Annotated in this window: 49 protein-coding genes, 1 tRNA gene and 4 pseudogenes (1 of these 54 only partly in view); 20 read left to right on the top strand and 34 right to left on the bottom strand. The window is 67.9% G+C overall.

What is annotated here, in order from left to right; all coding sequences use genetic code 11:
* Positions 1 to 75: 75 nt before the first annotated feature.
* Positions 76 to 387 (top strand): annotated as a pseudogene (locus WMK75_RS04705) (IS21 family transposase); the annotation flags it as partial.
* A 73-nt stretch (positions 388 to 460) separates the two neighbouring features.
* Positions 461 to 1,240: pseudogene (locus tag WMK75_RS04700) on the top strand (IS110 family transposase); the annotation flags it as partial.
* 49 nt (positions 1,241 to 1,289) lie between these two features.
* Here the strand turns inward: WMK75_RS04700 and WMK75_RS04695 are convergent.
* The 11 genes and pseudogenes from WMK75_RS04695 to secG all read right to left on the bottom strand — a co-directional run.
* A pseudogene (locus WMK75_RS04695) lies at positions 1,290 to 1,388 on the bottom strand (transposase); the annotation flags it as partial.
* A 248-nt stretch (positions 1,389 to 1,636) separates the two neighbouring features.
* Positions 1,637 to 2,968 (bottom strand): glutamine synthetase family protein, encoded by a 1,332-nt coding sequence (locus WMK75_RS04690; RefSeq protein WP_347266496.1) that lies wholly within the window; start codon positions 2,966 to 2,968, stop codon positions 1,637 to 1,639.
* 3 nt (positions 2,969 to 2,971) lie between these two features.
* The gene (locus tag WMK75_RS04685) at positions 2,972 to 3,799 is read right to left on the bottom strand and encodes an ABC transporter permease subunit (RefSeq protein ID WP_347266495.1); all 828 of its coding nucleotides are present in this window, start codon (positions 3,797 to 3,799) and stop codon (positions 2,972 to 2,974) included.
* Positions 3,796 to 4,674 carry an ABC transporter permease subunit gene (locus tag WMK75_RS04680; RefSeq protein ID WP_347266494.1) on the bottom strand — a complete coding sequence of 293 codons (879 nt, stop codon included), beginning with the start codon at positions 4,672 to 4,674 and terminating at the stop codon, positions 3,796 to 3,798. Before WMK75_RS04680 ends, WMK75_RS04685 begins: the two co-directional genes overlap by 4 nt.
* A gap of 53 nt (positions 4,675 to 4,727) precedes the next feature.
* A complete protein-coding gene (locus WMK75_RS04675; RefSeq protein WP_347266493.1) occupies positions 4,728 to 5,456 on the bottom strand; it encodes a transporter substrate-binding domain-containing protein in 729 nt (242 codons plus the stop codon).
* Positions 5,457 to 5,478: 22 nt separating this feature from the next.
* Entirely contained in the window at positions 5,479 to 6,288 is an 810-nt protein-coding gene (locus tag WMK75_RS04670) for an amino acid ABC transporter ATP-binding protein (RefSeq protein WP_347266492.1), read from the bottom strand.
* A 103-nt stretch (positions 6,289 to 6,391) separates the two neighbouring features.
* On the bottom strand, positions 6,392 to 6,853 hold the full coding sequence (locus WMK75_RS04665; RefSeq protein WP_347266491.1) for a TerB family tellurite resistance protein: 462 nt from the start codon (positions 6,851 to 6,853) through the stop codon (positions 6,392 to 6,394).
* A gap of 60 nt (positions 6,854 to 6,913) precedes the next feature.
* Positions 6,914 to 7,822, bottom strand: a complete 909-nt coding sequence (gene ppk2, locus WMK75_RS04660) for a polyphosphate kinase 2 (RefSeq protein WP_347266490.1) — start codon at positions 7,820 to 7,822, stop codon at positions 6,914 to 6,916.
* Positions 7,823 to 7,894: 72 nt separating this feature from the next.
* On the bottom strand, positions 7,895 to 8,344 hold the full coding sequence (locus WMK75_RS04655) for a hypothetical protein (protein ID WP_347266489.1): 450 nt from the start codon (positions 8,342 to 8,344) through the stop codon (positions 7,895 to 7,897).
* A 49-nt stretch (positions 8,345 to 8,393) separates the two neighbouring features.
* A complete protein-coding gene (locus tag WMK75_RS04650) occupies positions 8,394 to 10,037 on the bottom strand; it encodes a CTP synthase (RefSeq protein ID WP_347266488.1) in 1,644 nt (547 codons plus the stop codon).
* Between the two features lie 146 nt (positions 10,038 to 10,183).
* On the bottom strand, positions 10,184 to 10,705 hold the full coding sequence (gene secG, locus WMK75_RS04645; RefSeq protein ID WP_347266487.1) for a preprotein translocase subunit SecG: 522 nt from the start codon (positions 10,703 to 10,705) through the stop codon (positions 10,184 to 10,186).
* Positions 10,706 to 10,759: 54 nt separating this feature from the next.
* Between secG and WMK75_RS04640 the strand changes: the two genes are divergently transcribed.
* Entirely contained in the window at positions 10,760 to 12,193 is a 1,434-nt protein-coding gene (locus WMK75_RS04640; RefSeq protein WP_347266486.1) for a cobyric acid synthase, read from the top strand.
* Here the strand turns inward: WMK75_RS04640 and WMK75_RS04635 are convergent.
* Positions 12,190 to 12,843 (bottom strand): SDR family NAD(P)-dependent oxidoreductase, encoded by a 654-nt coding sequence (locus tag WMK75_RS04635; protein WP_347266485.1) that lies wholly within the window; start codon positions 12,841 to 12,843, stop codon positions 12,190 to 12,192. The two genes, WMK75_RS04640 and WMK75_RS04635, sit on opposite strands and share 4 nt — an antisense overlap.
* Positions 12,844 to 12,980: 137 nt before the next feature.
* Between WMK75_RS04635 and WMK75_RS04630 the strand changes: the two genes are divergently transcribed.
* Positions 12,981 to 13,538 carry a biotin transporter BioY gene (locus tag WMK75_RS04630; RefSeq protein ID WP_347266484.1) on the top strand — a complete coding sequence of 186 codons (558 nt, stop codon included), beginning with the start codon at positions 12,981 to 12,983 and terminating at the stop codon, positions 13,536 to 13,538.
* 47 nt (positions 13,539 to 13,585) lie between these two features.
* Here the strand turns inward: WMK75_RS04630 and WMK75_RS04625 are convergent, their stop codons facing one another.
* From WMK75_RS04625 to gltX, 3 genes are all read right to left on the bottom strand, one after another.
* Positions 13,586 to 13,966 carry a DUF1284 domain-containing protein gene (locus tag WMK75_RS04625; RefSeq protein ID WP_347266483.1) on the bottom strand — a complete coding sequence of 127 codons (381 nt, stop codon included), beginning with the start codon at positions 13,964 to 13,966 and terminating at the stop codon, positions 13,586 to 13,588.
* A gap of 68 nt (positions 13,967 to 14,034) precedes the next feature.
* Complete coding sequence (gene gltA / locus WMK75_RS04620) at positions 14,035 to 15,327, bottom strand: citrate synthase (RefSeq protein ID WP_347266482.1); 1,293 nt, start codon at positions 15,325 to 15,327, stop codon at positions 14,035 to 14,037.
* 54 nt (positions 15,328 to 15,381) lie between these two features.
* The gene (gene gltX / locus WMK75_RS04615) at positions 15,382 to 16,788 is read right to left on the bottom strand and encodes a glutamate--tRNA ligase (protein WP_347266481.1); all 1,407 of its coding nucleotides are present in this window, start codon (positions 16,786 to 16,788) and stop codon (positions 15,382 to 15,384) included.
* Between the two features lie 145 nt (positions 16,789 to 16,933).
* Between gltX and WMK75_RS04610 the strand changes: the two genes are divergently transcribed.
* The 4 genes from WMK75_RS04610 (at position 16,934) to WMK75_RS04595 (ending at position 21,116) form a co-directional block, all read left to right on the top strand.
* Positions 16,934 to 19,057 (top strand): ComEC/Rec2 family competence protein, encoded by a 2,124-nt coding sequence (locus tag WMK75_RS04610; RefSeq protein WP_347266480.1) that lies wholly within the window; start codon positions 16,934 to 16,936, stop codon positions 19,055 to 19,057.
* 33 nt (positions 19,058 to 19,090) lie between these two features.
* Positions 19,091 to 19,654 (top strand): heme NO-binding domain-containing protein, encoded by a 564-nt coding sequence (locus WMK75_RS04605; RefSeq protein ID WP_347266479.1) that lies wholly within the window; start codon positions 19,091 to 19,093, stop codon positions 19,652 to 19,654.
* A complete protein-coding gene (locus WMK75_RS04600; protein ID WP_347266478.1) occupies positions 19,635 to 20,642 on the top strand; it encodes a GGDEF domain-containing protein in 1,008 nt (335 codons plus the stop codon). Before WMK75_RS04605 ends, WMK75_RS04600 begins: the two co-directional genes overlap by 20 nt.
* A 321-nt stretch (positions 20,643 to 20,963) precedes the next feature.
* Complete coding sequence (locus WMK75_RS04595) at positions 20,964 to 21,116, top strand: hypothetical protein (RefSeq protein WP_347266477.1); 153 nt, start codon at positions 20,964 to 20,966, stop codon at positions 21,114 to 21,116.
* Positions 21,117 to 21,411: 295 nt separating this feature from the next.
* On the opposite strand, the gene WMK75_RS04590 is transcribed toward WMK75_RS04595, so the two are convergent.
* Together WMK75_RS04590 and WMK75_RS04585 are read right to left on the bottom strand one after the other, a co-directional pair.
* Positions 21,412 to 21,487 (bottom strand) — tRNA-Thr (locus WMK75_RS04590).
* A gap of 97 nt (positions 21,488 to 21,584) precedes the next feature.
* The gene (locus tag WMK75_RS04585) at positions 21,585 to 23,210 is read right to left on the bottom strand and encodes a D-alanyl-D-alanine carboxypeptidase family protein (RefSeq protein ID WP_347266476.1); all 1,626 of its coding nucleotides are present in this window, start codon (positions 23,208 to 23,210) and stop codon (positions 21,585 to 21,587) included.
* Positions 23,211 to 23,506: 296 nt separating this feature from the next.
* On the opposite strand from WMK75_RS04585, the gene clpS reads away from it, so the two are divergent.
* The 3 genes from clpS to WMK75_RS04570 are packed head-to-tail and all read left to right on the top strand — an operon-like array spanning position 23,507 to position 25,659.
* The gene (clpS, locus tag WMK75_RS04580; RefSeq protein ID WP_347266475.1) at positions 23,507 to 23,824 is read left to right on the top strand and encodes an ATP-dependent Clp protease adapter ClpS; all 318 of its coding nucleotides are present in this window, start codon (positions 23,507 to 23,509) and stop codon (positions 23,822 to 23,824) included.
* 3 nt (positions 23,825 to 23,827) lie between these two features.
* Positions 23,828 to 24,847, top strand: coding sequence for a methyltransferase (locus WMK75_RS04575; RefSeq protein WP_347266474.1), 1,020 nt, complete (start codon positions 23,828 to 23,830; stop codon positions 24,845 to 24,847).
* Complete coding sequence (locus WMK75_RS04570) at positions 24,844 to 25,659, top strand: SDR family oxidoreductase (RefSeq protein WP_347266473.1); 816 nt, start codon at positions 24,844 to 24,846, stop codon at positions 25,657 to 25,659. Before WMK75_RS04575 ends, WMK75_RS04570 begins: the two co-directional genes overlap by 4 nt.
* Positions 25,660 to 25,662: 3 nt before the next feature.
* Here the strand turns inward: WMK75_RS04570 and WMK75_RS04565 are convergent, their stop codons facing one another.
* Complete coding sequence (locus tag WMK75_RS04565) at positions 25,663 to 26,073, bottom strand: hypothetical protein (protein WP_347266472.1); 411 nt, start codon at positions 26,071 to 26,073, stop codon at positions 25,663 to 25,665.
* A gap of 76 nt (positions 26,074 to 26,149) precedes the next feature.
* Here WMK75_RS04565 and hemF point away from each other — a divergent pair, with 76 nt between their 5' ends.
* Both hemF and WMK75_RS04555 read left to right on the top strand, forming a co-directional pair.
* Positions 26,150 to 27,031 (top strand): oxygen-dependent coproporphyrinogen oxidase, encoded by an 882-nt coding sequence (gene hemF / locus WMK75_RS04560; protein ID WP_347266501.1) that lies wholly within the window; start codon positions 26,150 to 26,152, stop codon positions 27,029 to 27,031.
* Complete coding sequence (locus WMK75_RS04555) at positions 27,022 to 27,591, top strand: histidine phosphatase family protein (protein WP_347266471.1); 570 nt, start codon at positions 27,022 to 27,024, stop codon at positions 27,589 to 27,591. Before hemF ends, WMK75_RS04555 begins: the two co-directional genes overlap by 10 nt.
* A 25-nt stretch (positions 27,592 to 27,616) precedes the next feature.
* Here the strand turns inward: WMK75_RS04555 and WMK75_RS04550 are convergent.
* The 6 genes and pseudogenes from WMK75_RS04550 to WMK75_RS04525 all read right to left on the bottom strand — a co-directional run.
* A pseudogene (locus WMK75_RS04550) lies at positions 27,617 to 27,951 on the bottom strand (transposase); the annotation flags it as partial.
* 206 nt (positions 27,952 to 28,157) lie between these two features.
* Entirely contained in the window at positions 28,158 to 28,523 is a 366-nt protein-coding gene (locus WMK75_RS04545) for a hypothetical protein (protein ID WP_347266470.1), read from the bottom strand.
* 83 nt (positions 28,524 to 28,606) lie between these two features.
* Complete coding sequence (locus tag WMK75_RS04540; RefSeq protein ID WP_347266469.1) at positions 28,607 to 29,152, bottom strand: sugar O-acetyltransferase; 546 nt, start codon at positions 29,150 to 29,152, stop codon at positions 28,607 to 28,609.
* Entirely contained in the window at positions 29,149 to 29,508 is a 360-nt protein-coding gene (locus WMK75_RS04535; protein WP_347266468.1) for an SUF system Fe-S cluster assembly protein, read from the bottom strand. The genes WMK75_RS04540 and WMK75_RS04535 overlap by 4 nt, the downstream gene beginning before the upstream one ends.
* A gap of 68 nt (positions 29,509 to 29,576) precedes the next feature.
* Positions 29,577 to 30,314 carry a MipA/OmpV family protein gene (locus WMK75_RS04530; protein WP_347266467.1) on the bottom strand — a complete coding sequence of 246 codons (738 nt, stop codon included), beginning with the start codon at positions 30,312 to 30,314 and terminating at the stop codon, positions 29,577 to 29,579.
* Positions 30,315 to 30,413: 99 nt separating this feature from the next.
* Complete coding sequence (locus WMK75_RS04525) at positions 30,414 to 32,261, bottom strand: ABC-F family ATP-binding cassette domain-containing protein (RefSeq protein ID WP_347266466.1); 1,848 nt, start codon at positions 32,259 to 32,261, stop codon at positions 30,414 to 30,416.
* A 131-nt stretch (positions 32,262 to 32,392) separates the two neighbouring features.
* Here WMK75_RS04525 and ndk point away from each other — a divergent pair, with 131 nt between their 5' ends.
* Positions 32,393 to 32,815, top strand: coding sequence for a nucleoside-diphosphate kinase (gene ndk, locus WMK75_RS04520; RefSeq protein ID WP_347266465.1), 423 nt, complete (start codon positions 32,393 to 32,395; stop codon positions 32,813 to 32,815).
* A 109-nt stretch (positions 32,816 to 32,924) separates the two neighbouring features.
* Here ndk and WMK75_RS04515 read toward each other — a convergent pair whose 3' ends face one another.
* The 3 genes from WMK75_RS04515 to WMK75_RS04505 all read right to left on the bottom strand — a co-directional run bounded on the left by WMK75_RS04515 (position 32,925) and on the right by WMK75_RS04505 (position 35,248).
* A complete protein-coding gene (locus tag WMK75_RS04515; protein WP_347266500.1) occupies positions 32,925 to 34,151 on the bottom strand; it encodes a DEAD/DEAH box helicase in 1,227 nt (408 codons plus the stop codon).
* Between the two features lie 418 nt (positions 34,152 to 34,569).
* Positions 34,570 to 35,019 (bottom strand): D-aminoacyl-tRNA deacylase, encoded by a 450-nt coding sequence (gene dtd / locus WMK75_RS04510; protein ID WP_347266464.1) that lies wholly within the window; start codon positions 35,017 to 35,019, stop codon positions 34,570 to 34,572.
* A gap of 1 nt (position 35,020) precedes the next feature.
* Entirely contained in the window at positions 35,021 to 35,248 is a 228-nt protein-coding gene (locus WMK75_RS04505; protein WP_347266463.1) for a hypothetical protein, read from the bottom strand.
* Positions 35,249 to 35,345: 97 nt separating this feature from the next.
* On the opposite strand from WMK75_RS04505, the gene WMK75_RS04500 reads away from it, so the two are divergent.
* The gene (locus WMK75_RS04500; RefSeq protein WP_347266462.1) at positions 35,346 to 35,597 is read left to right on the top strand and encodes a DUF2312 domain-containing protein; all 252 of its coding nucleotides are present in this window, start codon (positions 35,346 to 35,348) and stop codon (positions 35,595 to 35,597) included.
* A gap of 18 nt (positions 35,598 to 35,615) precedes the next feature.
* Here WMK75_RS04500 and WMK75_RS04495 read toward each other — a convergent pair whose 3' ends face one another.
* The 4 genes from WMK75_RS04495 to WMK75_RS04480 all read right to left on the bottom strand — a co-directional run bounded on the left by WMK75_RS04495 (position 35,616) and on the right by WMK75_RS04480 (position 39,177).
* Positions 35,616 to 36,491 (bottom strand): hypothetical protein, encoded by an 876-nt coding sequence (locus WMK75_RS04495; protein ID WP_347266461.1) that lies wholly within the window; start codon positions 36,489 to 36,491, stop codon positions 35,616 to 35,618.
* 87 nt (positions 36,492 to 36,578) lie between these two features.
* The gene (locus WMK75_RS04490) at positions 36,579 to 37,295 is read right to left on the bottom strand and encodes a DNA mismatch repair protein MutT (protein WP_347266499.1); all 717 of its coding nucleotides are present in this window, start codon (positions 37,293 to 37,295) and stop codon (positions 36,579 to 36,581) included.
* A 2-nt stretch (positions 37,296 to 37,297) separates the two neighbouring features.
* Positions 37,298 to 37,711: a DUF983 domain-containing protein gene (locus WMK75_RS04485; protein ID WP_347266460.1), complete on the bottom strand. Its 414-nt coding sequence runs from the start codon at positions 37,709 to 37,711 to the stop codon at positions 37,298 to 37,300.
* A gap of 77 nt (positions 37,712 to 37,788) precedes the next feature.
* Positions 37,789 to 39,177, bottom strand: a complete 1,389-nt coding sequence (locus WMK75_RS04480; RefSeq protein ID WP_347266459.1) for a diguanylate cyclase — start codon at positions 39,175 to 39,177, stop codon at positions 37,789 to 37,791.
* 115 nt (positions 39,178 to 39,292) lie between these two features.
* Between WMK75_RS04480 and WMK75_RS04475 the strand changes: the two genes are divergently transcribed.
* Complete coding sequence (locus WMK75_RS04475; RefSeq protein WP_347266458.1) at positions 39,293 to 39,562, top strand: DUF3572 domain-containing protein; 270 nt, start codon at positions 39,293 to 39,295, stop codon at positions 39,560 to 39,562.
* 24 nt (positions 39,563 to 39,586) lie between these two features.
* Here WMK75_RS04475 and WMK75_RS04470 read toward each other — a convergent pair whose 3' ends face one another.
* A complete protein-coding gene (locus WMK75_RS04470) occupies positions 39,587 to 40,948 on the bottom strand; it encodes an aminotransferase (RefSeq protein WP_347266457.1) in 1,362 nt (453 codons plus the stop codon).
* A 145-nt stretch (positions 40,949 to 41,093) separates the two neighbouring features.
* On the opposite strand from WMK75_RS04470, the gene WMK75_RS04465 reads away from it, so the two are divergent.
* The 3 genes from WMK75_RS04465 (at position 41,094) to WMK75_RS04455 (ending at position 45,878) form a co-directional block, all read left to right on the top strand.
* Entirely contained in the window at positions 41,094 to 42,734 is a 1,641-nt protein-coding gene (locus WMK75_RS04465) for an amidohydrolase family protein (protein WP_347266456.1), read from the top strand.
* A 66-nt stretch (positions 42,735 to 42,800) separates the two neighbouring features.
* The gene (gene miaB / locus WMK75_RS04460; protein WP_347266455.1) at positions 42,801 to 44,135 is read left to right on the top strand and encodes a tRNA (N6-isopentenyl adenosine(37)-C2)-methylthiotransferase MiaB; all 1,335 of its coding nucleotides are present in this window, start codon (positions 42,801 to 42,803) and stop codon (positions 44,133 to 44,135) included.
* Positions 44,136 to 44,327: 192 nt separating this feature from the next.
* The gene (locus WMK75_RS04455) at positions 44,328 to 45,878 is read left to right on the top strand and encodes a Do family serine endopeptidase (protein WP_347266454.1); all 1,551 of its coding nucleotides are present in this window, start codon (positions 44,328 to 44,330) and stop codon (positions 45,876 to 45,878) included.
* Positions 45,879 to 45,951: 73 nt separating this feature from the next.
* Here WMK75_RS04455 and WMK75_RS04450 read toward each other — a convergent pair whose 3' ends face one another.
* Entirely contained in the window at positions 45,952 to 46,641 is a 690-nt protein-coding gene (locus WMK75_RS04450) for an invasion associated locus B family protein (protein WP_347266453.1), read from the bottom strand.
* A gap of 494 nt (positions 46,642 to 47,135) precedes the next feature.
* Here WMK75_RS04450 and WMK75_RS04445 point away from each other — a divergent pair, with 494 nt between their 5' ends.
* Positions 47,136 to 48,698 (top strand): helicase HerA-like domain-containing protein, encoded by a 1,563-nt coding sequence (locus WMK75_RS04445; protein WP_347266452.1) that lies wholly within the window; start codon positions 47,136 to 47,138, stop codon positions 48,696 to 48,698.
* Here the strand turns inward: WMK75_RS04445 and WMK75_RS04440 are convergent.
* Positions 48,685 to 48,743 carry the end of a DUF6477 family protein gene (locus WMK75_RS04440; RefSeq protein WP_347266451.1) on the bottom strand. The gene runs 286 nt beyond the window's last position, so 59 of the gene's 345 nt are visible here — the last part of the coding sequence; the start codon falls outside the window, past its right edge — the gene reads right to left on this strand; its stop codon occupies positions 48,685 to 48,687. The two genes, WMK75_RS04445 and WMK75_RS04440, sit on opposite strands and share 14 nt — an antisense overlap.

Here is a 48,743-nt window from a genome sequence, read left to right as displayed (position 1 = left end):
GCGGTGGCGGCATAACCGAGGCGGAAAACCACTTAGAAAACGCCCGGAACCTGTTCAAATCAACCGAGCCACCTCTCCACGCTGGATCGACCGTATCTTCAACCGTTGCCCGGAACCGCCTATGCCTTCGCCCGCTGGAAGCGCGCCCGGGTGGCACCGGACTATCATGTGGAAGTGGATAGTTCCTGGTATTCCGTGCCCTTCGGCCTGATCCGGGAAGAGATGGATGTCCGCGTCAGCGGCGACATCGTGGAGATCTTCCATAAGGGCCAGAGGGTTGCCAGCCATCTTCGCTGCCCGGGACGGCGCAGCCACGTGACGCTTCCCGATCACATGCCTTCCGCTCACCGGCGGCACGCAGAATGGACCCCGGCCCGGATGCTGGCGTATCCGTAGATGTCGCACAGCCCGTGCACTCCCCGATCAACAACAGGGAGAATTTCGCATGAGGTCCATTGGGATGGATGTCCATCGAAGCTTCGCGCAGGTTGCGATCCTTGAAGATAGAAAAACGACAGAGGTCAGGATCGACCTTGATCATGATGCGGTGGTGACCTTCGGGCAGACCCTGCGTCCAGATGACGAGGTCGTTCTGGAAGCGACGGGCAATACCGCAGCAATCGTCAGGCTTCTGACACCTTTCGTGGCGCGGGTCGTCATTGCGAACCCGCTGCAGGTGAAGGCCATCGCCCATGCACGGGTCAAGACCGACAAGGTGGACGCCAGAATCCTGGCACAGCTTCATGCCGCCGACTTCCTGCCAGAGGTCTGGGCCGCGGACGACCAGACGTTGAACCTGCGGCGCCTCGTTTCCGAGCGCGCAGCAGCGGTGAGATCGATCCGTCGCGTCAAGAGCCGGATCCAGGCTGTCCTGCATACGAACCTCGTCGCCAAATATGCCGGGCATCTGTTCGGCAAAGGCGGCAGGCGATGGCTGACCTCGGCACCGCTGCCGAAGGCAGAGCGCGATCTGCTGATCAGGCATCTGGATGAACTGGACTGGCTGGAAGGGAAGCTGGCAAAACTGGATCAGGCGCTGGCGGGTATTGCACTCGACGACAGCCGCATGCGCAAGTTGATGAGCATCGCCGGCATCAATGTTGCGGTCGCCACTGCGGTCATTGCCGCGATCGGCGATATCTCCCGCTTCTCCGCACCCGATCGCCTTGCAAGCTATTTCGGGCTGACACCCCGGATCCGGCAGTCCGGCGATCGCGGCGCCATCCATGGTCGGATCGCAGTTCGGCGCGACGGTCCGGTGGCGACCCTCACGCCTCCTTCTCGGCGGCGTAGAGCTGGGCGATCCGGCCGATGGCCTCTTCGGCGATTGGCGAGGCCTGGGCGCGGTGGATGTCGACGAACTTGCGCCGGACATGGGCCATGCAGGCGACCATCGCGGATGGCGCCGGTGCGGTAGAGGTCCTCGAAGCCGGCGTAACCTGAAGATGCGCTCGCCCCGCGAGTTCATCGCAGCTGAAACCGCAACCGCCTGAGTGTCCGGTGAAACGGGGGGAAGACCAGCCAGTTCCTTGAATTTATTCGGATAAGCCGAATTATTGGCCTCCAATGGCAGTCCTATGGTTGTCAAAAAGGAACCAAACCCGGCCGAAAGGCAGTTTTGTAGTGGTCGGAACAGTCAGACCGTGTCGAGATAGATCTCGATCTTTTCCTCCTCGGAAAGTTCGGTGACATAGCGCAGTTCCTGGCGCTTGGTCATGACGAAATTCTCGATCAGATGCGTGGGAAAGATGCGGCGGATCTGGCTGCTGGTTGCGAAGGCCTCGATCGCCTCACCCCAGCTTGCCGGCAGTTGCGCCAGCCCCTGGTCATAGGCATTGCCGGTGATCGCGGCGGGGGGCTCGGCCCGGTCCTCGATGCCGTTCAGCGCCGCGCCCAGCACGGCGGCGATGGTCAGATAGGGGTTCACGTCGCCGCCCGCCACGCGATGCTCGATGCGGCGCGCCTTTGGTCCCGAGGAGGGGATGCGGATCGCCGAGGTGCGGTTTTCATAGGCCCAGCCGATGCCGGTGGGGGCGTGCGCGTTCGGCACCAGCCGGTCATAGCTGTTCTCATGCGGGGCAAAGAGCAGCGTCGAGCCGGGCATGGCGGCAAGGCAGCCGGCGACGGCATGGCGCAGCACCTCGGTGCCCTCGTCGCCGTCATTGTCAAAGACATTGCGGCCCTGCGCGTCCAGCACCGAGAAATGCATATGCATGCCCGAACCGTTCCAGGCGCCATAGGGCTTGGCCATGAACGAACCGGCAAAGCCGAAGCGCCGCGCCAGCCCCTTTACCAGCAGCTTGAACAGCCACGCGTCATCCGCGGCCTTCAGCAGGTCGGGCTGGTGCATGAGGTTGATCTCGAACTGGCCTGGCGCCGCCTCGGAGATGGCGGTGTCGGCGGGGATGTCCATCGCCTCGCAGGCGTCGTAAAGCGCGGTGAAGAAGCGGTCGAAGGCGTCGAGGGCGCGCAAGGAGAGCGTCTCGGCCCCGGTGCGGCGCTTGCCCGAACGCGGGCTGGGCGGCACGCGCAGCTGCCCGCCGGAATCGTCGATCAGGAAGAATTCAAGTTCGGTCGCGACCACCGCCGTCAGCCCGGCGGCCTGATAGCGTTCGGCCACGCGGGCCAGCGCCTGGCGCGGGTCGCCGTCATAGGGCCTGCCATCGGGATGGAACATCCAGATCGGCAAAAGCCCTGTCGGCGCCTCGAGCCAGGGCATGGGCAGGAAGCCGCGCTCGGTCGGCAAGAGCAGCGCGTCGGGATCGCCGGCCTGAAACACCAGCGGGCTGTTCTCGATATCCTCGCCCCAGATGTCCATCGACAGCACGGAATAGGGAAATTTCGTGCCCTCGGTCAGTAGCTTGTCGGCAAAGCGCGCCGGGATGCGCTTGCCGCGGGCGACGCCGTTCAGGTCGGCGGCCGCCACGCGGATGGTCTTGACGTCGGGATGCTCATGCAGCCAGTCCATGGATCACCTGATGAGGTTGGGGCGATAGCGGAACTTTCCTGCCGCGCCGGGCAGGTGGCGGTTCAGCCTGCGGTTCATCACCCCGAACAGTGCGATCAGGCACAGGGTCAGCAGGATGAAATAGCCCGCCACGATCGGGTAGGCGACGAAGGGGTTGAAGGTCTTGTCGGCGAAATAGCTGGCGTAATACAGCGCGTCGCCGCGCTGCTGGAAGGCCGGAAAGCTGGAGAAGAACACCAGCGTCGTGGCGTGGAACAGGAAGATCGCCTCGTTCGTATAGGCCGGCCAGGCCAGCCGCATGGCGGTGGGCCAGACGATGCGGCGAAAGCGCGGCCAGCCGGACATGCCATAGGCGTCGGCGGCCTCAAGCTCGCCCTTGGGCAGGTTGCGCAGGGCGCCGTAAAAGATCTCGGCCGAATAGGCGGTGGTGTTCAGCACCAGCACCAGCAGCGCCCCCGCCCAGGCCTTGGTCAGCCAGCTGGTCTGCACGGTCAGGCCGAATATGTCGATGCCCGCGCGCGGCAATTGCACCAGCGTCTCATAGGCAAGGAAGAACTGGATGAACAGCGGGCTGCCGCGAAAGACGAAGATGAACCATTCCGCCGGCTTGCGCAGCAGCCAGCGCCGGCTGGTCTTGGCCACGGCCAGCGCCGTGGCCAGAAAAAAGCCGATGAACAGCGCCAGCGCCCCGAAATAGACGTTCCAGATCAGCCCCGAGCCGATCAGCGTCAGCTGCTCGCACAGGGTGAAGTCGCTGCGCGGCAGGATGCGCTCGCCCAGGCCGATGGCGCGCAGCCCGTAGTCCTGGATGGTTTGCAGGCATTGGTTCATGTCGCGGCCTTGCGCATCGCCTCGCCGGCGGCGGTGGCCTGTCCCGCGGACAGCCTGCGCCTGAGCCGGTCGAGGATCCTTTCCGATCCCCAGGTCATCAGCAGATAGAACACCAGGATGGCGAGGAAATAGTAGAGCCGCCAGTCCGGATGCGGAAAGGCATAGGCGCTGGTCTTGGACGCGCCCAGTTCGCGCGCCCAGTAGACGATGTCCTCGACCCCCAGCACGAACAAGAGCGGTGTGGCCTTGATCAGGATCATCCACAGGTTCGACAGGCCGGGCAGGGCATAGGTCCACATCTGCGGGATCAGGATGCGCCGATTCACCTGCCGGGGTGTCATGCCATAGGCCTCGGCGGTTTCCAGCTGCGCGCGCGGCACCGCGTTCATCGCCCCGTAAAGCACATTCGCGGCGAAGGCACCGAAGACCACGGAAAACGCCAGCACCGCCAGCGCGATGCCGTAAAGCTGGTGCATCCATTCGGGCGAGGTCGATTGCGGCAGCTTGGCGGCGGCGCAGACGATGAATTCATTGCCCTGCCGCACCGGCCCCGCGGGGTCGCAGTAAAGCCGCGAGCGCAGCCATTCGAACATCTGGTCCAGCGCGATCGGCACGAAGAGAAAGAAGATGATGTCGGGCACGCCGCGCACCATCGAGGTGTAGACCCGGCCGACCCAACGCAGCGGCACGATGCGCGAGCGCGAGGCCATGGCGCCGCCAAAGCCGAAGATCAGCGCCACCGGTGCGGTGACCGCCAGCAGCCCCAGCACCGTGCCGAAGGACAGGTAGAACAGCAGGTGCTTGCCCGATGTGAGATAGCACATCAGCCAGGCAAGCCCTTCCAGGGATTTCGGATCGGCGCAGGACGCAAGCATGGTTCACCCCGAAGCCCCGCCCGGCGCGGCCGGGCAGGGCATTGGCTGGCGGATCAGAACAGCAGGGCCTTTTCGCCGAACCATTTCTTGATCAACTCGTTCAACGACCCGTCCTCCTTCATCGAGGTGATGGCGGCGTCGAACTTGTCCTTCAGCGCGGTGTCGGACTGGCGCACCGCCATGCCGATGCCGTTACCCAGCGCGATGTTGTCCTGGCCGGTGACCCAGACCAGCGCGCCGCCGGATTCGTCCACGATCGGCACGAGGAAGTCCTTGTCGGCAAAGACCGCCTCGGCCTCGCCGTTGCGCACCGCGCCCACGGCCTCGTCGGGGGTGGCGAATTCCAGCAGTTGCGCGCCGGATTCGGCGACATATTGCGCCTGGATGGTCGAGGTCTGGGCGGCGACGACGCCCTTGGTCACATCCACATCCGCCTCGGGCGCGGCATAGGCCGAGGCGGTCGGCGGCAGATAGTTCTGGGTGAAGGCCACCGATTTCTTGCGCTCGTCGGTGATGCTCATGCCGGCCATGATCGCGTCATAATTGGCGCTGTTCAGGTTCGGGATGATCGAATCCCAGTCGTTCTTGACCCAGGTGCAATCCAGTTCCGCGCGCTTGCACAGTTCGTTGCCCAGATCGACCTCGAAACCGTCAACCTCGCCCTTGTCATTGACCAGGTTGTAGGGAGGGTAGGCGCCCTCGGTTGCGATGCGCACCGTCTGCGCCATGCCCATCCCGGCGGTCAGCGCAAGGGCGGCGGCGGCAAGCAGGATCTTCTTCATTCGTCTTTCTCCTGTTGGATCGTTATTCGGCCATGGTCGCGCTGAGAAACTGGCGCAGGCGGTCCGAGCGCGGCGCGCCGAAGACCTGCGCCGGCGGTCCCTCTTCCTCGATCCGGCCTTGATGGAGGAAGATCACATGGTCGCTGACATCCGCGGCAAGGCGCATGTCATGCGTGACCAGCAGCATGGTGCGGTGTTCGGCGGCCAGGTCCTTGATGACGCGCACCACCTCCTGCTGCAGTTCCGGGTCCAGCGCGCTGGTGGGTTCGTCCAGCAGCAGGGCGCGCGGCTCCATGCACAGGGCGCGGGCGATGGCGGCGCGCTGCTGCTGGCCGCCCGACAGCTGCGCCGGCCAGGCGTCGGCCTTGTCGCCGATGCCGACCTTGGCCAGCAGGGCGCGGGCGCTGGCCTCGACCTCGGCGGGGTTGCGGCGCAAGACGTGCAGCGGCGCCTCGGTCACGTTCTGCAGGATGGTCAGATGCGACCACAGGTTGAACTGCTGGAACACCATCGACAGGTTGGTGCGCAGCCGCGTGACCTGGGCGCGGTCGGCGGGCACGCGCGCCGCGCCACTGCCGCGCCAGCGCACGAATTCGCCCTCGAACAGGATGTCACCCTGCTGGCTGTCCTCAAGTAGGTTGCAGCAGCGCAAAAGTGTCGACTTGCCCGAACCGGACGAGCCGATCAGGCTGATGACATGCCCGCGCGCGGCGCTCAGGCTGACGCCGCGCAGCACCTGCAACTCGCCATAGGCCTTGTGCAGGTCGCGGATCTCGATCACCGGCACCTGCGACGGATCGGCGGCTGCGCCTGTCTGTTCGTTCTGGTTCATGCGGCCATGAGGCGATATTTATCCGCTGTTTGCAACGCTTTCCTGACTGCACTTGCAGGCAGGTTGCAGGCTGCGGCGCCGGGTGCCACGAAATCGCCCGCGCCTACTCGTCGGCCATGCCAAGTCCGTCCAGGGCGCGCTGCCGCGCCAGGCCCGAATCGCGGTCGCTGACCCCCAGCAGCCCGCTGACCAGCCGCACCAGAGTCTCCTCGTCGGCGCTGCGGTGGCCGTCGGCATAGGCCACCTGCCACAGCGCCACGATCACCTCCTGGCGGTCCTCAAGGGCGATGCGGTCCTTGATGGCGCGGGTGAAGCGCACGGTGTCGGGGGCCTCGGCCTCGAGCATCTCGGCGGCGCTGCGCCGCTCGACCGCCTGACCCGGGCCAAGGCCGCGGCGGCGCGCCAGGATCTGATCGATGCGCTGGCGCTCGACCAGGCCGTAATGGTCGTCGGCGCGCGCCAGCCGCACCAGCAGCGCGGCGATGGCCAGTTCGGCGTCCTGCCCGTTCAGATGCGAGGGACTTGCGCTGTCGACGAAAAGGCGGCTCAGAAGATTGCGAAACATGGGGCGATCCTAAAGCATCCGCGCGCCGAGACAATATGGCCGCATGACGGGCGCGGCCGGCTAATAGCGCTGCGGCACGTAAAGTTCCGGGGGCAGCACGGCGCGTTCGTAATCGGGGTTGAAGACGCGCTCGGGCAGGGTGACCTCATCATGGGGCACGTCCTGATAGGGGATCAGGCGCAGCAGATGCGCCATGCAGTTCAGCCGCGCGCGCTTCTTGTCATTGCCGGGCACGATATACCAGGGCGCCTCGGGGATATTGGTGCGCGCGAACATCTCTTCCTTGGCCTTGGTGTAATCCTCCCAGCGGACGCGCGACTGCAGGTCCATCGGCGACAGTTTCCACTGTTTCAGCGGATCGTGGATGCGCATCAGGAAGCGCATCTGCTGTTCCTCGTCGGTGATCGAGAACCAGTATTTCACCAGCCTTATGCCCGAACGCACCAGCATGCGCTCGAACTCGGGCACGTCGTCGAAGAACTGCTGCACCTGGACCTCGCTGGCAAAGCCCATGACGCGCTCGACCCCGGCGCGGTTGTACCAGCTGCGGTCGAACAGCACGATTTCCCCACCGGCGGGCAGATGCGGCACATAGCGCTGGAAATACCACTGCGTCCTTTCGCGTCCCGAGGGCGCGGGCAGGGCCACGACGCGCGCCACCCGCGGGTTCAGCCGCTGGGTGATGCGCTTGATCGCCCCGCCCTTGCCGGCGCTGTCGCGGCCCTCGAAGATCACCACGACCTTCTCGCGGTGATGGGACACCCAGTCCTGCAGGCGGATCATCTCGGACTGCAGGCGCAGCAACTCGCGGAAATAGTCGGGGCGCGGCATCTGGTCGGGGTGCGTCTCGCGGTAGATGCGGGCGATCTCTTGTGACAGCACCGCATCCTCAAGCTCGATCTCGTAATCCTCGTCCAGCGTGTCCTGCAGTTCGGATTCAAGCCAGTCCTTGCGCGGGTCGTCCTGCATGCCTGCCCTCCGGCGGTGATGAGTGCGGTCTATCCCGCGATCATGACACATCCGTGACACGCGCGCGCGGGCCTAGAAGAGCCCGGCGCAGCTGCGGATGACGCCAAAGGCGAAACCGCCCGCCTCCGCATCCGCGACCGTGCCGCACCAGCGCCCGTCGCTGGAAAACAGGCTCTTGCTGCCCCTGGGGCGATAGGCCACGCGCTTGCCGCTGACGCTGAACAGGTTCAGCGTGCCCGAGCCGTTCGGCGCGTAATAGCCCAGCACCGTGCCGTCGGCGGTAAAGATCAGCCGCTGGCCATTCGCGGGATTGTCCGGGGAATTGGCGCGGTTCGCGGTGCCATTGGCCGGGTTGGCGGCGGAATTGGCCGCCGCATTGGGCGAATTCGCCTGTCGCGAGGGCGCGTTCTGCGGCGCGCCGGGACTCAGGTCAAAGGGCAGGCTGGTCTGGTCGATCAGGAACAGCGGCGCGTCGGCAAGGGCCGGAGCGGCGCAAAGGAACAGGATCAGGGCAAGGCGCATGTCGGGACCGGGTGCTGGTGGTCGCCGCACTATGGCGCGGGACGGCGGCTCAGACCAGCCGCTCGTTCTCCATCGCGGCGCGGATGAAACCGGCAAACAGCGGCGCCGGCTCGAAGGGCTTGGATTTCAGCTCCGGATGCGACTGCACGCCGATGAACCAGGGGTGGTCGCGGTATTCCACCACCTCGGGCAGGCGCCCGTCCGGCGACATGCCGGAAAAATGCAACCCCGCGGCCTCGAGCTGCGCGCGATAGTTCGCGTCGACCTCATAGCGGTGGCGGTGGCGGTCCTCGATTTCGGTGGCGCCGCCATAGATGTCCGAGATGCGCGATCCCGGCGTCAGCACCGCGGTATAGGCGCCAAGGCGCATGGTGCCGCCCTTGTCGTCGCTGAGCTTGCGGCTGACGGTGTAATTGCCCTGCACCCATTCCTTGAGATGATAGACCACCGGGGTAAAGCGCGATTCGCCCGCCTCATGGTCGAATTCCTCGGAACCCGCGTCGGGCATGCCGGCCAGGTTGCGCGCCGCCTCGATCACCGCCATCTGCATGCCGAGGCAGATGCCCAGATAAGGCACCTTCTTTTCGCGGGCGTATTTCGCGGCGGCGATCATGCCCTCGGTGCCGCGCTCGCCAAAGCCGCCGGGGACGATAATGCCGTTATAGCCATCCAGCAGATGCGCGCCTTCGCCTTCCAGCTTCTCGCTGTCGACCCAGTCGGCCTTGACGCGCACGCGGTTGGCCATGCCGCCATGGGTCATCGCCTCGGCGATGGATTTATAGGCGTCCTCAAGCTGGGTGTATTTGCCGACCACGGCGATCCTGACCTCGCCCTCGGCATGGGTCAGGCGGTCCATCACGTCCTCCCAGCGGCTCAGATCGGGGCGCGGCGCCGGGCTGATCTGGAAGGCGTCCAGCACCGCCTGGTCAAGACCCGCGCGGTGATAGGCCAGCGGCGCGTCATAGATCGACTTCAGGTCATAGGCCGGGATCACCGCATCGGGGCGGACGTTGCAAAACAGCGCGATCTTGGCGCGTTCCTTTTCCGGGATCGGGTGTTCGCTGCGGCAGACCAGCACATCGGGCTGCAGCCCGATCGAGCGCAGCTCCTTGACGCTGTGCTGGGTGGGCTTGGTCTTCAACTCGCCCGAGGCAGCAAGGAAGGGCAAGAGCGTCAGATGCATGAAGATGCACTGGCCGCGCGGGCGTTCCTGGGCGAACTGGCGGATCGCCTCGAAGAAGGGCAGGCCCTCGATGTCGCCGACCGTGCCGCCGATCTCGCACAGCATGAAATCGACGCCATCATCGTCATGGGCGAGGAAGTCCTTGATCTCATTGGTGACATGCGGAATGACCTGGATGGTCTTGCCCAGATAGGCGCCGCGGCGTTCCTTTTCCAGCACGTTGGAATAGATCCGCCCGGAACTGACCGAGTCGGTCTTGCGCGCCGAGACGCCGGTGAAACGCTCGTAATGGCCAAGGTCGAGGTCGGTCTCGGCGCCGTCGTCGGTGACAAAGACCTCGCCATGCTCGAAGGGGCTCATGGTGCCGGGATCGACGTTCAGATAGGGGTCAAGCTTGCGCAGCCGCACCGTATAGCCGCGCGCCTGCAAAAGCGCCCCCAGCGCCGCCGAGGCCAGCCCCTTGCCAAGCGAGGAAACCACACCGCCGGTGATGAAGATGTAACGCGCCATCAAGGCCCCCGTGAATAATCAGATCAAGCATCGCGGCCCGAATCCGGGCGGTGTCACGGGACGCGATTCATAACCGATTCGCCCCGTGGCCGCAACGGACCGCCAGTTGTGGTAAGGGGCGCAAGTTGCGCCCCCAAGCTGTAGTGTCAGTTGCTGGCCGGCGCGGGCGCCGGGGTTGCGGGTGTCGGGGTTGCGGGTGTCTGGGCTGCGGGCGGCGCGACCGGTGCGGGGGCCGACGCGGGGGCGGTGGCCGGGGCCTCGGCCGCCGGTGCGGCGGGGGCGGGCGGCGCCACGGGTTGGCCCGCGCCCGGAACCACGGGCTGGCCGGCGCCGGGCGGCGGGACATAGTCGCCGATGCCGGGCAGGTCGGTCGCCGGGGCCTTCTGCGGGCTGGTGATGTCGAGCTGGTCCATCAGCGAGCCGGTCGAGCTGTTGCGCGCGGCGATGATGGTCAGGGCCATCGAGGTGATGATGAAGCCGATGGCAAAGATCCAGGTCAGGCGCGACAGCGCGTTCGCCGCCTGCCGCCCGGTCATCACGCCGCCGCCGCCGCTGCCCATGCCAAGGCCGCCGCCTTCGGACCGTTGCAGCAGCACCACTCCGATCAGCAGCATGGCAAGGATCAGGTGCACGGTAAGAACGACGTTTTCCACCACGGGGCCTTTCATTCAGCGACGCGCCTATCTAGTCACCAAGGCGCGGATTGGCAAGCGGGAGGCGTCATGGGCGCGCTGATGATCCAGGGGACCGGCTCGAATGTCGGCAAGTCGCTGCTGGTGGCGGGGCTGTGCCGGGCGGCCAGGCGTCGCGGCATCAGCGTCGCGCCCTTCAAGCCGCAGAACATGTCGAACAATGCCGCGGTGACCGCCGACGGGGGCGAGATCGGCCGCGCCCAGGCGCTGCAGGCGCGGGCGGCGGGGATCGCGGCCTCGGTGCATATGAACCCGGTGCTGCTGAAGCCCGAGACCGACCGCGCGGCCCAGGTGGTGGTGCAGGGCCGCGCGCTGACCCGCACCGCCGCCGCCGATTACGCGGCGCTGAAGCCCCGGCTGATGGCCAGCGTGCTGGACAGTTTCGCGCGCCTGCGCGCCGCGCATGATCTGGTGCTGGTCGAGGGCGCGGGCAGCCCGGCCGAGGTGAACCTGCGGCGCAATGACATCGCCAACATGGGATTTTCCCGCGCCGCCGGAGTGCCGGTGGTGCTGGCGGGCGACATCGACCGTGGCGGGGTGATCGCGCAGATCGTCGGCACGCAGGCGGTGATCGACCCCGGGGACGCGGCGATGATCCGCGGCTTTGTCGTCAACCGTTTTCGCGGGGATCCGGCACTGTTCGACGAAGGCCGGGCGTTTATTGCCGAACGCACCGGCTGGCCCGACCTCGGGCTGGTGCCGTGGTTTCCCGATGCCGCGCGCCTGCCGGCCGAGGACGCGGCGGACCTGCGCCGGGCGGGCGGCGCCGGGGCGTTGCACATCGCCTGCCCGATGCTGTCGCGGATCGCGAATTTCGACGATCTCGACCCGCTTGCGGCCGAACCCGGGGTGCGGCTGACCATGGTGCCCCCGGGGCGGGCGCTGCCTGGCGACGCCGATCTGGTGATCCTGCCCGGCACGAAATCGACGCGCGGTGACCTGGGATTCCTGCGCGCGCAGGGCTGGGACATCGACCTTGCCGCGCATCTGCGGCGCGGCGGGCGGGTGCTGGGCATCTGCGGCGGCTATCAGATGCTGGGCCACATGATCCACGATCCAATGGGCCATGACGGCGCGCCGGGCAGCGATCCGGGCCTTGGCTGGCTGGATGTCGAGACGCATATGGCCGCCGACAAGCGCCTGACCCGGATCGGGGGGCGCGCGCTCGGCCACCGCATCGAGGGTTATGAGATCCACATGGGCCGCACGCATGGCCCCGACTGCGCCCGGCCCTTTGCCCATATCCCCGAGGCGGACGGCGCCACCAGCCCGGACGGGCGCGTCAGTGGCACCTATCTGCACGGGCTGTTTGCCGGTGACGCATTTCGCGCCGCATGGCTGGCGGGCCTCGGCGCGCATTCGGCGCTGGAATACGGCGCCGGGGTCGATCAGGTGCTGGACCGGCTGGCCGCCCATCTCGAGACGCATCTCGACATCGACCGCATGCTGGCGCTGGCGGGCTAGAGGATGGCGGAAAGGATCCGTTCGGCCTCGGTCTTGCAGGGCGTCAGATGGCCGCGCTCTTCGCCGGGGAAAAAGCGCGCGCGCACGGCCGTGGGCATCGGCGCCGGCTCGGCGATGACGACGCGCGGGCCAAGGCTTTGGTTCTCGGCCTGCCAACTGCGCGCAAGCGCGATCTGCGCCGCCTTGCTGGCGCCGTAGCTGCCGAAGAATTTCTGCCCGCCGCGCTTGTCGTCGAAAAACAGCGCCGTGCCCTGGCGGGCGCGCAAGAGCGGCTCGATCAGCACGATCAGCCCGCGCGTGGCCACCACGTTCAGATCCACGGATTTCTGGAAATCCTTGGCATCGACATGGCCGGCTGGCGCCAGCGGCGCGGCATGGACGGCGCAATGCGCCCACAGATCCAGCCCGCCCCAGCGTTCCTGCACCGCCTGCACCAGCTGCAGCGTCGCCTGCGGCTGGCCCACGTCCATCGGCGCCAGCGTGGCCGAGCCGCCGGCCTTGCGGATGCGGTCGTCCAGTTCCTCAAGCGCGCCGGTGGTGCGCGCCACGGCCAGGATGTGCCAGCCGCGGCCGGCCAGGCTCTCGGCCAGGGCGGCACCAAGGCCGCGCGAGGCGCCGGTGATCAGCGCGATTTTGTCATGCTTGCTCATGGCGCCGATGTCGCATTCGCCGCGCCGGCGCGCAAGCCCCCGCGCATTGCGGTGCCCGGGGTGCGTCACATTGACTTTCGCGCCGGGACGCGCATGATGCGGCGCAGAAAAAATCTTCGCGAAAGAAGGGCCCTGACATGACTTTGACCCAAGCCGCGCTGCCCAGCCGCTCTGCGCTGACCAATATCTTGCTGGCCCTTGGCGGCTCGACCCTGCTGGCGCTGTCGGCGCAGGCCTCGGTGCCGATGTTTCCGGTGCCGATGACGCTGCAGACGCTGGCGATCTCGGTGATCGGGCTGACCTTCGGCTCGCGCCTCGCCGCCGCGACGGTGCTGGCCTATCTGGCGCAGGGTGCCATGGGCCTGCCGGTCTTTGCCAATGCCTCGGGTGGCATCGCGCCCTTCATCGGGCCGACGGCGGGGTTCCTGTGGGGCTTTGTCGCCATGGCCTGGCTGACCGGCTGGCTGGTCGAGCGCGGGCTTGACCGCGGCTTCCTGCGCCTGTTCGTCGCCGCGTTGCTGCCGGGCCTGCTGCTGTTCGTGCCGGGCGCCGGCGCGCTGGCGCTGATCCTGGGCAAGTCCGCGCCCGAGGCCATGGCGCTGGCGGTCACCCCCTTCCTGCTGGGCGCGCTGGTCAAGGCGGTGATCGCGGCCATGGTGGTGGCCGGCGGCTGGCGCCTGCTGGGCAAGCGCTGAACCGGCATCCCCCTGCGACGATGGCGCCGCCCCAAGGGGCGGCGTTTTCATTCCGGCCCCTGCAGCCGCGCCAGCGCCGCCTGGCACAGCCCCAGATCCAGCCACTGGCAGTCCCGGCAGATCTGCGCCAGATCGGCGGGACGCACGCGGGCCAGGGCCAGACCCTCGGCCTCGGCCCAGGTCATGCGCTGGCCGGGGGCAATGCCCAGCGCCGCGGCGTGGCGGCCATCCAGCGCCCTGATGCGCGCGTCCGAGGCGCAGCCGCTGCCGCGCCGGTGCGGGCAGGGGCCGCAGACCGAATCCGCGCCGGCGGTGAACTGCACCGGCGTCTGCGGCTCGGCGCGCAGCCGGTCCTGCACGATGGCATCCATGTTGCGGGTGAATTCCGGCGAATAGCCGCGGCCCTGCCAGCCGATGGCGCACAGCACATGATGCGGGCGCAGCAGAACGGCCCCGGAATTGCTCCGGGGCCGTTCGGGATCAGGTGACTTGCCGCTCAGCGCGCTTCCACCGGCTTGTAGTCGCGCCGCGGCGAGCCGACGTAAAGCTGGCGCGGACGACCGATCTTGTTCTGCGGATCGGCGATCATTTCCTTCCACTGCGAGATCCAGCCGACGGTGCGCGACAACGCGAAGATCGGCGTGAACATCGAGGTCGGGAAGCCCATCGCCTCGAGGATGATGCCCGAGTAGAAGTCCACGTTCGGGTAAAGCTTCTTGGCGACGAAATACTCGTCCTCAAGCGCGATCTTTTCCAGTTCCTTGGCAACCTGCAGTGTCGGGTTGTTGTGGATGCCCAGAAGGTCCAGCACCTCGTCGGCCGATTCCTTCATCACCTTGGCGCGCGGGTCGAAGTTCTTGTAGACGCGGTGGCCAAAGCCCATCAGCTTGAACGGGTCGTTCTTGTCCTTGGCGCGACCGATGAACTCGGGGATGCGGTCCACGGTGCCGATCTCGCGCAGCATTTCCAGGCAGGCCTGGTTGGCGCCGCCATGCGCCGGACCCCAGAGGCAGGCGATGCCGGCGGCGATGCAGGCGAATGGGTTCGCCCCCGAAGAGCCCGCCAGACGCACGGTCGAGGTCGAGGCGTTCTGCTCGTGATCCGCATGCAGGGTAAAGATGCGGTCCATGGCACGCGCCAGCGCCGGATCGACGGTGTATTTCTCGCAGGGAACCGAGAAGCACATGTGCAGGAAGTTGCTGGCGTAATCCAGGTCGTTCTGCGGATAGACGAAGGGCTGGCCCATCGAATACTTGTAGGCCATGGCCGCGATCGTCGGCACCTTGGCGATCAGGCGGATCGAGGCGATCTCGCGCTGCATCGGGTCGTTGATGTCGATGCTGTCGTGATAGAAGGCCGACATCGCGCCCACGACGCCGACCATGGTCGCCATCGGGTGGCTGTCGCGGCGGAACCCGCGGAAGAAATAGTGCAGCTGTTCATGCACCATGGTGTGGCGCGTGATGCGACCCTCGAAATCGGCCATCTGCGCGGCGTTCGGCAATTCCCCGTAAAGCAGCAGATAGCAGACTTCCAGATAGTGCGAACGATCGGCCAGCTGCTCGATCGGATAGCCGCGATACCACAGCTCGCCCTTGTCGCCATCGATATAGGTGATGGTCGAATCGCAGGACGCGGTCGAAGTGAAACCGGGGTCATAGGTGAACACGCCCGCATCGCCATAAAGCTTGCGGATGTCCAGCACGTCCGGTCCCGCGGTCGGGGACAGCACCGGCAGGTCGATCTCCTTGCCGGCGTGGCTCAATCTTGCGGCTTTTGCTTCTGCCATTCCCTGTTCCTTTCACCTGTCTCCGGCGCCTGGCCGGGGGATGGGGCGCGGGCCTCAGCCCGCTTGATCCTGCAGCCGGGCCAGCGATTCCTCGCGGCCAAGCGCCAACATCATGTCGAACACGCTGGGGGTCGAACTGCGCCCTGCCAGAGCCGCGCGAAGCGGCGCCGCAACCTTGCCCAGTCCCAGCCCGTGCGACTCGCCAATCTGCTTGGCTGCCGCCTCGAGTTCGTCGCGCATCCAGCTAGCATCACGCAGGGCAGCCGTCAATTCGTTCAGTATACCACGGGATACAATATCCAGCGCCGTGGCCGCCTTCTCGTCAATGGAGACCGGGCGTTCGATCAGCGCGAAATGGCCCTGGTCCAGCAGCGCGGGCAGGGTTTTTGCCTTGGCTTTCAGCGCGCCCAGTGCCGGCTGCAGCCGGGCGGTCTGCCGCGGGCCCAGCGGCGGCGCGCCGGTGGCGGCGCGAAAGCCCGCGATCTCGTGCAGCAGTTCCGCGTCGGACATGCGGCCGATGTGCCAGCCGCTGACATGTTCGAGCTTCCTGAAATCCAGCCGCGCCGGCGCCTTGCCGATTCCCGCCAGGTCGAACCAGGCCTTCGCCTGTTCGTCGTCGAACAGCTCCTCGTCGCCATGGCTCCAGCCGAGGCGGGCCAGATAGTTGCGCATCGCCGCCGCGGGATAGCCCATGGCGGCGAATTCATGCAGGCCGACGGCGCCATGGCGCTTGGACAGCTTCTTGCCGTCGGTGCCGTGGATCAGCGGGATATGGGCAAAGACCGGGACCTGCCAGCCCATCGCCTGATAGATCTGGACCTGGCGCGCGGCATTGGTCAGGTGGTCGTCGCCGCGGATCACATGCGTCACGCCCATGTCGTGGTCGTCCACCACCACCGCCAGCATGTAGGTCGGCGTCCCGTCCGAGCGTAGCAGCACCATGTCGTCCAGCTGGTCGTTGCCGAACACCACCTGGCCCTGCACCGCGTCCGCGATCACCGTCTGGCCGTCGCGGGGCGCCTTCAGGCGGATGGCATGTGGCGCCTCGGGCAGGCTGGCCGGGTCGGCATCGCGCCAGGGCGACAGAAACAGCGTCGAGCGCCCCTCGGCCCGGGCCCCTTCGCGGAAGGTCTCGATCTCTTCTGGGGTGGAGAAGCATTTATAGGCGGTGCCATTGGCCAGCATCTGGCGCGCGACCTCGGCGTGACGGTCGCGGCCCTCGAACTGGCTGACGGGTTCGCCGTCCCAGTCCAGCCCCAGCCAGCGCAGGCCGGTCAGCAGCGCCTCGGTCGCCGCTGCGGTCGAGCGGGCGCGGTCGGTATCCTCGATGCGCAGCAGAAAGCGGCCGCCTCGGCCACGGGCGAACAGCCAGTTGAACAGCGCGGTGCGTGCGCCGCCGATATGCAGATAGCCGGTGGGCGAGGGGGCGAAGCGGGTCACCACGGGACGGGAATCGGTCATCACAAGCCAGATCAATCCAGAGAACAGGGGCATTGGCCGCTGCCGTTAATCCTTCCGAAAGAAGCGGCATGCCAATCTTGTGGCGGAAAATACGCAAGAGACGCGGCAAGGACAAGTTTCAGTGGCGCAAGCGGCCAGGGCATCCATGGGCAGTTCCCCGACGGGCACGGTGCGGCCGCCGCTGGCGGTCCGGGCCGGAATCATGCCCTGGGTGCCGTTCTGGCTGTCGCTGGGCATCGGCGGCTGGTTCCTTCTGGCGCGCGAACCGGGGGCCGGGTTCTATGCCGGCCTGCTGCTTGCGGCGGCTGCCTGCCTTGCCGGGCTGGCCGGCATGGCGCGGCTTGCCGCGGGCGGGCGCCTGGGCTGGCGCTGGGCCGAGTTCGGCCAGCTTGCCCTGCTGGCGCTGCTGCTGATCGCTCTCGGGGCGGGGATGACGGGGTTGCGCGCGCATCTGGTGGCGGCGCCGGTGCTGGATTTTCGCTATTACGGCCCGGTCGAGGGGCGGGTGATCGGCATCGACCGTTCGGCGCGCGACCGCATGCGGTTGCTGCTGGACCGGGTGCGGCTGCGCAATGTCGCGCCCGGAGACACGCCCCGGCGGGTGCGCATCTCGTTGCTGCAGGACGATGTCCTGCCGGTTCCGGGCCAGCGGGTGATGCTGACCGCGCATCTCTCGCCGCCGCCCGGCCCGGCCGAGCCCGGGGGATTCGACTTTCGCCGCCTGGCCTGGTTCGACGGCATCGGCGCCATCGGCTATACGCGCACGCCGGTGATGTCGGTGGCGCAACCCGACCGCGCCGGCACCCTGGCGCTGCACCGCATGCGCATGGACCTGTCCGCGGCGATGCAGGACCGCATCGGCGGCCAGGCGGGGGCGGTGGCATCGGCGCTGATGACCGGCGACCGCTCGGGCATCGCCGAGGCGACGAATGCCACCATGCGCGCCTCGAACCTTTACCACATCGTCTCGATCTCGGGCCTGCACATGAGCATGCTTGCCGGCCTTGTCTATGCCGGGCTGCGCCTTTTGGCGGCGCTCGTGCAGGGCCTGGGCGGGTTGCGGCTGCCCTGGGGACACAAGCTGGCGGCGGTCGGGGCGCTGCTGGTGGCGCTGGTCTATCTCTGGCTCTCGGGCGGTGGCGTCGCGACCGAGCGCGCCTTCATCACCGTGGCGGTCATGCTGCTGGCGGTCGTCTGCGACCGCCGCGCGGTTTCGCTGCGCACCGTTGCGGTCGCCGCGGTGATCGTGCTGCTTCTGGCCCCCGAGGCGCTGACCGAACCGGGATTCCAGCTCAGCTTTGCCGCCACCGTCGGCCTGATCCTGGTCAACGAGGCATTCCAGAATACCTTTGCCGAGGCCCGGCCCTGGCTGCGCTTCGTGGCGCTGCTGATGCTGTCATCGCTGGTCGCGGGGCTGGCGACCGCCCCCATCGCCGCGGCGCATTTCGGCCGCATCACGCAATACGGGCTTCTGGCGAACATGCTGGCGGTTCCGGTCGTGGGCATGGTGGTGATGCCGGCCGGTATCGCTGCGGCGCTGCTTGCGCCGCTGGATCTGGCGCAGCCGGCGCTCTGGCTCATGGGGCTCGGCACGCGCTGGATGCTTGCGGTCTCGGAATGGGTCGCGGCCATGGGCGGGGCCGAGATCCGGATTCCGGCGCCGCCGCGCGCGGTGCTGCCGCTGTTCGGAGCCGGCGCCCTGCTGACACTGCTGGCGCCGATGTCGGCGGGCCTTGCCTCGCGCGCGGGCACGGTCGCGCGGCGCGCCGGCGGCATCGGCCTGATCCTTTGCGCCCTGGGCATCTGGCTAGGTGCGCAGCGGCCGGGCATCCTGGTCTCGGCCGGAGGCGATGCGGTCGCCGTCATGACCCCGGCCGGCCGGGTCCCGTCACGCGCCAAAGGCGGGTCATTCGCGGTCGATGCCTGGCTCGAGGCCGACGGCGACGCCCTCGACCGCAAGGCCGCCGCGAGCCGGCCGCTGTGGCAGGGCGTTCCGACGAACCGCTGGGCCGAATTGCATATCGGCCCGCGGACCTGGCAGATCCGCCATCTGGTCGGAAAGACGGCGCTTGCCGCGCTGGCGCAGTTCTGCCGTCAGGACGCGGTGCTGATCACCGACCAGAGGACCGTGGGCAAGCCGCCGGGTGACTGCCGGATCCTGGACCGCGGCCTTCTGGGGCGCCAGGGCGCGGTCTCGATCCAGCCGCATGTCAGCGGCATCAGGCTGCGATTCGCCGACGGGCCGCCGGCGCGGCGCATGTGGCAATGAACCTTTCGATCATGATCCCTGCAAGTGAGTGCAATGAACAGCCTGACCAACAGTTGCATCCGCCAGTTTCTGCGCAGTTCCTACGGGGATGACCTGTGGTCGCGCGTCGCCACGGCCGCCGGGGTCCGGGCAGATGCCCTGCTGGCCTGGACGGCGCAGGCCGACGCCACGACCGCCGCGCTGCTGGTCCATGCCGCAAGGGCGCTTGGAAAGAAGCCCGGCGAAATTCTCGAGGATCTGGGCGAATGGCTGACCCGGCAGGAACAGCTTCGCCGGCTGTTGCGCTTCAGCGGCAGCACATTCGACGAGTTCGTCATTTCCCTGCAGGATCTTGCCGGGCGCATCAACCTCGTGCTGCCTGACCTCGGGCTGTCGGCGCTGCTGGTCGAGAAGACATCGCGGAATTCATTCCGGATCGCGTCGGCCGGAAGACAAAGGCTTGCCATGCGGGTCATCGTCGGGGTGCTGCGCGGCATGGCGGACGATTACGGGACACTTGCGCTGGTCAGCCATCGCGGCAGCGATGTCGATGTGGGTGTTGCCCTGGCCGGTTATGCAGATGCGAAAGGCTTCGATCTTGTCGCAAGCACATACTGAGCCGGCGACCCAGGCCATCGGCAGCGAGGCGCTGGCCCGGATCCTGCCCATGCATGCCGTTCTCGACCGGCAAGGGCGCATGCTGTCGACGGGGCCGACACTTGCCAAGCTGGTGGGCGGCGCGCAGGGCTTTTTCGACGCCTTCCGCCTTGTGCCGGCCGATGACGGCAATCGTCGCCCGCCCGAGGCGACGATCGAACGTCTGCTCTCCATGCCGCAGTTCTCGGCCGGGCTGCGGTGCGCCCCGGGCCTGGTCCTGCGCGGTGCGATGGTGCCGCTCGAGGGTGGGCGGGTGCTGGTGAACCTCGGCTTCGGCGTGTCGCTGCCCGAGGCGGTCCGCGGTTTCGGCCTGACGAGCAGCGATTTCCCGGCGGCCGATCTGGTGATGGAATTTCTGTTCCTGCATGAGGCCAATCGCGCGGCGCTGGCGCTGCTGGGCGACGTGAACCTTTCGCTTGGCCAGGTTGCGGCGGACGCGCAGCGCATGTCCCTGACCGATCCACTGACCGGCCTTGCAAACCGGCGATCCTTCGATGACGAGTTCGCAAAGGCGTTCGAGGCGCGGGAGCGGTTGCCCTTTGCCCTGCTGCATCTGGACCTCGATGATTTCAAGGCGATCAACGACAATTTCGGCCATGGCGCCGGCGATGACGTGCTTCGGCAGGTCGCACAGGCCATTCGGACAGCCACGCGGGCGCAGGACCTGGCCTTTCGCGTTGGCGGCGACGAATTCATGATACTGGTGTTCCTGTCCGAGCCCATGCCGGACGTGCAGGCGATCGCCGGCAGGGTGATCGAGCAGGTGGCGCGCGGCACCCGCAGCTTCCTGCCGTCCGGCGTGTCGGTCAGCATCGGCGTGGCCATGTCGCGACAGGGTTTCGCCGGCTGCGAGCAGATGCAGTTGCGGGCCGACGAGGCCCTCTATGCGGCCAAGCTCTCGGGAAAGGGACGGGGGGTGATGGGCGCCTTGCCGCCGGGGACGGGGTGAAAAGCCAGACCGGCGACCCGCTGGCCCAGCCTTCCGAGGGGCCGGATCGGCATGGCCGCCACGCAGGTGCAAGCCACGGCCGGTCTGGAGGGCCAGGAAAGCGGCGCCGCGACGGACACCGCCGCCGCAAGAAAGCGGCTTTTCCTCATGGCGTCTGCTCCTTCAGATTGGGCAGACTCTACATCAGAGCGAGGGAACTTCCGGGGGGCTGTCAGGCGACGTGGCGCGCGAAGGCAGCCATTGCGGTGTTCTCGACGGCCTGGACCGTAACGAGGGGCTGCTGCGCCAGATGACCTGCTGCAGCCTCAAAGGAGCCCCGAGATGGACTTTGGCGATTTCCTGCAGGCCGTGATGCATGCCTGCGATTCGGACCCCGAGCGTGCAAAACCGGCACAGACGGAATGGGAGAACTTGTCGAAACGCCCCGATGCCAGCGGTCATTTCGCCGCCGAAGCCCGCCTGGCCTTGACCTGATAGGCATTGACCCGCCAGGCGATAGGCGCGCGAATGCGGCGGCGCGGATGATCACGAGGACCTGCTCATCCGCCGCTGGCAGCAGGTCCGCGACCCGGCGACCCAGGCCGATGCTGACGGTCGGCTGCCGGGCCTCGCCGGGCGGCAGTTTCGCATGCTGGGCAACTGCGTTGCGGTCAACCCGATGCTGGCGGAAACCTGCATGCCCGGCCGGATCGCCACCACCAGCCGCGCGCACGATGCTTGGACGATGCGCCCGTGGCGCAGGAATTTATCTGGTGTTCTCAGGGCGATATGGTGCCGGTTGCAGGAATCGAACCCGCGACCTTCTGATTACAAATCAGCTGCTCTACCAGCTGAGCTAAACCGGCGTCTGGTCGAAGCGATAGCCGCTGGCGACGGTGCTTGCAAGGCTGTGCTTGGCAATGATCCAAGGGTCGCGGCCGCCGCGGTCGTTGCCCTGCGCGATCAGCGGCCGATCACCTGGCAGCTTTGCTCGCGCGCCTGCAGACGGCTGCAGGCCAGCTCGGCGGTCTCGCGGCTCATGCCGGTGAAATTCGCGGCAAACCCCCGTTTCGTGTCGGCGACGCGGCCATACGCGTTGCCCAGAACGGTGTTCTCCTGCAGCGCGGTGCGCAGCAGCAGCTGCTCGGCCTCGTGATGCGAACGCATGGGCCCGAGCGTCACCCCCCAGCTGCCGCCGCGTGCGCTGCCGGCGCGCGATACGATCTCGGTTGGCTCGGCTGCGCTATCCTCGTCGGGTAGCAGCGAGCTGAGGATGATGTTCTCGGACCGCGGCACTGGCAGGGCCGAGACGCGCAGCGCCCCGGACGGCGCCACCGCGGCCGCATCGGCCAGGGCGGGCGCGATCGCGACCGGCTCGGGCAGCAGCGCCGAGGAGCGGTCGTTGTCGGGCAGGGGCTCGGCGACGGCCTCCGGCTCGGAGGCGTCGCCCTCTTCGGGGCGGGCCTCAGGGCGGGCGGTGGTCGCCAGGATCTCGGGGCTGACCGCGGCGCGGGCGATCGGTGCTGCGGCCGGCTTGCGCTGCGGACGGGCGCCGGCGTCGGCGCGGGTCCGGACTGCGGGCTGGCCGCTGGCGCGCGCCCGCGTCACCGCTGCCGCAATCGCCGCCGGCGTCACCACCGCGACCGTCGAGGCACGCGCCACCGGCCGATCCGAGGCGGCAAGGTGGGGCTCGGCCCGCGCCACGGCTGCGGCCACGGTTGCAGGCTGCGCCGGTGCCCGCGCAACCTGGACCGAGCGGCGGACCTTCTTCTCGGCCACATATTGCAGCGGCGCGGGTTTCACCTCGCGCACACGGGCGGGTGCCTTGCCAAAGCCCGCATCCAGAAGCTGCGCCATGACCGCATTGCGATGCGCAGTCGAGGTGCCGCCCAGGACCGTGGCGACCAGCCGCTTCGAGCCGCGCTTGGCCGAGGCCGTCAGGTTGAAGCCCGCCGCCCGCGTATAGCCGGTCTTGATGCCGTCGGCGCCGTCATAGGCGTCCAGAAAGCGCCTGTTGGTGGAGGAGACGGTGGTGATCCCGGCATCGGCCGAGCGGCGCGAGAAGATGCCGTAATATTGCGGGAAATCGTAAAACAGCCGCCGGCCCAGGATGCTCATGTCATGGGCGGTCGAGAAATGCCCATCGGCCGTCAACCCGTTCGCGTTGCGGAACTGCGAATTGCGCATGCCCAGGGCGCGCGCCATCTGCGTCATCTGCGCGGCGAATTTCGATTCAGACCCGGCCAGACCCTCGCCGATGACGGTGGCGGCGTCATTGGCCGATTTCACCGCGGCGGCGCGGATCAGATAGCGCAGCTCGATCCTCTGGCCCGGCTTCAGCCCCAGCCGCGACGGCGGCTGCGAGGCGGCATGGCTTGAAACAAGGAACTTGCTGTCCAGCCGCACCTGCCCGCGCTCGATGGCGTTGAAAGCCATGTAGAGCGTCATCATCTTGGTCAGCGATGCCGGATGCAGGCGCGTCTCGGCATTCTGCGCATAGATTTCCTTGCCCGAACGCGCGTCCATGACATAGGCCGCGAAAGGCGCGGCGGCAACCGTCATGGGCAGCGCCCAGGCGAATAGGATCATCAGTCCGAAGCGGACTCGTGTGGTGATTCTGCTCACTGTCCCGGTCTCTTCTGCCTCTGAGGTCCCGTTCAACTTGCGGGCCCTTCGTTGATTTCGGCAAGGATAGCATGGCTTCTGCCCTTCGGGAACTGCAACTTTGCGGATTCGGGAATTAATCGCCCACAGGTTGTGGGGCGCGTTTCGCTGCCATGCGGGGGCGGGGCTTACCAAGTCGCGGGAAAGCGCCTATATTCGGGCGCAGACCCGTTTCCACGCCGATTTCCCATGCCGATGCAAGCCCCGTGACCCAGCCGCAGATGACCCACAAACCCGGAGACCTTGAAGACATCGCGGTCGCGGTCAGGACCAAGCCGCGCACGCAGCGGCCTCCGATGTACAAAGTATTGCTGCTGAACGACGATTTCACTCCGATGGAGTTTGTGGTGCATGTGCTGGAACGGCTGTTCAACATGAGCCACGCCTATGCCATCGAGATCATGCTGACCGTGCATCGCAAGGGCGTGGCGGTGGTCGGCGTCTACTCGCACGAGATCGCCGAGACCAAGGTGGCGCAGGTGCTGGAGCTTGCCCGCCGCCAGCAGCACCCGCTGCAATGCACCATGGAAAAAGAGTAGAAATTGGCTGGATCACGGCTGGAACTTGTCTTTGGCGAGGCGGCTCCCGGGGGGCGCATGCTGCTTTTGGGCGCCGATGGCGCGAGCGACCTTGCGCCTTTCGATCCGGCGCGGCTGCAGATCGTGCAGGGCTTTTACCCCGATCACCAGGCACTGAAGGCGCGCGGTTTTCAGGTGCTGACCGCGGCCGAGGGGCAGTTCGACACGGCCCTGGTCTTTCTGCCGCGGGCCCGGGCCGAGGCGCGCGCCCGCATCGCCGATGCCGCCGCGCGCCTGCCGGTGGGCGCGGCGCTGTGGGTCGACGGGCAAAAGACCGACGGCATCGACGCGATGCTGAAGGAATTGCGCGCCATGGCGCCGGTGGACGCGGTGCAGTCGCGCGCGCATGGCAAGATCTTTCGCATGACCCTGCCGGCGCCCGGCTGGCTGCCCGCCGACTGGGCCGCGCGCGATCATGCGCCGGCGCCCGGCATGGTGACGCGCCCGGGCGTGTTCTCGGCCGATGCACCCGACCCGGCCTCGGTGGCGCTGGCGGCGCATCTGCCCGACAAGCTGCCGACGCGCATCGTCGATCTGGGCGCGGGCTGGGGCTGGCTGTCGGCGCAGATCCTGCGCCACCCCGGCGTCGAGGCCCTGCATCTGGTCGAGGCCGACGCCACGGCGCTGGATTGCGCGCGCCGCAACATCGCGGATCCGCGCGCGCGCTTTCATTGGGCCGACGCGCTGGACTTTCGCCTGGCCGAGCCGGTGAACGGCGTGGTGATGAACCCGCCCTTCCACGAGGGTCGCGCCGCCGATCCGAGGCTGGGCGCGGGCTTTATCCGCGCCGCGGCCGGGCTGCTGACCGGGGCGGGGCGGCTGTGGATGGTGGCGAACCGGCACCTGCCCTATGAACAGGTGCTGCGCGAATGTTTTGCCGATCTGGCCGAGATCGGCGGCGATTCCCGCTTCAAGATCATCACCGCCACCGGCGCGCGCCGCCCGGGCGCGCGCCGCGGCCCGGCGAAAGGGGGCAGAAGATGAGCATCTCGGTCCATGGCAAGGTCGCCATCGTCACCGGCGCCGCCCGCGGCATCGGCCTGGCCGTCGCCCGCTATCTTCAGGCGGACGGGGCGCTGGTGATGTTCGCCGACAGCGACGAGGCGGCGCTGGAGGCTGAACTGGGCGCCGCCGCTCAGGGCGATGGCCCGGTCCGCGCCTTTGCCGGCGATCTCAGCCAGAAGCTGACCCAGGCCAATCTGGTCTCGGCGACCATCGACGCCTTCGACCGTGTGGACATCCTGGTGAACGCGCATCGCGTGGTGCAGGGCTGCGATCCGATGACGGTCAGCGACGAGATCCTGGCCGAAATGCTGCGCCAGAACATGATCTCGGGTCTGCGGCTGTCGCAGCTGGTTGCCCGGCGCATGATCGCCCAGGCCGAGGCCGAGCCTGTTGCCGGCGAGCGCGCCCTGGCCGGCGCCATCGTCAATGTGACCTCGCTGGCCGCCGACTGGCCCAAGCCGCAGATGCTGGCCTATTCCATCGCCAGCGCCGCGCAGGCCCAGGCCACGCGCGCCCTGGCCGCGGCGCTGGCGCCCCGGCGCATCCGGGTGAATGCCGTGGCCTTTGCCAGCGTCATGTCGAACAACGTCCAGGCCAAGCTGCGCGAGGAACCGGCCCTGCGCGAGCGCATGATCGCCGCGACGCCGCTGGGCCGCATCGCCGGCGCGGACGAACTGGGGCCGACGGTACAATTCCTGGCCAGCGATGCGGCGGGCTTTGTCACCGGACAGATCCTGCGCGTCGACGGCGGGCGCAGCCTGGGCGATCCGCTGGCGCCGGGCGATTTCTGAGGCTCAGCCTTTTTCGGGATAGGCGGCCTTGCAGGCCTTGACCGCGGCCTGGGCGGCGGGGGCCAGCGCCGCCTTGCGCGCCGCCAGGTTGTCGCGCTTGCGCGCCTCGGAAACCGGGTCGATCGGGGCACGGTAGCGTTCGGTATCGGCCACCTCGCGCCGGCAGGTGCGATAGACGATGTCGCGCTTGCCGCCCTTGCCGGTGACCACGCGCGGGCAGTCGTCGAATTCCGTGCGCATGACGGTGCGTTCCTGCCAGGCATAGCCGCGGGCCAGATTGCCCTCGACCTCGGCCAGCAGGGCCGAGATGGTGCGGAATTCGCGGGTGTTGCGGCTGATGCACTGTTCCTGCGGCGTACCGCAGGCCGCAAGCAGCACAAGCACGGACAGGGCAAGCGGGATGTTGCGGGTCATGGCCGGGTTCTCTAGGTGTCGGAGCAAGGATACGACCGCCCGGGTGGCGGCGCAATTCATGATTCCGGAGAATGCCATGGACATGCAGCAGGAAAGGCAGCAGGCCGCGGACTGGTTTCGCAGCCTGCGCGACCGCATCGTGACCGCCTTCGAGGCGCTCGAGGACCGCGGGCCGGGCAGCGGCGCACCGGGCCGATTCGAACTGCGCGAGACGCGGCGCGGCACCGGGGGCGACGCCGGGAACGACAATGGCGGCGGCGGGCTGATGTCGGTGATGCGCGGCGGTCGGGTCTTTGAAAAGGTCGGGGTGAACTGGTCGGCCGTGCATGGAACGCTTGCGCCGCCCGCGCGCGCGGCGATGGCGGCGCGTGGCGTGCCGGGGATCGACCAGGATCCGCGCTTCTGGGCCTCGGGGATCAGCCTTGTGGCGCATATGCAGAACCCGCATGCGCCGGCGGTGCACATGAACACGCGCATGTTCTGGACACCGGGGGCCTGGTGGTTCGGAGGCGGCGCCGATCTGAACCCCTGCATCGAATATCCCGAGGACACCGCGCATTTCCACGCCACCCTGCGCGCCGCCTGCGACCGGCATGGCGCGCAGCTTTACCACCGCTACAAGGCCTGGGCGGACGAGTATTTCTTTGTCCCGCATCGCGGCCGGGCGCGGGGGGTCGGCGGCATCTTCTATGACGATCTGAACAGCGGCGACTGGCAGGCCGATTTCGCCTTCACCCGCGAGGTGGGTGAGGCCTTCCTGCCCGCCTTCCTGCCGCTGGCCGAGCGGCGCATGGCGCAGCCCTGGACCGAGGCCGAGCGCGACACGCAACTGGTCCACCGCGGCCTTTATGCCGAATACAACCTCGTCCACGACCGCGGCACGAAATTCGGCCTGGCGACCGGCCACGACCCCGATGCCGTGCTGATGAGCCTGCCACCGCTGGCGAAATGGCTCTGAGGCCGCCGCCGGGCGATCTGTTCCTGATGCGCCACGGCCAGACCGAATGGAATGCGCAAGGCCGGTTGCAGGGGCTGCAGGATTCGCCGCTGACGCCCTTGGGCATTACCCAGGCGCACAGACAGGCCTGGCTCATGCGCGATCTGCTGCATCTGCCGCGCTATGCCAGCAGTGCCGGGCGGGCGCAGCAGACGGCGCGGATCGTCTTTGGCGGGCGCACCTTCGTCACCGACGCGCGTCTGCAGGAGATCGACATCGGCCGTTGCACCGGCATGAGCCTGCAGCAGATGCGGGACCGCCACCACGGTCCGGCCTCGGACGGCTGGATCGAATGGTATGACCGCGCGCCGGGCGGCGAGGGCATGGCGGGGCTCGAGGCGCGGCTGCGCGCCTTCCTGGCCGATCTGCCCGGGCCGGCGCTGATCGTCACCCATGGCATCACCCTGCGCATGCTGCGCCTGCTGGCGATGGGCTGGCCGATGGCGCGTTTTGCCGAAATGACCGTCTGGCAAGGCGCGGTGCATCTGGTGCGCGACGGGCAGCAGCGGGTGTTCTTCTAGGGCCTGTTGCGGCCTTTCCGATCAACGCCTTGAGCTTTGTAAAGGCCATTTCGATCGGGTTGAGGTCGGGGCTGTCGGGCGGCAAGAACAAGAACCAGGCACCGATGTCGCGCAGGGCGCCCGCGGCGGCGGGGCTCTTGTGGCTGGAGAGGTTGTCGAGGAGTGAGGCCCCGAACGCCATCGGTCCGAGTGAGCGGGCCGAACGACGTCCCCGGCCCGGAGTGTCGGGACCAGTTGGGTTTTGATATAGAGGTCGAACAACTCGACATTCATGGCGCAGTCGATCACCCATGGTGCGTCGAGCCGGTCGTGGCGCAATGCGGCAACGAAGGTCCGGGTCTTCCAATGTCCGAACGGCGCATGATCGACGAGGCGCTGGCCGCAGGGCGCCAAGCCGGTGGTCCTGGCCATGTTCGTCTTGACACCGTTCGGCGTCGCCCTCGGACCGATGGCGGGCTAACGCCTCACCATCAATAAAAGCCAACCGTTCCAGATGGCTGGCCATGAAGGGCTGGCGCCTTGCGATCCAGACATGGCGCATCTCGGCGACGTCCTTGCGCTTCTGTTCAAGCGCTTGCAGGGCTTTTCTTGTGTGTCAGCCCGAGCCCGCGCAGCACCCGCCAGACGTTGGCGCGGTGCACGTCGATGTTGTGGGCTTCGGACAATTCCGTCACCAGTTCGTCGAACGTGATCTCGCCTTTGGCCCTGACGCGAGCCTTGAGCCAACCGGTCACCCCCGTCAGCTTGCCATGTCCCCCGCCATTGCCTTGCCGCCTCGCGCTCAACCCTCCGGTTTCGCGTCGCAGCTTCACCAAGACGTTGACGAATTTCGGCGACACCCGAAAGTGCCGTGCAGCCTCACGGTGGCCGTGGCCGTCGTCCACAAAGGCCGCGACCCGTGTGCGAAGCTCCATTGGATGCGGCTTGCCCATTTGCCTCCCCGCACCTGCCTCAGTATACGAAATCACGAAACGGCCGTTCCGGGAACCTTGAATCTCAAAGTCCGCGATATGCTCTAGCGGCCGGGCAGAGGGCGTGCGGGGCTGCCGGCCACGGTGGCGCCCGGGGTCACGTCACGCGTCACCACCGCGCCGGCGCCGATGATCGCGCCGCTGCCGACGCTGACGCCGGGCAGGACGATGGCGCCGCCGCCAACCCAGACATCATCGCCGATGCTGATCGGCCGGCCCCATTCCTGGCCGGTGGCGCGGCTTGCGATGTCGCGCGGCCGGTCCTCGGTCAGCAGTTGCACGGCGGTGCCGAACTGGCAGCGCGCGCCGATGCGGATCTCGCAGATGTCCATGAAGAAGCAGCCGAAATTGACAAAGCAATCCGGGCCGAAATGGATATGCTTGCCATAGTCGACGCTGAAGGGCGCACGGATCACCGCGCCGTTCCAGGTGCCCAGAAGCTGCGAGAGCGTGCGCGCGCGGGTCTTGTCGCCGATGATCGTGGCGTTGTAGTCGCGCATCAACCCCTGCGCCAGCTTGCGCAGGCCGACCAGTTCGCCGTCGCCCGGATTATAGGGTCGGCCCGCCAGCATGTCCTCGCGCGCGGTCAAATGAAGCCCAACTCCAGCCTGGCTTCGTCCGACATCATCTCCATGCCCCATTGCGGCTGGAACGTCATCTCGACATCGACCTGTTTCACCCCCGGGATCGGCTCGACCGCATCGGCGACCCAGCCCGGCATCTCGCCGGCGACGGGGCAGCCGGGCGCGGTCAGGGTCATCACGATGCGTACGGCGTTTTCATCATTTATGTCAATGGTGTAGATCAGGCCAAGATCATAGATGTTGACCGGGATCTCGGGGTCGTAGACCGTCTTGCAGGCCTCGACCACGCTGTCGTAAAGCGGATGTCCGGTCGTCGAAGGCGCGATCACGAGATCGCCTTCCCTGCTGTTTTCCATGCTCATGGGGGTCCGTCCTGTCAAAGCCTGAGGCTTTATATAGGACTGCGCCCCGGCAGGGTCCAGTGCGGCAATCAGAAGCGGAAGTTCAGCCGCCGCGTCAGGCCGATGCTGACCGAGGGCTGGTCGCGCGATTCGACCACCGGCGAATCGCCGGCATCGCCCAGCAGGCGACCATAGCTGATCCGGCCCATGATGGCGGTGTCGGGCATGAACTCGTAACGCGCCTCGACATTGAAGCGCGCGATATAGGCGCCGCCGTCCGGGTCATGGGCGCGCAGGCCGCTGGCGCGCGATTCCTCGCCGGTGACGCCGAAATAGGTACCGGTGAATTCGTCATCGCCCAGGCCCAGTTCCGCCCCGGTCCAGAAGGTCAGCCGGTCATTGTATTCAAAGCGGTATTTGGCGCCGACCTCGCCCACGACGCCGCTATGGCCGCCAAAACCCTTGCGCAGTGTGCCATAACTGGTCGTCGGGCCGGCGCGCCAGGACAGGCGGGCGCCAAGCTCACCGGCATAGCCGATGTCCTCCATGCCGCGCAGCAGGTCGAAATCGTCGGCATCGCGCTTGCCGATCACATTGCCCGAGGGCGAGATGGAAAAGCCGTCCTTGAGATCGCGGTCCGAATCGCCGTTGCGCAGGATCAGCCAGGGCGAGGCGTCATGGTCCTCCGCGCCCATGTATTCCGGGCTGAAGCTGGCGCCGACGCCGGCATCGACCGAAAACCCGCCGAAGGGCGAGGATGTCTGTGCCGCTGCCGGCAGCGCCAGCACCAGGGCAGAGATCAGGGCGAGGGCGAGCGTTCTGGTCATGGAGAATCCCTTGAAGTTGCCGCGGACCCTGCGGCATGGGCAGTGGCAGGGCAAGCCTTTCCGGTCCGGCCGGGCGATAATGGTTCGCGCCTGTGGCATTCAGGCGCGTTCCGCCGCCTCGAGCCGCTCCAGCGCCTCCATCCACAGCGCCTCGGCGCGGCTCATGGCCTCACTGGCTTCGGCATGTTTGCGGCCCCATTGCTCGGCCTTTTGCGCGTCGTCATAGGTCGTGGGGTCGGCCATGATCGCATCGAGCCTTGCCAGCATGGCAGCCAGCTTTTCCACCCGCTCCTCGGCACGGCGCGTCTCGGCGCGCAGTTCAAGGATGCGGTCGCGTGACGCCCGTTTCGGGGCGGGTTTCGGTTCGGGTTTTGGTTCGGGCTTTTCCTCGCCGGCCAGCAGCATCTTGCGGTAATCGTCCAGATCGCCCTGCCAGGGGCCGACCCCGCCCTGATCGACCAGCCACAGCCGGTCGGCGACCAGGTTCAGCAGATGCATGTCATGGCTGACCAGCACCACCGCCCCGGTATAATCGTTCAGTGCCTCGGTCAGCGCCTCGCGGCTTTCGATGTCCAGATGGTTCGTCGGCTCGTCGAGAATCAGCAGATGCGGCGCGTCGATGGTGGCCAACAGCAAGGATAGCCGCGCCTTCTGCCCGCCGGACAGCTGGCCCACCCTGGTTTCCGCCTGCGCCTCCATCAGCCCGAAACCGGCCAGCCGCGCGCGCAGTCGCGCCGGGGCCTCGTCGGGGCGCAACCGCCGGACATGGGCGATGGGCGTCTCGTCCAGCTCCAACTCATCGACCTGATGCTGGGCGAAATAGCCGATGCGCAGCTTGCTTGAACGCGCGATGCGCCCCTCCATCGACTCGAGCCGCCCGGACAGCAGCTTCGAGAGCGTGGATTTGCCTTGACCGTTGCGCCCCAGAAGCGCGATGCGGTCGTCCTGGTCGATGCGCAGGTTCAGGCGTCGCAGCACCGCACGGCCCTCATAGCCGACCGTCACCCCGTCGAGCGAGACGATGGGCGGCGACAGCTGATCGGGCTGGGGAAAGCTGAAGCGGTGGAATTTCGCCTCCTCGGGGGCGGTGATCGGCTCCATCCTTTCCAGCATCTTGATGCGGGCCTGCGCCTGTCGGGCCTTGGTGGCCTTGGCGCGAAAGCGGTCGACGAAGCTTTGCAGATGCGCGCGGCGGGCGTCCTGCTTTTTCGCCTCGGCCGCCTGCAGGGCGCGCTTTTCGGCGCGAGTGCGGGCGAAAGTGTCATAGCCGCCGGAATAGAGCACCAGCTTGCGGTCCTCGAGATGCAGGATATGGCCGACGGCCCGGTTCAGCAGATCGCGGTCATGGCTGATGACGATGACGGTATGGGGATAGCGCTGCAAATAGCCCTCAAGCCACAGCGCGCCCTCAAGGTCCAGATAGTTGGTCGGCTCATCGAGCAGCAGCAGATCGGGCTGCGAAAACAGCACCCCCGCCAGCGCCACGCGCATGCGCCAGCCGCCGGAATAGTCGCTGGTCGGCCGCGCCTGATCCTCGGTCGAAAAGCCAAGGCCCTTCAGGATGGTGGCGGCGCGGGCCTCGGCCGACCAGGCGTCGATGTCGGCCAGCCGGGTCTGGATCTCGGCGATGCGGGTGGGGTCATGGGCGGTGGTGGCCTCAAGCATCAGGCTGGCGCGCTCGGTATCGGCGGCCAGCACCGTGTCCAGCACGCTGGCGGCCGTCCCCGGCGCCTCTTGCGCCACGCCGCCGATGCGGGCGCGCGGCGGCAGGGTGATGGCGCCGCCGTCCAGCGCGTGCTCGCCCCGGATCAGCCGGAACAGCGTGGTCTTGCCGGCGCCGTTCGGCCCGACCAGGCCGACCTTGTGCCCGTCCGGGATCGTGGCCGAGGCATGATCGAACAGCGGCCGGCCGGCAATGGAATAGGAAATGTCGTCGATACGCAGCATATGCCCCGCATGGCGCAAGCCGCCCGGCGCGTCAATGCCGCGCGCTGCGGCTTTTCAAGCCGAAGCGCGCATGCTAACCGGGCGCGGATTTCCGGGCCAGGGGGTCCGGAACAGGACAAAGGACATCACCCATGGCCACCGAGCGCACCCTTTCGATCATCAAGCCCGACGCAACCAAGCGCAACCTGACCGGCAAGATCAACGCCAAGTTCGAGGATGCCGGCCTGCGCATCGTCGCGCAAAAGCGCATCCACCTGTCGCCCGCCCAGGCCGGCCAGTTCTACATCGTGCACAAGGACCGGCCCTTCTATGGTGAGCTGGTCGAATTCATGGCCTCGGGCCCGGTGGTCGTGCAGGTGCTGGAAGGCGAAGGCGCCATCGCGAAGAACCGCGAAGTGATGGGTGCCACCAACCCGGCCAATGCCGACGCCGGCACCATCCGCAAGGAATTCGCGCTGTCGATGGGCGAGAACTCGGTCCATGGCTCGGACGCGGTGGAAACCGCGCGCGAAGAGATCGCCTTCTTCTTCTCGGGCCTCGAACTGGTCGGCTGAGCGGCCGGCTTTCCGTTTTCCGGATGCCCAAAGGAAAGGGCCGCCCATCTGGGCGGCCCTTTTTCATTTGGCGCTGCGTTGCGTTGCCGCGTGTGGCGCGGCCCCGGCCTCAGCCCTGCGCGGCCTTCGGGGCGCGCGAGGGGCGCCGGGCCGGGCGTTTGCGCGCTGACTGCGCCGCGCCGCGCCCGGCGGGGCCGCCGCGTTCGCGGATCTTGCTGGCCTCGAAGGGCACCTCGCCGCCGACCACCGGGATCGGCGCCTTCATCGCCTTTTCGATGGCGCGCAATTCGCCGGTCTCGGCCGGGGCGCAAAAGGCGATGGCGCGGCCGTCGCGGCCGGCGCGGGCGGTGCGGCCGATGCGGTGGACATAGTTCTCGGGCACATTCGGCAGGTCATAGTTGTAGACATGCGCCACCTCGGGAATGTCCAGACCGCGCGCCGCCACATCGGTCGCCACCAGCACCTTGGTCTCGCCGGCGCGAAAACCCGCAAGCGCGCGCTCGCGCTGGCCCTGCGATTTGTTGCCGTGGATCGCCGCGACCTGGAAGCCCCATTTCTCCAGGAGCTTCGACAGCTTTTCCGAACCGTGCTTGGTGCGGCCAAAGACGATGGCCAGTTCCTCGCGGTGCTTGCCCAGATATTCGGCCAAGAGTGCCGCCTTGTCGCCCTGGTTCACGAAATGCACGCCCTGTGCGATCTTGGCCGCCGCCTGGCCGGGTGGGTTCACCGCGACCTTCAGCGGGTCGGTCAGATAGCTGTCGGCCAGTTCCTCCATCAGCCTGGGCATGGTGGCGGAAAACAGCAGCGTCTGGCGTTCGCGCGGCAAGAGCCGGGCGATGCGGCGCAGCGCGTGGATGAAACCGATGTCGAGCATCTGGTCGGCCTCGTCCAGCACCAGATAGCGGGTCTGCGACAGATCGACGGCGCCGCGTTCCAGCAGGTCGATCAGGCGTCCGGGGGTGGCGATCAGCACATCGACGCCGCGTTCCAGCCGGCCGATCTGCACGTTGATCGAGGCGCCGCCGACGACGCGGAACTGCCGGATTGGCGTGCCCGCGGCATAAAGATCGATGTTTTCCGCGATCTGCGTCGCCAGTTCCCGCGTCGGCGCCAGGATCAGCGCGTGACAGGTCCTGGGGTCGGGGCGGCGGCCGTTGTTCAGCAGCCGGGTCAGCATCGGCAGGCCGAAGGCCGCGGTCTTGCCGGTGCCGGTCTGCGCCAGGCCCAGCAGATCGCGCCCGGCGACGATGCCGGGAATGGCCTTTTCCTGGATCGGCGAGGGCGCCTCGATACCCATCGGCGCGAGATTGATCGCCACGCGCGCGTCGATGCCCATGCGGGTGAAGGGCGTGTCGATGTCGGGGATCGCGCGGCGGATGAACTTTTCCTCGGGTTCGGCGCGGTGACGGCGGTGGTTGCTGTCGGGCTTGGGGCCGCGGTTGAAGCGGGGCTTGCCGGCCTGGCCGTTCGGGCTGCGGTTGGGCTTGCCGGAACGGCCGGGGCGGGTGGTCTCTTGCGTCATGTCATCTTTCGGCCATGCCGCCCGCGTATCGGCGCACATGGCAAGGGGCCGCGCGCCCGTGCATTCGGGTCGGCGGCAGGTTGCGAGGGGCGGGCATGATACGCAAGCCCGCAAGCCTCCCCGCGTGAATGGGAAACTGAAATCCGGTGCCGACCTGAGGCGCAAGGCGCATCGGCTGCTCACGCGGCAGCAGGCGGCAACCGGGCGCAGATACAGGCCATGGCGGCGAAAGTCAAGCCCGGTCGGCGGAATCCATCCAGATGGTCACCGGCCCGTCATTGACCAGCGCCACCCGCATGTCGCCGCCGAATTCGCCGGTCTCGACCGGCAGGCCGAGGGCGCGCAGGCATTGGGCAAAGCGCAGATACAGCGCCTCGCCGCGTGCCGGGGCCTCGGCGCCGGAAAAGCCGGGGCGGTTGCCGGTGCGGGTGTCGGCGGCCAGGGTGAACTGGCTGACCACCAGCACCGCCCCGCCGATGTCCTGGACCGAGCGGTTCATCTTGCCCGCCGCGTCGCGAAAGATGCGCAGCTTTGCCACGCGCGCGGCCAGTCTGTCGGGCGCGTCGTCGCCGTCGCCCTGCATGGCGCAGACCAGCACCAGCAGGCCCGGGCCGATGCGGCCGGTGCTGCGGCCCGCGACGGTGACCTCGGCCTCGGACACGCGCTGGATCAGGGCGCGCAACTCAGGCCCCCAGCATGATGCCAAGCACGACCAGCATCAGCCCCAGCGCCGAGGCGGCCAGCGCTGCCATGTTTACCGCCACGACCCGGCGCATGGTGGCGCGCATCGCCGCGTCGTCATCCCTGCGCGACCGCGCGCGCGCCGCGGTCAGGATGCACCAGACCAGCGCCAGCAGTCCCAGCATGGTCAACCCGCTGCCGCCCCAGATCAGCCCGTCCCAGATCGTCATTCCGCGCCTCCGTCCGTCGCCGAAAGGCCCTAGCGGCGATTGCGCCCGCCCGCAAGACCGCCTAGACCCGGCGCCCGACAGGTAAGGGAGCCAAGCCATGCAGGACGATCAGGCCTATGGTATCGCAGCCGGCGAGCTGCGCCAGTTCATCGAGCGGTTCGAACAGCTCGAGGCCGAAAAAAAGGACATCGCCGAACAGCAAAAAGAGCTGATGGCCGAGGCCAAGGGCCGCGGCTATGACACAAGGGTGATGAAGAAGGTCATCGCGCTGCGCAAGCGCGACAAGGACGACATCGCCGAGGAGGAGGCGATCCTCGAGATGTACAAGGCCGCACTGGGCATGGGCTGAGGCGGCAGGCCCGCCCGGTCAGGGGGTGATGAACTCGACCCCCGGCAGGGCGGCGATCTCGGCGATGTCGCGTTCATAGGCGGCAGTGATGCGGTCCACCAGCGCCTGGTCCCAGCCGGGCAGGTTCAGTTCGACCTCGATCTGTTCGGGCAGGGCGTGTTCCTGCAGCGCGGCAGCAAAGATGCGACGGCGGCTCTCGACGGTCAGCCGCTGTTCCTGGGCCATGGCGTCGCGGATCATGCGCAGCCCGTCCGGGTGCAGGATGTCGCCCAGGATCTGCAGCCCCGCCTTCAGCGGCACGTCGCTGGGCATGGTGGCGATGCGGCGCACCACCTCGGGCCAGATCAGCGAGGTGTCCTCATGGCACCACAACACCATGCGCCGGCCTGGCACGGCGGCCAGGATGCGCCGCATCGCCGGGGCCCAGCGCAGGCTCTCGGGGTCGATGCCGGCCATGACCTCGGCATAGCTGCCGCTGCGTTCCTGTGCCAGCACGAAGGCAAGCAGCGTCGCGGGGTTTTTCAGCGCCAGGAAGAACTCGATCTGGGCGCTGGGAAACAGGTTGGCCAGCGCCGCCAGCCTTTTGCCGGCCGAGGCATAAAGCCCTTCGGCCGAGATCGCGCGCTCGGCCATGCCAAGGAAGGTGGGGGTCGAGCAGATGATGCGCCGCGGATTGTCCGATTCCAGGATCGCGTCCAGCATGACCTGTTCCATCTCGGGCGTCGCCGGCCCGCCCTTCAGCGCCGAGATCGCCTCGCCAAAGACATCGCGGTGCCGGTTCGGGGTCAGCGGCTCGACGCCATTGTGCAAGAGCCAGTCGCGGTTCTGCATCAAGGTCTTGACCATGCGAAAAAGATCGGTGCCGTGCACCCCGCAGTGAAAGACGACCTGCATCGCGCCTGTTTCCCCCGACTCGTTTCGCGCAGACTAGCCGCCCAAGCCGGCGGGTGGAAGTTTTCGCGTGCCGGCGGCGGCTTGCGCTCAGCCGATGCGGGTGAAGCGGGGCATGGCCTCGCGGTTGTCAAAGAAGGGCACGCTTTGGGGCACAGGCAGCGGCCCATCACCCGCGACCTGCAGCAGGTGCGCAAGCTCGGACAGCACCACCTCGGTGATGAAGGGCAGGTCAAGCCTGCGCGCCTCGCCCAGCGGCACCCAGTGCAGATGCGAAAGCTCGTCGCAGGCGGCGCTGAAATCGTGGCGGTCGCCGTGCAGCCTTTCGGCATCCAGCAGCAGGAAGCGCGCATCGAAGCGGCGCGTGCGGCCCGGGGGGGTGATGGCGCGGAACATGTAGATCAGCGCCGAGGCGTCCGGCGCCAGCCCGGCGCGGCGGTAATGGTCCCAGCCCGCCGGCGCCGGCCCGGGTCGGCCGGTCAGCAGGCCGGTCTCCTCGGCCAGTTCGCGCAGGGCCGCGGCGGCGATCGCCGCCGGCGTGACCAGGGATTGCGCCCGCGGCTCGCAGGCCAGCCGCGCGGCGGTGTCTTGCGAGGGCGGGCAGGCCAGCCGCGCCCCGGCATCGGCGGCATCGACGGCGCCGCCGGGGAAGACGTATTTCGACGGCATGAAGGCCGCGCCGGCGCCGCGCTGGCCCATCAGCACCGAGGGCCCGTCCGGGGACCGGCGGTCAAGGACCAGGACAGTTGCGGCGTCGCGGATCGCGTCACCCCCCAGGGGCCTGCCGGGGTCTGCGGCCGGGGGCATGGTCACGGCGCGGCGACCCTGGCCGGGTCCGCACCGCCGCCAAAGCCATGCATGCGCCGCGACCACTGAAAGCCGATCAGCCCGCCCTTGATCCGCGGCAAGAGCAGCAGCGACAGCGCCACCACGCCCAGGCTGAAGCCGATCAGCAGCGCCATGGCCGAGGGGCGGTAAAGCATGAAGACGATCAGCAGCAGCGGCCCCGCCACATGCGAAACCAGCAGCACCGTCAGATAGGCCGGCCCGTCATCGGCGCGGTGGTGGTGCAGTTCCGTGCCGCATTCTGGGCAGCGGTCGTTCACCGCCAGATAGCCGCGAAACAGCCGACCGCGTCCGCATTCGGGGCAGCGGCCCCGTGCGCCGCGCAGCATGGCCTGTTTCAGCGGACGTTCGTGCAGCGCAGAAGGGGCATCGGTCATGGGCGCAATCCTTTCCTGTCGCGCCTCTATGTAGGGCAGGGGCGGGCGGAATCAAAGCCCGTCGCGCCGCCCCGCTTTCACGCGGCGGCGACCTGGGGCGAGATCACGATGCGGTTGCGCCCCGACGACTTGGCGCTGAGCAGCGCGCGGTCGGCAAGCGCGAGCAGCGCCTGCGGATCGAGCCCGGCCTGATCGCAGGCCTCCGGGCCGCCGACCGCCAGCCCGGCCGAGATCGTCACCGTGACCCCGGGTTCCGCGCTGCCCGGCGGCAGCGGTACCGGCGCCTGCATCACCGCCCGGCGCAGCTCCTCGGCCACGCGGCGGGCCAGGCCTGGGCCGTGGCCGGGCAGGGCGACCAGGAATTCCTCGCCGCCGATGCGCGCCAGCAGCGCATCCTCGGGCAGGAACGAGGCGAGCCGCGCCGCGACCTCGCCCAGCACCGCATCCCCGGCGGGGTGGCCATGGCTGTCGTTCACCTGCTTGAAGCGGTCGATGTCGAGCACGATCACGGCAAGGCGCTGCTGCGACTGCCGCGCCTCCTCGGCCAGGGCCTGCAGGCGCGGCATGGCATAGCGGCGATTGTAGAGCCCGGTCAGCGCATCCGTCATTGCCCAGCGCAGGTTGCGCCGCGCCTCGTGCCGGCGGCGGTCGGCTACCTGCTTGCGGGCCAGTTCGGCGTCAAGGCGCAGCGCCGCCTCACCCGCGGTCGCGGGCGCGCCCAGGGTGACGGGCAGCACGTCCCCGGCGCCAAGGTCCAGCGCCACCGGCGCCAGATCGGCGCGTTCCGGGGTCAGTGCCATGACAAAGCCCGCCTCGCGCGAATGCGGACGCGAGCGCAGTTCCGACAGCAGCCGCAGCCCCCCGCCGGGCTGATCGATGTCGGCGGCGATCAGATATAGATCGGCCGCACGCCCGCCGGCCGCCGCCGCCAGCGCGCGCTCGGGGCTGCTGACCGAGATGTCGAATCCCACGCGGTGCTGCAGTGCATGGCGCCAGCCCAATGCGGTCGAGGGCTGGTCGGCGACAAAGACCGCCTGCGGCCGGCTGGCGTGCAGGAAGGTCGCCGCGGATTCGGCAAGGCCCCGGACGGCCGGCGCCTCGCTGTCGTCCTGGCGCATCAGGCCGCGGATGCGTGCCAGAAGCGTCAGCTCGTCCATGCCCGGCTCGGTCAGCCCCGAGGCACCGGCGCGCAACGCCTGCTGCCTGCCCTCGCCCTGCGCCTGGACCAGCACCGCCATGTCCTCGCCTCCGGGCAGGGCGCGCAGCGCCGCGCAAAGTGCCGGCCCTGTCATGTCGCCAGGACTTGCGCCGATCAGCACCAGCCTTGGGTGGATCAGCCGGGCCATGCGCAGCGCCTCGGCCCCCGAGGCGGCGGTCGAGACCTCGTGGCAGGCGGTGGTCAGGCGCACTTTCATGGTGATGCGCTCGATCGCCACGCTGTCAACGACTAGAATTCGCCCCGCCATGTTTCCCGTATGCTTTACTCTTGCGTCTGTGCATCGCATCCTGCGGTGGAAAGATTAACAAACCCTTTCCACAAAAGGAAAAACTGCCGATGACCCTGACCCAGGCAGCAAGCCCATGACCCCGCATGAGGCGCGCGCGATCGCCGAGGCGGGCTTTGCCCATATCGCTGCGGACCCGGACCTGGCGGGGGCGCTGCTGGCGCAATCGGGCAGCGACGTGGCAGGGCTGCGCGCCATGGCGGCGCGGTCCGAGTTCGCCGTCTTCGTGCTGGATTTCCTGCTGGAACAGGACCGGCGCGTGCTGGATTTCGCCGAGGCCTCCGGCATGGCGCCGCAGCGGCTGCTGATGGCGCGCGCGGTGCTGGGCGGCGGCGATCCCTGGTAGGGGCGCCGCCCGCCACGAGTGCCCTCAGGCCAGTTCGGCAAAGACCTTGTCGAGCGCGGTTTCCAGCTTTTCGAACATCTCGTCCATCTGCGCCGCAGTCAGGATGAAGGGCGGGCACAGCACCACCGACTGACCCAGCGGCCGGCAGATCAGCCCGAGGTCGGTGCAGGTATTGGCGATGCGTTCGCTGACCGAAAGATCGGCGGCGAAAGGCGTCTTGCTGGCCTTGTCTCGCACCGCCTCGAGCGCCCACATGAAGCCGACGCCGCGGTATTCGCCGATATTGGGCTTTGCCGCCAGGCGCTGCAGCCCGGCCTCGAATCGCGGCGCCAGGGCGCGGACGTTCTCGGCCAGGCCCTCGTTCATCACCACGTCGATGGCCTTCAGCGCGATGGCGCAGCCGACCGGATGGCCCGAGGCGGTGAAGCCATGCGGGAATTCCTCGATCGCCTCGACGGCCGCCTGCACGCGGTGCGACAGATCGGGCCCGAGGATCACCGCGCCCATGGGGAAGAATCCCGCCGTGAGGTTTTTTGACGAAATGATCGCGTCGGGCACATAGTCATAGGTCAGGCAGCCCCAGGTGTTGCCGGTGCGGCCAAAGCCGCAGATCACCTCATCCGAGATCATCGGGATGTCGTGTTTCTTCAGGATCGGCAGGATTGCCTGGAAATAGCCCTTGGCCGGGGGGATGACGCCGCCCGCGCCCATCACCGGCTCGGCGAAGAAGCCGGCGATGGTGTCGGCGCCCTCGCGGGTAATGGTGTCCTCAAGCTCGCGCGCGAGGCGCTGGACGAACTGCTCCTCAGACTCGGCGGCTTCGCCGTAACGCCAGTAATGCGGGCAGGTCAGGTGGATGAAGCCCGGCAGCGGCAGGCCGAAGACCGAGTTGTAGGGCTTGCCGGTCATGCTGGCCGAAACCGCGGTGACGCCGTGATAGGCGTTCCAGCGCGTCAGGATCTTGCGGCGCTGCGGCTTGCCCTCGGCCGCGTGCAGGAACCACAGCATCTTGACCATGGTATCGTTCGCCTCGGAGCCCGAGTTGGTGTAGAACACCCGCCCCGAGGAAAAGGGCGAGACCTCGACCAGCTTTTCCGACAGCATCACCGTCTGATCCGACATCCGCCCGAAGAAGGAGTGATAGCCGGGGAAGCGTTCGTATTGGGCCTTGGCGGCCTCGATCAGCCCGCGATGGTCGAAACCCGCGACCATGTTCCACAGGCCCGAGTTCGCATCCAGATAGCGGCGGCCGTGGACATCGACGATATAGGGCCCCTCGCCATGGGTGACGACCACCGTGCCGCGCTCATGCACCGAGGGCATGTCGGTGAAACCATAGAGCGAATGTTCCTCGGCGCGTGCTTCCCAGCTTTGCGGTTGCGTCATCCCAGCCTCCCTGTGCTTTGCGCGCAGGCTAGCCGGGCGCGAATGGCGGATCAATGGTTTGGCTTGCGCTCCTGCGGTGCGGCCGGGGGATGAAATCCGCGCGGCGTCAGGCTAGCATGGCCCCGGGTCGTGACGGGGGGTCGCCATGCTGGACCGGCGTCTGTTTCTGGGCGGGGCAATCGGGATGCTGGCCGGCTGCCAGGCGCCGCCGGCGCAGGAACTGCCGCAGCCGCTGGATCTGGGCGTGGATGCACATGTGCATCTGTTCAACGGCCGGGACGTGCCGGTGCGGGGATTCCTGCGCCAGGTGATCCTGCCCAGCCGGGAAAGCCCGGTGCCGCCGGGAACGCCGCTGGCCAGCCTTGCGGAACTGATCGTGCAGGTCCTGCGCGCCGGCACGCCCTCGGCGGCGGCGGAACTGGCGGGCGTGCCGCGTCGCGGTCCGGCCGAGCAGGAGCAGAGCCTTGCCGCTGGCATCGACGCCTTCAGCGCCGGTATCGGTGATGCCGCCCCGCAGGCACGCATGGCCGAGCCGGGGCGGGACGACGCGCTGCTGCTGGCGATGCTGATTGCCGAGGCGCAAGGCGGGGCTGTCGCGCCGCTGGCCTCGGGGCGGCAGCCGGTGCCGGCGATGACCGGCGACGAGCTGGCGCGGCTGATCCTTCACGGACCCGAGGGTGCGAGCGTCGCCCGCCGGTGGGGCGCGACCGCAACCGGCGGGCTGGTCGCCACCATGCGCTGGGCGGGCCTGCTGACGCTGGGACGGCGCGACCTGCTGGACGAGGCGCTGCGGCTTTATCGCGGCCGCGTCACCGGGCAGATCCAGGTGCTGATCGCCTCGATGGTGGATCTGGAACACTGGCTGGATTCGGCGCGCGCGGATGCGCGCTGGATGTCGCCGCTGGATGACCAGATCGCGCTGATGTCGCATCTGGCGCGGGACAGGCGCGACGCATTGGTGCTGAACTTTGCCCCGTTCTGCCCGTTGCGCGCCGTGGTCGAGGGGCCGGCGACATTGCGCCGTGTGCAGGCGGCAGTGCTGGAGCAGGGCTTTGCCGGGGTGAAACTTTACCCGCCGATGGGTTTTCGCGCCAGCTGCAACGACGGCATCGGCTTTGGCCATACCCGGCACAAGACCGGGGTCAGCGGCCGGCAGATCGACGCGGAACTGCAGCGGCTTTATGCTTGGTGCGCCGAGGCCGAGGTGCCGATCCAGGCCCATGCCAATGACAGCATGGCGGCGGGCAGGGGCACCGGCGCCTATGCCTCGCCGGTCTATTGGCCGCAAGTGCTGGCGCGCTATCCGGGGCTGCGGCTGAACCTGTCCCATGCCGGCCATGTCCTGGGGATGGCCGGTGACGCGCCGCCCCCGGTCTGCGGCATCCGCTCCGAGCGCGACTGGCTGGCGGTCATCGCCCGCATGATCGGCAGCGGCCAGCAGGTCTGGTTCGACACCGGATTCTGGACCGAACTGGCGCTGGAGCCCCGAAACCGCGACGCCGCCGTGCAGCGCCTGCACGCGCTTGAGGCCAGCCATGCGCCGGGAAAACTCGCCGCGCGCATGCTTTATGGTTCGGACTGGTCGATGATCGCGCGGCTGCCCGGCCATGCCGGCTATCATGTCGGCATGGAGGAATTCGTCTGGCAGCTTTACCCCGAGCGCGAGCGCCGCCAGGGGGTGATGGGCGGCAATGCGCTGGGCTTTGTCCTGGGCTCGGCCCGTCACCGGGCGCGGCTGGCGCGCTTCCATGCCGGCAACGAGGTCTGGCGGCGCCATCTGGCATAGGGGCCGCCGTCTTTGCATCGGCGCGGTTTTGCGCTATAGGGCGCGCAGATTCCCCGGGATATGACCATGACCCCTGCCGACGGCGCACCGAAAAAGCTGTTCATCAAGACCTATGGTTGCCAGATGAACGTCTATGACAGCCAGCGCATGGCCGATGCCATGGGCGCCGAGGGCTATGTGCTGACCGAGGACCAGTCGCAGGCCGACATGGTGTTGCTGAACACCTGCCACATCCGCGAGAAGGCGGCGGAGAAGCTCTATTCCGACCTTGGCCGGCTGAAGCCCTTGAAGGCCGAGCGCCCGGATCTGAAGATCGGCGTAGCCGGCTGCGTGGCCCAGGCCGAGGGCGCCGAGATCCAGCGCCGCATGCCGCTGGTCGATCTGGTCGTCGGCCCGCAGGCCTATCACCGCCTGCCCGCCATGGTGCGCGCCGGCGGCGGCGTCGATACCGAATTCCCGGCCGAGGACAAGTTCGAGCACCTGCCGCGCCCCATGGCCACCCGCCGCGCCCCCGCAGCCTTCCTGACCGTGCAGGAAGGCTGCGACAAGTTCTGCGCCTTCTGCGTCGTGCCCTATACCCGCGGCGCCGAGGTCAGCCGCCCGGTCGCGCGCATCATGGCCGAGGCCCGCGATCTGGTCGCGCGCGGGGTGCGGGAGATCACGCTGCTGGGCCAGAACGTTAACGGCTGGCATGGCGAAGGCCCGTCCTCGCAGGGGCAAGGCGGCGAATGGGGCTTTGGCCGGTTGATCCGCGCTCTGGCCGAGATCGACGGGCTGGACCGCATCCGCTATACCACCAGCCACCCCAACGACATGGGTGACGACCTGATCGAGGCGCATGCGCGCGAGCCCAAGCTGATGCCCTATCTGCACCTGCCGGTGCAGTCGGGCAGCGACCGCATCCTGAAAGCGATGAACCGCAAGCACACGGCGGCGCAATATCTGCGCCTGATCGACCGCATCCGCGCCGCGCGCCCCGACATCATGCTGACCAGCGATTTCATCGTGGGCTTTCCCGGCGAGACGGACCGCGATCATCAGGACACGCTGGACCTGGTGGCGCGGGTGAATTTCGGCACTGCCTTCAGCTTCAGATATTCGCCGCGCCCCGGCACCCCCGCCTATGACCGACCCGAGGTCGAGGCCGCCGTGGCCGATGCCCGCCTGCAGGAGTTGCAGGCGCTGCTGACGCGCCAGCAGAAGGCCGCGCAGGAAGGCATGGTCGGGCGCGAACTGATGGTGCTGTTTGAAAAGCCCGGGCGCAGCCCCGGCCAGATGGTCGGCAAGTCCGACTATCTGCACGCGGTCTTTGTCGATGCGCCCGAAGCCCGGGTCGGCGATCTGGCGCGGGTGCGCATCACCCGCAGCGCGCCGAATTCGCTGGCAGGCGAGCTTGTCTGAAGCGCGGCGCGCCAGCCTTCGCGCCGGTTGCCGCGACGCCAAAGGGCGTTGACCCCGCACTTCGGGCAAGTCACGATCAGTTCATTCCCTGCGAGCGTGGTTCATTTGCAACGGCGTCGAAAATCCCCTTGAACATGAGCATATTGCCAAGGGGCGCGAGCAGTCGTCCGGGCATCGAAGGAGAACATCCAGATGAAGACCACCTCAACCTGTCACCTTCTTGGCGCCTCGGGCCTGGCCCTGATGCTGGCCCTGGCACCGGCCATGGCGGAACAGAAGGCGGCGCCAGGCTCTGACGCGGCGCAGGCGGCGGCCAATGAAAACCAGCCGCTGACCGCCCCCGACAGCAAGGCCCGGCAGGCGCGCGCCATGCCGGAAAGCTTTGCCGATCTGGTCGATCAGGTCAGCCCCGCCGTCGTCAACGTCACCACCACCGCCACCGTCGAGACGCCGCTGGCGCGCGGCCCGCGGTTCCCTGAGGGCAGCCCCTTTGGCGATCTGTTCCGCGACTTCGGCTTTCCGGGCTTTCCGCGGGGCGATCAGGGCAATCCCTTTGGCCAGCAGGGCCCGTCCGAGGAGCAGCGCTCGAACGCGCTCGGCTCGGGTTTTGTCGTGTCGGCGGACGGGCTGATCGTCACCAACAACCATGTCATCGAGGGCGCGGACCAGATCGAGGTCGAGTTCTTTTCCGGCAAGACCCTGCCGGCCAAGGTCATCGGCCGCGACGAAAAGACCGACATCGCCGTGCTGAAGGTCGAAAGCGACCAGCCCTTGCCCTTTGTCGGTTTCGGCGACAGCGACAAGGCGCGCGTGGGCGACTGGGTTCTGGCGCTGGGCAACCCGCTGGGGCAGGGGTTCTCGGCCTCGACCGGCATCGTCTCGGCGCGCAATCGCGCACTGACGGGCACTTATGACGATTTCATCCAGACCGACGCCGCGATCAACCGCGGCAATTCGGGCGGACCGCTGTTCAACATGGACGGCGAGGTGATCGGGGTGAATACCGCGATCCTGTCGCCCAACGGCGGCTCGATCGGCATCGGCTTTTCGATGGCCTCGAACGTGGTCGAGAAGGTCGTGGCGCAGCTCGAGGAATTCGGCGAGACCCGGCGCGGCTGGCTGGGGGTCAAGATCCAGCCGGTGACCGATGACATCGCCGATTCGCTGGGTCTGGCCGATGCGCATGGCGCCATGGTCACCGACGTGCCGGCCGGCCCCGCGCTGGACGCCGGCATGAAGGCGGGCGATGTCATCACCAGCTTTGCCGGCGGCGAGGTCAAGGACCCGCGCGAACTGGTGCGCCGCGTTGCGGATGCGCCGGTGGGCGAGGCGGTCGAGGTGGTGGTGCAGCGCGACGGCAAGCCGGTCACACTGCAGGTGACGCTGGGCCGGCGCGAACTGGCCGAGGGCAGCGGCACCGAAAAGGTCGACAGCGCCAAGGAAGGTTCGAGCGAGGTCCTGGGCATGACCGTGGCCCCTCTGACCCCCGAGATCGCCGCCGAACTGGGGGTCTCGCGCGACATGCAGGGCCTTGCCGTGCAGTCGGTCGCCCCGACGGGTGCCGCCGCCGACAAGGGCCTTGCCGCGGGCGACGTGATCACCGAGGCGGGCCAGCAGCCGGTGGCCTCGCTGGGTGATCTCGAGGCGCGCATCAAGGAGGCACGCGACGCCGGGCGCAAGTCGATCCTGCTGATGGTGCGCCGCGCCGGCGAGCCGCGCTTCGTGGCGCTGCCGGTCGAGTGAGCAAGAAAAAAAGGGCCGGGAATGTCCCGGCCCCTGCGGGGGCGCCCATGGCGCCCCTTTTTTTCGTGCCGGCTCAGGGCTTTTTCGCCTCGCCCGCGGCGGGGGCAGCCGGCGTCAGGTCCTTGTTGGCCTCGACCAGCGCCGCCATGCCGGCGGTGAAACCCGAAAGCGACAGCGGCAGCTGCACCAGCTGCTCCTTGGAGGCGCCGAAGGGCAGCACCGAGATGGTTGCGGTCTTGCCGCGCTTGAGCGGCGCCATCTCGGCCTCGGCCATGCCCACGCGCGAGATGCAGCCCACCGGCGCGCACAGCATGAAGGGATAACGCGCGTCCTTGCCGTCGTCGATCTTGATGCCCAGCCCGGCCTGCAGGTCGGTCTCGAGCGGGGCGATGAAGGTGACGACCGCCTGCACATTGCCGGTCATCGGAAGTACCGAGACCTCGATCACGGGCGAATCGTTCTTGTCCTTCAGCAGCTGGTAAAGCTCGCAGGGGTCCTTGCCGCTGTCGGTCTTCATGCAGCGCAGCGTCCAGTCGCCATGCGTCGAACGGGCATAGGGCTGGCCGACCTTGGCGTCGGCCTCGCTGACCGGAGCGGCGGGTTTGGGGGCCTCGGCCTCGGCGGCCGGCGCCTCGGCGGCAGGTGCCTCGGCTGCGGGCTGGGCCGGGGCTGCGGGGGTCGCGGTCTGCGCCACGGCGCTGCCGGTCCCGGCGGTCAGCGCAAGCAGAGCGGCGATCATTGCCGCGGAGGTCCTGTTGGCCATGGTGGTTTTCCTTTGGTCCATGTTGCGACCCCGCTGGTAGCACGGCGGACCCGCGATGTCAGGGCGGATCGCGCGCCGGGCTTTCACCTTCGCGTATGCTGCCAGCGGACGAAATGCCGGAAATATGTGAAAAAGCCAGAAAAGAATGAGAGGACCCGAGGCGCACGCGCATGCGGCAGCTTCGGATCCTCGTGCTTACCTTCCCTGCCGGACTGGCCGGTCATCATTGCGCCGAAAGCTAGTTCGGGCAGCAAGCGCCGTCAACTGTCCTAATCGTCAAGTTGTTACGACCCGCCTGCCCGGGGGATAATGTCTGCGGCTGGCCGGCTCCGTGCAAAAAAAGCCGCGCCCGAAGGCGCGGCAGTCCAACAGGGAGGAAGTCGGCCTGCCACCCACGCGGAAGGCCCGACAGGAACAGACTGACACAGATTCGTTAGGATTGTATTGTGCTTTCGTCGGCTGGCTGCGTTTTTTTGCCGACCTGGGGAGGAACTATGACGGAAATCGTCGATCTCGAGGCTGGAACCGTCTTCGTCGGCGGGGGCGGCGCCGGCTACGCATGCCCGCAAGACCTGCTGTTGCGCTATGCCAACCGCCACGGGCTGATCGCGGGGGCGACGGGAACCGGCAAGACCGTCACCCTGCAGACCTTGGCCGAATCGTTCTCGCGGGCGGGGGTGCCGGTGTTCATGGCCGATGTGAAGGGCGACCTGGCCGGGATTTCCGCCGCCGGCTCGACCGAGGGCAAGCTGCACGAGGCATTTCTCAAGCGCGCTCAGCAGATCGGCGTCGCGCTGGGCTATCAGGGCTTTCCGGTGACCTTCTGGGATGTCTGGGGTGAGCGCGGCCATCCGGTGCGCACGACCCCGGCCGAGATGGGGCCCCTGCTGCTGTCGCGGCTGATGGGGCTCAGCGATGCGCAGGAGGGCGTGCTGAACATCGCCTTTCGCATCGCCGACGAAGAGGGGCTGGCGCTGCTCGATCTTGCCGACCTGCAGGCGATGCTGGTCTGGGTCGGGCAGAATGCCAGGGACCTGTCGTTGAAATACGGCAATGTCTCGACCGCCTCGGTGGGTGCGATCCAGCGCGCGCTGATGGTGCTGGAGAACGAGGGCGGTCAGCTGCTGTTCGGAGAGCCGGCGCTGGAGCTTGCCGACATCATGCGCCTCGATGCCTCGGGCAAGGGCATGGTGAATATCCTTGCGGCGGAAAGGCTGATGAACTCGCCCCGGCTTTACGCCACCTTCCTGCTGTGGCTGATGTCGGAACTGTTCGAGCAACTGCCCGAGGTGGGCGATCCCGACAAGCCGCGCATCGCCTTCTTCTTTGACGAGGCGCATCTGCTGTTCAACGACGCGCCGCCGGCGCTGGTGCAAAAGATCGAGCAGGTGGCGCGGCTGATCCGCTCGAAGGGGGTGAGCCTGTGGTTCATCAGCCAGAACCCCGCCGATCTGCCCGAGGCGGTGCTGGGGCAGTTGGGCAACCGTGTGCAGCACGCGCTGCGCGCCTTCACCGCCAAGGACCAGAAGGCCCTGCGGCTGGCAGCGCAGAACTATCGCCCGAACCCGGAATTCGACACTGCCGAGGCGATCCAGGCCGTCGGCACCGGCGAGGCAGTCACCTCGCTGCTTGAGGCCAAGGGCGTTCCGGGCATCGTGCAGCGCACGCTTATCCGTCCGCCCATGTCACTGCTTGGCCCGATCCCGGACGCGGCGCGCGCGGCGCTGAACGCCGCATCGCCCATGTCACTGAAATACGGCAAGGCCCTGGATCGCGAATCCGCTGCCGAGATTCTGGCCCGACGCACCGCCGCCACGCAGGCCGCGGCAGGCGAGGATGACCTGTGGCGCATGGACCGGGACAAGGGCCGGGTACCGAGCGCGGATCCGGCGCTGCAAATCCCCGTCGAGACCCGCGCCCGCCAACCCGCTTCCCGCACTTCGGGGCGCGACAGCATTGCCATGGCCTTTGGCAAGAGCCTGGCGCGGCAGCTGGGCAGCAGGACCGGGCAGGCGCTGGTGCGCGGCGTGCTCGGCTCGCTGTTCAGGGGAAAGTAAGCGCCATCGACACCGGCAACGGCACCGGGCGCGGGGCGGCCTCGG

This window comes from Paracoccus sp. (in: a-proteobacteria), assembly GCF_039808215.1.
Taxonomy (GTDB): Bacteria; Pseudomonadota; Alphaproteobacteria; order Rhodobacterales; family Rhodobacteraceae; genus Paracoccus.
The sequence above is the reverse complement of the archived record's forward strand: the minus strand, read 5'-3'. Positions and strand labels throughout refer to the sequence as shown.

Excerpts from the sequence above, each read along its gene's own strand:
- WMK75_RS04490 (WP_347266499.1), bottom strand. The coding sequence starts at position 37,295 with ATGCCCCCGGCCGCAGACCCCGGCAGGCCCCTGGGGGGTGACGCGATC.
- WMK75_RS04555 (WP_347266471.1), top strand. The coding sequence starts at position 27,022 with ATGGCTCTGAGGCCGCCGCCGGGCGATCTGTTCCTGATGCGCCACGGC.
- WMK75_RS04635 (WP_347266485.1), bottom strand. The coding sequence starts at position 12,843 with ATGAGCAAGCATGACAAAATCGCGCTGATCACCGGCGCCTCGCGCGGC.
- WMK75_RS04535 (WP_347266468.1), bottom strand. The coding sequence starts at position 29,508 with ATGAGCATGGAAAACAGCAGGGAAGGCGATCTCGTGATCGCGCCTTCG.
- ppk2 (WP_347266490.1), bottom strand. The coding sequence starts at position 7,822 with ATGCAGGACGACCCGCGCAAGGACTGGCTTGAATCCGAACTGCAGGAC.
- WMK75_RS04675 (WP_347266493.1), bottom strand. The coding sequence starts at position 5,456 with ATGAAGAAGATCCTGCTTGCCGCCGCCGCCCTTGCGCTGACCGCCGGG.
- WMK75_RS04505 (WP_347266463.1), bottom strand. The coding sequence starts at position 35,248 with ATGACGATCTGGGACGGGCTGATCTGGGGCGGCAGCGGGTTGACCATG.
- WMK75_RS04470 (WP_347266457.1), bottom strand. The coding sequence starts at position 40,948 with ATGACGCAACCGCAAAGCTGGGAAGCACGCGCCGAGGAACATTCGCTC.
- miaB (WP_347266455.1), top strand. The coding sequence starts at position 42,801 with ATGACCCCTGCCGACGGCGCACCGAAAAAGCTGTTCATCAAGACCTAT.
- WMK75_RS04680 (WP_347266494.1), bottom strand. The coding sequence starts at position 4,674 with ATGCTTGCGTCCTGCGCCGATCCGAAATCCCTGGAAGGGCTTGCCTGG.
- WMK75_RS04475 (WP_347266458.1), top strand. The coding sequence starts at position 39,293 with ATGACCCCGCATGAGGCGCGCGCGATCGCCGAGGCGGGCTTTGCCCAT.
- clpS (WP_347266475.1), top strand. The coding sequence starts at position 23,507 with ATGACCCACAAACCCGGAGACCTTGAAGACATCGCGGTCGCGGTCAGG.
- WMK75_RS04650 (WP_347266488.1), bottom strand. The coding sequence starts at position 10,037 with ATGGCGCGTTACATCTTCATCACCGGCGGTGTGGTTTCCTCGCTTGGC.
- WMK75_RS04480 (WP_347266459.1), bottom strand. The coding sequence starts at position 39,177 with ATGGCGGGGCGAATTCTAGTCGTTGACAGCGTGGCGATCGAGCGCATC.
- WMK75_RS04685 (WP_347266495.1), bottom strand. The coding sequence starts at position 3,799 with ATGAACCAATGCCTGCAAACCATCCAGGACTACGGGCTGCGCGCCATC.
- WMK75_RS04525 (WP_347266466.1), bottom strand. The coding sequence starts at position 32,261 with ATGCTGCGTATCGACGACATTTCCTATTCCATTGCCGGCCGGCCGCTG.
- WMK75_RS04670 (WP_347266492.1), bottom strand. The coding sequence starts at position 6,288 with ATGAACCAGAACGAACAGACAGGCGCAGCCGCCGATCCGTCGCAGGTG.
- WMK75_RS04655 (WP_347266489.1), bottom strand. The coding sequence starts at position 8,344 with ATGCGCCTTGCCCTGATCCTGTTCCTTTGCGCCGCTCCGGCCCTTGCC.
- WMK75_RS04690 (WP_347266496.1), bottom strand. The coding sequence starts at position 2,968 with ATGGACTGGCTGCATGAGCATCCCGACGTCAAGACCATCCGCGTGGCG.
- gltX (WP_347266481.1), bottom strand. The coding sequence starts at position 16,788 with ATGACCGATTCCCGTCCCGTGGTGACCCGCTTCGCCCCCTCGCCCACC.
- WMK75_RS04515 (WP_347266500.1), bottom strand. The coding sequence starts at position 34,151 with ATGGGCATCGACGCGCGCGTGGCGATCAATCTCGCGCCGATGGGTATC.
- hemF (WP_347266501.1), top strand. The coding sequence starts at position 26,150 with ATGGACATGCAGCAGGAAAGGCAGCAGGCCGCGGACTGGTTTCGCAGC.
- WMK75_RS04545 (WP_347266470.1), bottom strand. The coding sequence starts at position 28,523 with ATGGGCAAGCCGCATCCAATGGAGCTTCGCACACGGGTCGCGGCCTTT.
- ndk (WP_347266465.1), top strand. The coding sequence starts at position 32,393 with ATGGCCACCGAGCGCACCCTTTCGATCATCAAGCCCGACGCAACCAAG.
- WMK75_RS04485 (WP_347266460.1), bottom strand. The coding sequence starts at position 37,711 with ATGACCGATGCCCCTTCTGCGCTGCACGAACGTCCGCTGAAACAGGCC.
- WMK75_RS04605 (WP_347266479.1), top strand. The coding sequence starts at position 19,091 with ATGAACAGCCTGACCAACAGTTGCATCCGCCAGTTTCTGCGCAGTTCC.
- WMK75_RS04630 (WP_347266484.1), top strand. The coding sequence starts at position 12,981 with ATGACTTTGACCCAAGCCGCGCTGCCCAGCCGCTCTGCGCTGACCAAT.
- WMK75_RS04565 (WP_347266472.1), bottom strand. The coding sequence starts at position 26,073 with ATGACCCGCAACATCCCGCTTGCCCTGTCCGTGCTTGTGCTGCTTGCG.
- WMK75_RS04665 (WP_347266491.1), bottom strand. The coding sequence starts at position 6,853 with ATGTTTCGCAATCTTCTGAGCCGCCTTTTCGTCGACAGCGCAAGTCCC.
- WMK75_RS04450 (WP_347266453.1), bottom strand. The coding sequence starts at position 46,641 with ATGGCCAACAGGACCTCCGCGGCAATGATCGCCGCTCTGCTTGCGCTG.
- WMK75_RS04530 (WP_347266467.1), bottom strand. The coding sequence starts at position 30,314 with ATGACCAGAACGCTCGCCCTCGCCCTGATCTCTGCCCTGGTGCTGGCG.
- WMK75_RS04445 (WP_347266452.1), top strand. The coding sequence starts at position 47,136 with ATGACGGAAATCGTCGATCTCGAGGCTGGAACCGTCTTCGTCGGCGGG.
- secG (WP_347266487.1), bottom strand. The coding sequence starts at position 10,705 with ATGAAAGGCCCCGTGGTGGAAAACGTCGTTCTTACCGTGCACCTGATC.
- WMK75_RS04465 (WP_347266456.1), top strand. The coding sequence starts at position 41,094 with ATGCTGGACCGGCGTCTGTTTCTGGGCGGGGCAATCGGGATGCTGGCC.
- WMK75_RS04495 (WP_347266461.1), bottom strand. The coding sequence starts at position 36,491 with ATGCAGGTCGTCTTTCACTGCGGGGTGCACGGCACCGATCTTTTTCGC.
- gltA (WP_347266482.1), bottom strand. The coding sequence starts at position 15,327 with ATGGCAGAAGCAAAAGCCGCAAGATTGAGCCACGCCGGCAAGGAGATC.
- WMK75_RS04500 (WP_347266462.1), top strand. The coding sequence starts at position 35,346 with ATGCAGGACGATCAGGCCTATGGTATCGCAGCCGGCGAGCTGCGCCAG.
- WMK75_RS04570 (WP_347266473.1), top strand. The coding sequence starts at position 24,844 with ATGAGCATCTCGGTCCATGGCAAGGTCGCCATCGTCACCGGCGCCGCC.
- WMK75_RS04640 (WP_347266486.1), top strand. The coding sequence starts at position 10,760 with ATGGGCGCGCTGATGATCCAGGGGACCGGCTCGAATGTCGGCAAGTCG.
- WMK75_RS04455 (WP_347266454.1), top strand. The coding sequence starts at position 44,328 with ATGAAGACCACCTCAACCTGTCACCTTCTTGGCGCCTCGGGCCTGGCC.
- WMK75_RS04610 (WP_347266480.1), top strand. The coding sequence starts at position 16,934 with ATGGGCAGTTCCCCGACGGGCACGGTGCGGCCGCCGCTGGCGGTCCGG.
- WMK75_RS04595 (WP_347266477.1), top strand. The coding sequence starts at position 20,964 with ATGGACTTTGGCGATTTCCTGCAGGCCGTGATGCATGCCTGCGATTCG.
- WMK75_RS04585 (WP_347266476.1), bottom strand. The coding sequence starts at position 23,210 with ATGATCCTATTCGCCTGGGCGCTGCCCATGACGGTTGCCGCCGCGCCT.